The organism is Stenotrophomonas sp. LARHCG68 (assembly GCF_052871705.1).
Map to the genome: position 1 here is coordinate 738,176 of NZ_JBIXJV010000001.1, position 56,681 is coordinate 794,856.

The 56,681-nt window shown below is 67.9% G+C and carries 46 protein-coding genes and 1 pseudogene (1 of these 47 cut by a window edge); 37 read left to right on the plus strand and 10 right to left on the minus strand.

Annotated elements, in window-relative coordinates; genetic code table 11:
• Positions 1 to 362 precede the first annotated feature (362 nt).
• The gene (locus ACIPR8_RS03190; protein ID WP_192287453.1) at positions 363 to 2,972 is read left to right on the plus strand and encodes a TonB-dependent receptor; all 2,610 of its coding nucleotides are present in this window, start codon (positions 363 to 365) and stop codon (positions 2,970 to 2,972) included.
• Between the two features lie 333 nt (positions 2,973 to 3,305).
• On the opposite strand, the gene ACIPR8_RS03195 is transcribed toward ACIPR8_RS03190, so the two are convergent.
• Positions 3,306 to 4,190 (minus strand): outer membrane protein assembly factor BamD, encoded by an 885-nt coding sequence (locus ACIPR8_RS03195; protein WP_132865370.1) that lies wholly within the window; start codon positions 4,188 to 4,190, stop codon positions 3,306 to 3,308.
• A gap of 115 nt (positions 4,191 to 4,305) precedes the next feature.
• Here ACIPR8_RS03195 and rluD point away from each other — a divergent pair, with 115 nt between their 5' ends.
• The 4 genes from rluD to ACIPR8_RS03215 are packed head-to-tail and all read left to right on the plus strand — an operon-like array spanning position 4,306 to position 7,011.
• Complete coding sequence (gene rluD / locus ACIPR8_RS03200) at positions 4,306 to 5,295, plus strand: 23S rRNA pseudouridine(1911/1915/1917) synthase RluD (RefSeq protein ID WP_446540132.1); 990 nt, start codon at positions 4,306 to 4,308, stop codon at positions 5,293 to 5,295.
• Entirely contained in the window at positions 5,295 to 6,074 is a 780-nt protein-coding gene (gene pgeF / locus ACIPR8_RS03205; RefSeq protein WP_313251889.1) for a peptidoglycan editing factor PgeF, read from the plus strand. The genes rluD and pgeF overlap by 1 nt, the downstream gene beginning before the upstream one ends.
• Positions 6,071 to 6,610, plus strand: coding sequence for a DUF4166 domain-containing protein (locus ACIPR8_RS03210; RefSeq protein ID WP_446540133.1), 540 nt, complete (start codon positions 6,071 to 6,073; stop codon positions 6,608 to 6,610). Before pgeF ends, ACIPR8_RS03210 begins: the two co-directional genes overlap by 4 nt.
• Complete coding sequence (locus ACIPR8_RS03215) at positions 6,607 to 7,011, plus strand: thiol-disulfide oxidoreductase DCC family protein (protein WP_446540134.1); 405 nt, start codon at positions 6,607 to 6,609, stop codon at positions 7,009 to 7,011. The genes ACIPR8_RS03210 and ACIPR8_RS03215 overlap by 4 nt, the downstream gene beginning before the upstream one ends.
• A 159-nt stretch (positions 7,012 to 7,170) precedes the next feature.
• Here ACIPR8_RS03215 and otsA read toward each other — a convergent pair.
• The 4 genes and pseudogenes from otsA to ACIPR8_RS03235 all read right to left on the minus strand — a co-directional run.
• Positions 7,171 to 8,526 (minus strand): annotated as a pseudogene (otsA, locus tag ACIPR8_RS03220) (alpha,alpha-trehalose-phosphate synthase (UDP-forming)); the annotation flags it as partial.
• Positions 8,523 to 10,304, minus strand: a complete 1,782-nt coding sequence (locus tag ACIPR8_RS03225) for a glycoside hydrolase family 15 protein (RefSeq protein WP_323439224.1) — start codon at positions 10,302 to 10,304, stop codon at positions 8,523 to 8,525. The gene ACIPR8_RS03225 and the pseudogene otsA, both read right to left, overlap by 4 nt.
• A 50-nt stretch (positions 10,305 to 10,354) precedes the next feature.
• Entirely contained in the window at positions 10,355 to 11,101 is a 747-nt protein-coding gene (gene otsB / locus ACIPR8_RS03230; RefSeq protein ID WP_446540135.1) for a trehalose-phosphatase, read from the minus strand.
• 167 nt (positions 11,102 to 11,268) lie between these two features.
• Positions 11,269 to 13,707, minus strand: coding sequence for a TonB-dependent receptor plug domain-containing protein (locus tag ACIPR8_RS03235; RefSeq protein ID WP_446540136.1), 2,439 nt, complete (start codon positions 13,705 to 13,707; stop codon positions 11,269 to 11,271).
• Positions 13,708 to 13,893: 186 nt separating this feature from the next.
• On the opposite strand from ACIPR8_RS03235, the gene ACIPR8_RS03240 reads away from it, so the two are divergent.
• The 7 genes from ACIPR8_RS03240 (at position 13,894) to ACIPR8_RS03270 (ending at position 23,163) form a co-directional block, all read left to right on the plus strand.
• Entirely contained in the window at positions 13,894 to 14,364 is a 471-nt protein-coding gene (locus ACIPR8_RS03240) for a DUF3574 domain-containing protein (protein ID WP_446540137.1), read from the plus strand.
• Positions 14,365 to 14,418: 54 nt separating this feature from the next.
• Entirely contained in the window at positions 14,419 to 15,306 is an 888-nt protein-coding gene (locus ACIPR8_RS03245) for an XAC2610-related protein (RefSeq protein ID WP_446540138.1), read from the plus strand.
• A gap of 64 nt (positions 15,307 to 15,370) precedes the next feature.
• Positions 15,371 to 16,951, plus strand: a complete 1,581-nt coding sequence (locus ACIPR8_RS03250) for a hypothetical protein (protein WP_446540139.1) — start codon at positions 15,371 to 15,373, stop codon at positions 16,949 to 16,951.
• A gap of 76 nt (positions 16,952 to 17,027) precedes the next feature.
• The gene (locus tag ACIPR8_RS03255; RefSeq protein ID WP_446540140.1) at positions 17,028 to 17,855 is read left to right on the plus strand and encodes a DUF3014 domain-containing protein; all 828 of its coding nucleotides are present in this window, start codon (positions 17,028 to 17,030) and stop codon (positions 17,853 to 17,855) included.
• 175 nt (positions 17,856 to 18,030) lie between these two features.
• The gene (gene clpB, locus ACIPR8_RS03260; protein WP_446540141.1) at positions 18,031 to 20,619 is read left to right on the plus strand and encodes an ATP-dependent chaperone ClpB; all 2,589 of its coding nucleotides are present in this window, start codon (positions 18,031 to 18,033) and stop codon (positions 20,617 to 20,619) included.
• Between the two features lie 260 nt (positions 20,620 to 20,879).
• Positions 20,880 to 22,166 (plus strand): O-acetylhomoserine aminocarboxypropyltransferase/cysteine synthase family protein, encoded by a 1,287-nt coding sequence (locus tag ACIPR8_RS03265; protein ID WP_446540142.1) that lies wholly within the window; start codon positions 20,880 to 20,882, stop codon positions 22,164 to 22,166.
• Between the two features lie 211 nt (positions 22,167 to 22,377).
• Positions 22,378 to 23,163 (plus strand): hypothetical protein, encoded by a 786-nt coding sequence (locus tag ACIPR8_RS03270; RefSeq protein WP_446540143.1) that lies wholly within the window; start codon positions 22,378 to 22,380, stop codon positions 23,161 to 23,163.
• 188 nt (positions 23,164 to 23,351) lie between these two features.
• Here the strand turns inward: ACIPR8_RS03270 and ACIPR8_RS03275 are convergent, their stop codons facing one another.
• On the minus strand, positions 23,352 to 24,002 hold the full coding sequence (locus ACIPR8_RS03275; protein WP_192287440.1) for an NAD(P)-dependent oxidoreductase: 651 nt from the start codon (positions 24,000 to 24,002) through the stop codon (positions 23,352 to 23,354).
• A gap of 124 nt (positions 24,003 to 24,126) precedes the next feature.
• Between ACIPR8_RS03275 and ACIPR8_RS03280 the strand changes: the two genes are divergently transcribed.
• Positions 24,127 to 25,050: a LysR family transcriptional regulator gene (locus ACIPR8_RS03280; protein ID WP_446540144.1), complete on the plus strand. Its 924-nt coding sequence runs from the start codon at positions 24,127 to 24,129 to the stop codon at positions 25,048 to 25,050.
• 42 nt (positions 25,051 to 25,092) lie between these two features.
• The gene (locus tag ACIPR8_RS03285; protein ID WP_446540145.1) at positions 25,093 to 25,974 is read left to right on the plus strand and encodes an AraC family transcriptional regulator; all 882 of its coding nucleotides are present in this window, start codon (positions 25,093 to 25,095) and stop codon (positions 25,972 to 25,974) included.
• A 199-nt stretch (positions 25,975 to 26,173) separates the two neighbouring features.
• Here the strand turns inward: ACIPR8_RS03285 and ybaL are convergent, their stop codons facing one another.
• Together ybaL and ACIPR8_RS03295 are read right to left on the minus strand one after the other, a co-directional pair.
• A complete protein-coding gene (gene ybaL / locus ACIPR8_RS03290; RefSeq protein WP_192287438.1) occupies positions 26,174 to 27,880 on the minus strand; it encodes a YbaL family putative K(+) efflux transporter in 1,707 nt (568 codons plus the stop codon).
• Between the two features lie 186 nt (positions 27,881 to 28,066).
• A complete protein-coding gene (locus tag ACIPR8_RS03295) occupies positions 28,067 to 30,472 on the minus strand; it encodes a TonB-dependent receptor plug domain-containing protein (protein WP_446540146.1) in 2,406 nt (801 codons plus the stop codon).
• A 314-nt stretch (positions 30,473 to 30,786) separates the two neighbouring features.
• Here ACIPR8_RS03295 and ACIPR8_RS03300 point away from each other — a divergent pair, with 314 nt between their 5' ends.
• On the plus strand, positions 30,787 to 32,664 hold the full coding sequence (locus ACIPR8_RS03300) for an ABC-F family ATP-binding cassette domain-containing protein (RefSeq protein ID WP_446540147.1): 1,878 nt from the start codon (positions 30,787 to 30,789) through the stop codon (positions 32,662 to 32,664).
• Between the two features lie 292 nt (positions 32,665 to 32,956).
• Here the strand turns inward: ACIPR8_RS03300 and ACIPR8_RS03305 are convergent, their stop codons facing one another.
• Positions 32,957 to 33,826, minus strand: coding sequence for a LysR family transcriptional regulator (locus tag ACIPR8_RS03305; RefSeq protein ID WP_192287436.1), 870 nt, complete (start codon positions 33,824 to 33,826; stop codon positions 32,957 to 32,959).
• Positions 33,827 to 33,992: 166 nt separating this feature from the next.
• Here ACIPR8_RS03305 and blaCESS point away from each other — a divergent pair, with 166 nt between their 5' ends.
• The 5 genes from blaCESS to ACIPR8_RS03330 all read left to right on the plus strand — a co-directional run bounded on the left by blaCESS (position 33,993) and on the right by ACIPR8_RS03330 (position 40,414).
• Positions 33,993 to 34,883 (plus strand): CESS family extended-spectrum class A beta-lactamase, encoded by an 891-nt coding sequence (gene blaCESS, locus ACIPR8_RS03310; protein ID WP_446540148.1) that lies wholly within the window; start codon positions 33,993 to 33,995, stop codon positions 34,881 to 34,883.
• Between the two features lie 68 nt (positions 34,884 to 34,951).
• On the plus strand, positions 34,952 to 36,187 hold the full coding sequence (locus ACIPR8_RS03315) for a cation:proton antiporter (protein ID WP_446540149.1): 1,236 nt from the start codon (positions 34,952 to 34,954) through the stop codon (positions 36,185 to 36,187).
• A 74-nt stretch (positions 36,188 to 36,261) separates the two neighbouring features.
• Positions 36,262 to 39,018: a protein kinase domain-containing protein gene (locus tag ACIPR8_RS03320; RefSeq protein WP_446540150.1), complete on the plus strand. Its 2,757-nt coding sequence runs from the start codon at positions 36,262 to 36,264 to the stop codon at positions 39,016 to 39,018.
• A 96-nt stretch (positions 39,019 to 39,114) separates the two neighbouring features.
• Positions 39,115 to 39,738: a hypothetical protein gene (locus ACIPR8_RS03325; RefSeq protein ID WP_446540151.1), complete on the plus strand. Its 624-nt coding sequence runs from the start codon at positions 39,115 to 39,117 to the stop codon at positions 39,736 to 39,738.
• A gap of 43 nt (positions 39,739 to 39,781) precedes the next feature.
• The gene (locus tag ACIPR8_RS03330) at positions 39,782 to 40,414 is read left to right on the plus strand and encodes a hypothetical protein (RefSeq protein ID WP_446540152.1); all 633 of its coding nucleotides are present in this window, start codon (positions 39,782 to 39,784) and stop codon (positions 40,412 to 40,414) included.
• Positions 40,415 to 40,454: 40 nt separating this feature from the next.
• Here ACIPR8_RS03330 and ACIPR8_RS03335 read toward each other — a convergent pair whose 3' ends face one another.
• Entirely contained in the window at positions 40,455 to 41,429 is a 975-nt protein-coding gene (locus ACIPR8_RS03335; RefSeq protein ID WP_313251797.1) for a DUF3011 domain-containing protein, read from the minus strand.
• 158 nt (positions 41,430 to 41,587) lie between these two features.
• Between ACIPR8_RS03335 and aspS the strand changes: the two genes are divergently transcribed.
• From aspS to queC, 17 genes are all read left to right on the plus strand, one after another.
• A complete protein-coding gene (aspS, locus tag ACIPR8_RS03340) occupies positions 41,588 to 43,342 on the plus strand; it encodes an aspartate--tRNA ligase (protein WP_446540153.1) in 1,755 nt (584 codons plus the stop codon).
• Positions 43,343 to 43,460: 118 nt separating this feature from the next.
• Positions 43,461 to 43,976, plus strand: coding sequence for a GNAT family N-acetyltransferase (locus ACIPR8_RS03345; protein ID WP_192287916.1), 516 nt, complete (start codon positions 43,461 to 43,463; stop codon positions 43,974 to 43,976).
• Positions 43,977 to 44,069: 93 nt separating this feature from the next.
• Complete coding sequence (locus tag ACIPR8_RS03350; protein ID WP_446540154.1) at positions 44,070 to 44,720, plus strand: alpha/beta fold hydrolase; 651 nt, start codon at positions 44,070 to 44,072, stop codon at positions 44,718 to 44,720.
• Positions 44,721 to 44,784: 64 nt separating this feature from the next.
• Positions 44,785 to 45,513 carry a YebC/PmpR family DNA-binding transcriptional regulator gene (locus ACIPR8_RS03355; protein WP_132865338.1) on the plus strand — a complete coding sequence of 243 codons (729 nt, stop codon included), beginning with the start codon at positions 44,785 to 44,787 and terminating at the stop codon, positions 45,511 to 45,513.
• Between the two features lie 67 nt (positions 45,514 to 45,580).
• Positions 45,581 to 46,102 (plus strand): crossover junction endodeoxyribonuclease RuvC, encoded by a 522-nt coding sequence (gene ruvC / locus ACIPR8_RS03360; RefSeq protein ID WP_132865337.1) that lies wholly within the window; start codon positions 45,581 to 45,583, stop codon positions 46,100 to 46,102.
• A 136-nt stretch (positions 46,103 to 46,238) separates the two neighbouring features.
• Positions 46,239 to 46,826 (plus strand): Holliday junction branch migration protein RuvA, encoded by a 588-nt coding sequence (gene ruvA / locus ACIPR8_RS03365; RefSeq protein WP_323439245.1) that lies wholly within the window; start codon positions 46,239 to 46,241, stop codon positions 46,824 to 46,826.
• Positions 46,827 to 46,867: 41 nt separating this feature from the next.
• Positions 46,868 to 48,784, plus strand: a complete 1,917-nt coding sequence (locus ACIPR8_RS03370) for a potassium transporter Kup (protein WP_132865335.1) — start codon at positions 46,868 to 46,870, stop codon at positions 48,782 to 48,784.
• A gap of 102 nt (positions 48,785 to 48,886) precedes the next feature.
• Positions 48,887 to 49,924, plus strand: coding sequence for a Holliday junction branch migration DNA helicase RuvB (ruvB, locus tag ACIPR8_RS03375; RefSeq protein ID WP_132865334.1), 1,038 nt, complete (start codon positions 48,887 to 48,889; stop codon positions 49,922 to 49,924).
• Positions 49,917 to 50,339, plus strand: coding sequence for a tol-pal system-associated acyl-CoA thioesterase (gene ybgC, locus ACIPR8_RS03380; RefSeq protein ID WP_192287425.1), 423 nt, complete (start codon positions 49,917 to 49,919; stop codon positions 50,337 to 50,339). The genes ruvB and ybgC overlap by 8 nt, the downstream gene beginning before the upstream one ends.
• Before the next feature lie 20 nt (positions 50,340 to 50,359).
• Positions 50,360 to 51,139, plus strand: coding sequence for a protein TolQ (gene tolQ / locus ACIPR8_RS03385; RefSeq protein WP_192287424.1), 780 nt, complete (start codon positions 50,360 to 50,362; stop codon positions 51,137 to 51,139).
• A gap of 41 nt (positions 51,140 to 51,180) precedes the next feature.
• Positions 51,181 to 51,609, plus strand: coding sequence for a protein TolR (tolR, locus tag ACIPR8_RS03390; protein ID WP_132865331.1), 429 nt, complete (start codon positions 51,181 to 51,183; stop codon positions 51,607 to 51,609).
• Positions 51,599 to 52,675 carry a cell envelope integrity protein TolA gene (gene tolA / locus ACIPR8_RS03395; protein ID WP_446540155.1) on the plus strand — a complete coding sequence of 359 codons (1,077 nt, stop codon included), beginning with the start codon at positions 51,599 to 51,601 and terminating at the stop codon, positions 52,673 to 52,675. Before tolR ends, tolA begins: the two co-directional genes overlap by 11 nt.
• A 162-nt stretch (positions 52,676 to 52,837) precedes the next feature.
• Entirely contained in the window at positions 52,838 to 54,157 is a 1,320-nt protein-coding gene (tolB, locus tag ACIPR8_RS03400; protein WP_132865329.1) for a Tol-Pal system beta propeller repeat protein TolB, read from the plus strand.
• A gap of 63 nt (positions 54,158 to 54,220) precedes the next feature.
• Positions 54,221 to 54,739 carry a peptidoglycan-associated lipoprotein Pal gene (pal, locus tag ACIPR8_RS03405; RefSeq protein ID WP_132865328.1) on the plus strand — a complete coding sequence of 173 codons (519 nt, stop codon included), beginning with the start codon at positions 54,221 to 54,223 and terminating at the stop codon, positions 54,737 to 54,739.
• 3 nt (positions 54,740 to 54,742) lie between these two features.
• The gene (ybgF, locus tag ACIPR8_RS03410; RefSeq protein ID WP_313251783.1) at positions 54,743 to 55,558 is read left to right on the plus strand and encodes a tol-pal system protein YbgF; all 816 of its coding nucleotides are present in this window, start codon (positions 54,743 to 54,745) and stop codon (positions 55,556 to 55,558) included.
• Between the two features lie 41 nt (positions 55,559 to 55,599).
• Positions 55,600 to 56,289, plus strand: a complete 690-nt coding sequence (gene queE / locus ACIPR8_RS03415) for a 7-carboxy-7-deazaguanine synthase QueE (RefSeq protein WP_132865326.1) — start codon at positions 55,600 to 55,602, stop codon at positions 56,287 to 56,289.
• Between the two features lie 76 nt (positions 56,290 to 56,365).
• On the plus strand, positions 56,366 to 56,681 hold the start of the coding sequence (gene queC, locus ACIPR8_RS03420) for a 7-cyano-7-deazaguanine synthase QueC (protein WP_446540156.1). 353 nt of this gene lie beyond the right edge of the window; the window shows 316 of its 669 coding nt (coding positions 1-316); it begins with the start codon at positions 56,366 to 56,368; its stop codon lies off the right edge, out of view.

Genomic DNA, 56,681 nt, shown 5'->3' on the forward strand with positions numbered 1-56,681 from the left:
GTTGGCATCCTGGATTGGCACCCTAGGCCCACAAGAAAACATCAAGTCATCTCTCTCCTTTGCCACCGCCCCGCGCGGTGGCGAATTTTTTTTGCGTCATCTGAAGGTGCGCGTGGCCTGCCGGGGAGGCATGGCGAAGCGTGTCAGTGATGACGCGGGACGACGGGCCGTGTCGGGTGATGGCCGGTCGGCGCACTGCATGACACGAAGCTGGCACGGCACTGCCATCAATTGAAAAACAGCAGCGATATCGGATCGTTAATTTTCCGTCAGGCCGGTGCAATGACGCTGTCATGCACGGGCCGATCAAAACGGTTCTGAGCGATCAGGACGTGTCCTTCTTCATCTGGAACACGTAAATAATGAATATCAAGACAAACTCCGGTCTTCGCCGTGGTGCGCTGGTTGTCGCCATTGGCTTGTCCCTCAGCGGTACGGTCGCGGCGCAGGAGGCAGCCAGCAGTAGTACGAATGCGACCACCCTGGATCGCATCGAGATCACCGGCTCGCGCATCAAGCGTGCAGATGTGGAAGGTGCATTGCCGGTAACCGTGATCGGCCGCCAGGACATCGAGGTGAGCGGCAGGGCAACGGTGGCCGACATCCTGCAGAACTCCAGCTTCAACTCCTTCGGCTCCTTCGTGCCCAGTTCCGGCAGCTCCGCCCAGTCGTTCGCCGGCCTGAGCCTGCGCGGCTTGGGCGAAGGCCGCACGCTGATCCTGATCGATGGCCGGCGTGCCGCGGTGTCGCCGCTGACCGGTGAGGGCCAGGACTTGAGCTCGATCCCGGCGGCGGCAGTGGAGCGCATCGAGATCCTGACCGATGGCGCCTCGGCCATCTACGGTGCCGACGCGATCGGCGGCGTGGTCAATGTCATCACCCGCAAGAACTATGAAGGCTTCCAGGTCAGCGCCGGCGCGACCGACAACAAGTACGGTGGCGATGCATCCGAGGCCTCGGTGCTGTTCGGCGCGGCGGGTGAGCGTGGCTCGGTGATGGGCGGCATTTCCTACACCGACCAGAAGATCAGCTATGTATCCGACTACCCGTGGTCGGACACGGTCGCCGGTTCGTCGTACTCGAACAACTACCTCAACGTGCTGACCGATGCCAATGGCAACCGGGTTGCCGGCTCGAACCTCTACACCAACGGCAGCAGCGTGGTGCCGGGTGGCTGCTCGGGCACCAACTTCTACGAGAGCACCAGCAGCACCGGCCGTACCAGCTGCCTGTACAACTATGTCGGCGACATGGCCGACACCGCCAGCATCAAGAACAAGAACCTGTTCCTGCGCTCGGAGTACGCGCTCAGCGATGCCTGGACCATCAACGCCGACATCTACGTGAACCGCAAGAACAGCACCAGCGTCTACGCGCCCGTGCCCGAAAGCATCTTCGTCAGCGCCGACAGCCCGAACAACACCACCGGGCAGGATGCCTACATCAAGCACCGCTTTGCCGCCTTGGACAAACGCTATACCTACACCGACGAGAACAGCTACGACGTCAACCTGAGCCTGCATGGCCAGCTGACCGACAGCACCAGCGTCGACTTCGGCGTGCGCAGCAATGAGGCGCGTGCGACCGTGACCGGCTACAACTACGTCAACATCCCGGTGGCCGAGCAGTACTTCGAAAGCGGCCAATACAACGCCTTCGACCCGTACGCCAACTCCCAGGAGGTGCTCGATGCCATCAGCACCACGATCGGCCGCAACACCTTCTACAAGCAGAAGGAGTTCAACGCGCAGTTGACCACCGACCTGTTCACGCTGCCGGGTGGCGTTTCCTCGCTGGCGGTGGGCGGTGAGTACAGCAAGCATGACTATGCGGACATCTATGACCAGCAGTCGGCGGCCGGCAACGTGGGCGGTTCGTCCGGCAATTCGGCATGGGGCGAGCGCAACCTGACCTCGGGCTTCGCCGAGTGGAGCCTGCCGATCTTCGACAACTTCTCGGCAGACCTGGCCGTTCGTTACGACCACTACTCCGACTTCGGTGATTCCACCTCGCCGAAGCTGTCGCTGCGCTTCCAGCCGCTGCACAACCTGACCTTCCGCACCTCGTATGGCAAGGGCTTCCGCGCGCCGACGCTGCAGGCGCTGAACCAGCAGGATGCGTTCTCGGCCGACTCGGTGACCGACGAGGCCACGGCACTGGCCTACGGCCTGGCCGCGTCCAGTTCGATCCAGATCAATGGCTACCACGTGGCCAATCCGGACCTGAAGGCCGAGACCTCCAAGCAATTCAGCTTCGGCGTGGTGTACGACCCGTTCTCGTGGGCCAACATCACGCTGGACTACTGGAACACCGAGATCAAGAACCAGATCAAGTGGTACTCCGCGCAGACGGTGATCAACCGCACCGCCCTTGGCCAGTACCTGCCGGACAACCTGTCGGTCGTGCGCAACAGCGACGGTTCGATCCAGGCGGTGTATGCCGGCTATGGCAATGAAGGGTTGGTCAAGACCGACGGCATCGACCTGAACATCCGCACCCAGTTCGACCTGGACGACTGGGGCAGGCTGACCTCGACCCTGCAGGGTTCCTGGACCCACAGCTACAAGGTCGACAGCCGTTACGGCTCGGACGAGTACGTCGGCACCAGCGGTTACCCGGAGTGGCGTGCCAACCTCAACACCCGCTGGGAGCGCGGCGACTGGAGCGTGGCGTGGACCATGAACATGATCGGCTATGAGCCGGGCTACTACGTCGACTACTACGAAGGTGACTACAGCTGCTCGGAGCTGAAGAGCGAGGGCTACGTGAAGCGCTGCAGCGGCGCTTACATCACCCATGACCTGCAGCTCAACTACCAGGCCCCGTGGAATGCAACGATCTCGCTGGGTGCCCGCAACCTGACCAACAAGGCGCCGGTGTACGACGTGGCGTACTCGCCGACCAACTTCAACAACTATCTGTACAACGGCTACGGCCGCCAGCTGTACGTGCGTTACACGCAGAACTTCTGAGGTCGGCGCGACTGAGGGTGCAATGTGGGCGGTCCCGGTGACGGGGCCGCCTTTTTTGTCGACCGGAACATCCAGGGCGGTGCGTGGCCGAAGCCGTGTTCGCCAGTGCTGGAGCAGGGGGTGTTGCGGGACGGGCTGGGATTGCCTCCCCGCCTGCGCGCTGGGGAGATGGGGGAATCGCCGGGGCTGCTACGGCTTGCGGCATGGAATCTGCCCAGGTTGCGTACATCCCGGGCATCGCGTCATCCGGGTCTCGGCAGGGCAGGGGCGTCGTTGGCCCCCAACGGGAAAGGGGCCCGAAGGCCCCTTTTCGTATTCGCATGCGCTGGCTGCTTACTTTCGGCGGCTCATCGTCGCATTGCTCTGGCCGGTGGCCACCGACTTCTCGCCGGCGAACGGGTTGAGCTTGCGGATCATCCACGGGTACTTCGGCCAGTCGCCGGTCAGCCACGGGTGGTCGGGCTGGTTCAGCTCCAGCACGCGGCGGGCGTCGTCGGCCAGGGTCTTGTTGCCGATGTGGGTGTAAGACTCGCCCAGCACCGCCACGGCGTCGTACTGGAAGGCGCTCTGCGGGTAGGTTTCCAGCAGGTAGTTGGCGCGGCCGGCGGCCGAGACCCAGGCGCCGCGGCGGGCGTAGTACAGGGCATTGTCCAGCTCGTGCTGGGCGAACACGTCGCGCAGCTCGATCATGCGCTGGCGCGCATCGGCCGCGTAGCGGCTGTTCGGGTAGCGCTCGGTGACGATGGTGAAGTCGGCGTAGGCCTGGCGCGGGGTGGACAGGTCACGGCGGCTCGGGTCCAGCGACCACACGCGGCGCAGGAACACCGTGTCGCGGTTGCCGTTGGCCAGGCCGCGCAGGTAGTACAGGTAGGCGATGTTGCGGTGGGTCGGGTAGGTGCGGATGAAGCGGTCGATGCTCGACACGGCGTCATCGTTCTTGCCGGCCTTGTACTGGGCATAGGCGCTTTCGATCATCGCCTGCTCGGTGTACGGGCCGTACGGGTACTGGGCGATCAGGCGCTTGAAGCTGGTTTCGGCGCCGGACCAGTTGCCGCCTTCCATCAGCTTGTGGCTCTTTTCGTAGAGCTGCTCGACAGGCGCGCCTTCATCGGCGTCCTTTTTCTTGTCGCCGCGGTGGCAGCCGGTGGCGACGAAAACCAGGACCAGCAGCAGGGCGGTGAGGCGGACGGGCGCGGACAGCAAAGAGCGTCGGATCATGGGTCAGGGCGGGACGCGGCAGGAATACGAGGTGTCGATGATAGCCTAGTGGCCTGTCCTGCGAATGACTGTTGCTGTCAGGACCCCCGATTTCGTCTTTCAGTTGGCCTTTGACATGTCCGAGAACACCTCCCCGACCCAGCGCCAGGCGCTGGTGCCCGATACCGCCGCCGGCCGCCGCTTCGACGCCGTCGTGGCCGAGCTTTTCCCCGAATTCTCCCGTTCCCGCCTGACCGAGTGGATCAAGACCGGTGCGGTGCTGATGGACGGGGAGCCGGCCCGGCCCCGCGACCCGGTCCGGGGCGGGGAGTCGGTTTCCCTGAATGCGGTGCTCGACACCGAGGTCAACGCGCAGCCGGAGGACATCCCGCTGTCGATCCTGTACGAGGACGAGCATGTCTACGTGATCGACAAGCCGGCCGGGCTGGTGGTCCACCCGGGCGCCGGCAACCCGACCGGCACCCTGGTCAACGCGCTGCTGTTCCGTGACCCGGAGATCGCCAAGGTGCCGCGTGCCGGCGTGGTCCACCGCCTGGACAAGGACACCAGCGGCATCATGATGGTGGCCCGTACCGTGCAGGCGCAGACCGCGCTGGTGGAACAGCTGTCCGCCCGCGAGGTCCACCGCCAGTACCTGGCCGTGGTGGTCGGGGCGCTGGTCGCCGGCGGCACCGTGGACGCGGCGATCGACCGCCACCCGCGCGACCGCCTGCGCATGGGCGTGCGCGAGGACGGCAAGGACGCGGTCACCCATTACCGCCTGCGCGAGCGCTTCCGCGGCCATACCGCGCTGGAGTGCCGCCTGGAGACCGGCCGCACCCACCAGATCCGCGTGCACATGGCGCACATCAAGCACGCCATCGTCGGTGACCCGCTGTACGGCGGGTCGCTGAAGCTGCCCAAGGGCGCCAGCGACGAACTGGTCGCCCAGCTGCGCGGGTTCAAGCGCCAGGCCCTGCACGCCGAAACGCTGGAGTTCCAGCACCCGATCACCGGCGAGACGATCAGCAACACCGCCCCGGTGCCGGCGGACCTGCTGGCGCTGATGAAGGCGCTGCGCGAGGACTCCAAGGCCTTCGCCGAACGCGAGCGAGACCGCTGGTGATGAACGACGCGCTGCCTGCCCTGGCCGCCGACTGGCCGGCCCCGGCCGGGGTGCATGCCTTCACCACCCGGCGCCACGGCGCGGGGGGCTCGCAGCCGCCGTTCGACCACTTCAACCTGGGCAACCGCAGCGCCGCCGAGGGCGACGACCCGGCCCAGGTGCAGTGCAACCGTGACCAGTTGCAGCAACTGGCGGGTCTGCCCTCGGCGCCGCACTGGCTGCGGCAGGTGCACGGCACCGGCGTGCTGCGTTTCCAGGCGCCGCCGCAGGCACAGGGCATTGATGCCGAACCGGTGGCCGATGCGGCGGTGACCTCGGTCCCCGGCGTGGTGCTGGCGATCCTGACCGCCGACTGCCTGCCGGTGGTGTTTGCGGCGCGGGCCGGGGGCGAAGTGGCCGCTGCGCATGCGGGGTGGCGCGGGTTGGCCGACGGCATGCTGGAGAACACCCTGGCGGCGATGCGGACCCCGGCCAGCGCGGTCATCGCCTGGTTGGGGCCGGCCGCCGGGCCGGCCCATTACGAGATCGGGGCGGATGTGCGCGAGGCCTTCCTCGCCCATTCGGCCGCGGCCGAAGCGGCGTTCACGCCGACCCGTCCCGGGCATTGGCGGGTGGACCTGTACGCACTGGCACGCCAGCGGCTGCAGGCCGCGGGCATGGACCCGGCCGATATCCATGGCGGTGACCAGTGCACCATCGCCGACCCGCAACGCTGGTTCTCGCACCGGCGCGACCGCCGCAGCGGCCGCATCGCCACCCTGGTGTGGATGGACCCATGAGCAGGCCGCTGTTCGAGCAGGTGCTTGGCCCGGGGTTCGGACAGCTGCCCCCGCAGGTACGCGCGCTGCATTCGGTGCGCGGCCGGCAATGCTGGAGCGGGCAAGGCGAGGTGCTGCGCGGCACCCATTGGCTGGTGGCGCCCTGCGCCTGGCTGGCGCGCCTTCCGCCCAGTGCCAGCGTGCCGGTCAGCGTGGAGTTCGTGGTGGATGCGGCCGGGGAACGCTGGAACCGGCGGTTCGGGCCCGCCCGGATGGAATCGCGCCTATGGCAACAGGGTGGTGGGCTGTTCGAGCAGCTGGGGGCGGTGCGGTTCCGCTTCGGCCTGCGCGAGGAGGAGGGCCAGATCCTGTGGCGGGCCGAGCGCGCCTGGGCGTTTGGCCTGTTGCCCCTGCCCACCCGCTGGTTCGGCCAGGTGTACTGCCGTGAACGCGAGCGACACGGGCGTTATGAGTTCCTGGTGGATGTCTCGATGCCGCTGATCGGGCGGTTGATCCGCTACGAAGGCTGGTTGCTGCCGGAGGACGGGGCGGCATGAGCGGCGAGGCGCCGGTGATCGTGTTCGACGGGGTGTGCGCGCTGTGCAGCCGCTGGGTGCGCTTCCTGCTGCGCTTCGACCGCCGGGGGCGTTACCGCTTCGCGGCGATGCAGGGGGTGCAGGGCCGTGCGCTGTTGCTGGCGCACGGGCTGGACCCGGATGACCCGCTGTCGTTCCTGCTGGTGGAGGACGGCGTGGCCTACACGGATACCGATGCGATCGTGCGCGTGGTCAGCGGCCTTGGCGGCGTGTGGAAGCTCGCGGGGATCGCGCGCTGGCTGCCCGGATCCTTGCGGGACCGTGCCTACCGGTGGTTGGCGCGCAACCGCTACCGCTGGTTCGGGCGGCATGACAGCTGTTACCTGCCGACGCCGCAGCAGCGGGCACGGTTCCTGGATTGACGCCGGGGATGCGGTGGCTGATGCCAGCGTTTTGCCCGCACGGCCCCTCACCCCAACCCCTCTCCCGCATGCGGGAGAGGGGCTAACTCATGACGAACCGACGCAATCCGAGCCCCTCTCCCGCATGCGGGAGAGGGGTTGGAGTGAAGGCGGTGTTTCCAGTGCCTGCAGGTAGTCGCGGCGCCAGCGATTGATGTCGTACTCACGCAGGTGCTGCATCATCAGCTGCCAACGCTCGATGCGTTCGGCCAATGGCATGTTGGCGGCTGCGGCGATCGCATCGGCCACGCCGTCCAGGTCATGCGGGTTGACCAGCAGTGCCTGCTTCAGCTCGTCCGCCGCGCCCGCCAGCAGTGACAGCACCAGCACGCCGGGATTCTCCGGGTCCTGCGATGCCACGTACTCCTTGGCCACCAGGTTCATGCCGTCGCGCAGGGGGGTCACCAATCCCACCGCGGCCTCGCGGTAGAAGCCGGTCAGCGTGCTGTGCGCGTAGTTCTGGTTGACGTAGCGCAGGGGGGTCCAGTCGGCTTCGGCGTGGCTGCCATTGATGTGGCCGGCCAGGCGCTCCAGGTCGGTGCGCAGCTTGCGGTACTCGGTGACGCTGCCGCGCGAGACCGGTGCGATCTGCAGGAAAGTCATCGAGCCCTTCTGTTGCGGGTAGCGGTCCAGGTAGTGCTCGAAGCCATGGAAGCGCTCGGGCAACCCCTTGGAGTAGTCCAGGCGGTCCACGCCGATGGCCAGCTTGCGGAACTGCAGGCTGCGGCGCAGGGCGCGCACCGCGTTGTTGCGGGTGGCACCGTGCGCCTGTCGCGCGATATGGGCGGTATCGATGCCGATCGGGAATGCCGAGGTGCGGATGCGCCGCCCGTCCGGCGCCTGGATCCACTCGCTGTCCACCAGCGTGCCGCCGCCGAACAGGCGCGCATAGGACTGGAAGCGGTCGACGTCGCGGCGGGTCTGGAAGCCCAGCAGGTCGTAGGCGTACAGCGTGGAGAACAGGTTGCGGTGGTCGGGCAGGGCCTGGATCAGGTCCGCCGAGGGCACCGGCACGTGCAGGAAGAAGCCGATGCGGCAACCGATGCCGCGTTCGCGCAGCATCGCCGCCAACGGGATCAGGTGGTAGTCATGGATCCACACGGTGTCGTCCTCGCGCAGCAGTGGCGCGAGCCTGTCGGCGAACAGGGCGTTGACCTTCCAGTAGCCTTCGCGCTTGCGGCGGTCGTAGTCCACCAGGTCCAGGCGGAAGTGCAGCAGCGGCCACAGGGCGCGGTTGGAGAAGCCGTTGTAGTAGTTGTCCAGGTCGGGTCTGGACAGGTCCATCGTCACGAAGCGGATGTTGCCCTCGCCCTGCTCGCGCAGGGTGCCGCTGTCCTCGTTGACGCTGCGCCCGCTCCAGCCGAACCACATGCCGCCGCGTTCCTTCAACGCGGCCAGCAGGCCGACGGCCAACCCGCCGGCACGGGATTCGCCGGGCATCGCCACCCGGTTGGACACCACCACCAGACGGCTCACGACGCGTCCTGCCACGGTCGCGACAGGCGCATGGCGGCGGTGATCAGGCCAACGTGCGAATACGTCTGCGGGAAGTTGCCCCATTGCTCGCCGTCGTCGAAGGCCAGGTCCTCGGACAGCAGGCCGACGTGGTTGCGGCGCGCCAGCACGCTTTCGAACAGGTCGCGTGCCTCGGCCACGCGACCGATCGCGGCCAGTGCGTCGATGTACCAGAACGTGCAGATGGTGAAACTGGTCTCCGGTGCACCGAAGTCATCCGGGGCGATGTAGCGGTACAGCGCGTTGCCATGGCGCAGCTCGCGGCCGATGGCCTCGACGGTGGCGACGTAGCGCGGGTCCAGGGCATCGATGAAGCCGATGTCGGCCAACAGCAGCAGCGAGGCATCCAGGTGCTGGCCGTCCCAGGCATCGGTGAAATGCCCAAGGCGCGCGTTCCAGCCACGTTCGATGACGCGCTGGTGGATCGCATCGGCCCGCTGGCGCCAGAGCAGGGCGCGTTCGGGCAACTGCACGCGCGAGGCGATCTTGGCCAGGCGGTCGCAGGCGGCCCAGCACATCGCCGAGGTGTAGGTGTGCACCGAGGTCCTGCCACGGAACTCCCACAGCCCGGCGTCGGGGACGTCGTGCAGGGCATAAGCGCGCTCGCCGAGCGGTTCCAGGCGGGCAAAGGTGTCCGCATCGCCGGGGGCTTCCAGGCGCTGGTCGAAGAACAGCTGGGTGGAGGCCAGGACCACCGAGCCATACACGTCGTGCTGTTTCTGCACCCAGGCCAGGTTGCCGCGGCGCACCGGCCCCATGCCGCGGTAGCCGGCCAGCGAGGGCACCTCGCTCTCGTCGAGCTTCTCTTCCATGCCGATGCCGTACAACGGCTGCAGGCTGCCGTCGCTGGTGGCCAGGTTGAAGATGTAGTGCAGGAAGCCCTCCATCGTGCGGGTGGCACCCAGCCGGTTGAGCGCGCGCACCACGAAGGCGGCATCGCGCAGCCAGCAGTAGCGGTAGTCCCAGTTGCGCGCGCTGCCGGGCGCCTCCGGGATCGAGGTGGTCATGGCCGCGATGATCGCGCCGCTGTCCTCGTACTGGCACAGTTTCAGGGTGATGGCGCTGCGGATCACCGCGTCCTGCCATTCCAGCGGGACGGAGAGGTAGCGCACCCATTCACGCCAGTACTCGGCCGTGCGCTGGAAGGCATCCTGCGCGTAACCGGCCAGGCTGCGCTGCAGGGTTTCATCCACGCCCAGCACCAGGTCCACCGGCTGGGTCAGCGCGAACGCGGTGCCTTCGCGGATGAAGCGCACCGGCACATCGGTGGTCAGGCGCAGGGTGAAACCGGGCAACAACCAGCGCAGGTGGTTGCTGCCCCAGGTGGATTCGGGCGTGCGTGCGCCCCAATCGGCCAAGGGACGCGCCCGGATGCGGATGCGCGGGCTGCCGGACAGCGGGCGGATGCGCCGGATCACGCTGGGGGGGCGGTACAGGCGACCATGGCGTTTCCAGCGTGGCGCGAAGTCGATCACCTCGATCGCCCCTCCCTGGGTGTCACGCAACACCGTGCGCAGGATGGCGGTGTTGGTGAAGTAGTGTTGTTCGCTGTCGGCGAAGTCTTCCAGCTCCACCGCGAAGTCGCCGCCGTCATGGTCGCGCGGGCTGAGCAGCGCACAGAACGCGGGGTCGCCATCGAAGGCGGGCAGGCAGCTCCAGACGATGCGCGCCCGCTTGTCGATCAGCGCGCCAAAACTTCCGTTGCCAATGACGGCCAGGTCCAGATCGGCCCGTTGCATGACTTGCTCCTGTTGTGGATGGCGCCCAGGCGCCATGGGGGCCGCAGGATCTACGGCAGGGCGCCGCGCAACCACTCGTGCACGGCGGCGACGTCGGCCAGCCCGTAGCGTGCGTGGCTGGTGGTGCGGTTGCCGACCAGCACGCCATGCCCGCCCTGGCGCATGGCGGCGGCGAAGCCGGCTTCGTCGGTGAGATCGTCGCCGACGAAGATCGGGCGACGTCCTTCGAACGTCGGGGTACGCATCAACGCAAGCACCGCTCCACCCTTGTCGTGGTCGGCGCTGACGAACTCGATGACCTGGTTGCCAGGCTGCAGGCGGACGCCTGGCAGCTGCGCCACCTGGGCCTGGGCAAAGGCGACGATGGCGCCGGCCGCCTGTGGCGCGGTACGCCAATGCAGGGCCAGCGCGCTGCCCTTGTGTTCGACCAGCATGCCGGGGTGTTGATGGGCCAGCCGCATCGCCTGCTGGTGCAGGGCATGCAGCCATTGCGCGGTGTCGCCGCCGACAACTTCGGCATCGGCGGTGGAGCGCAGCTGTGTGCCGTGCAGGCCGGCGGCGGGCAGGCGCAACGGGGACAGCAGCTGGTCCAGCTGTGCGATGGGGCGGCCGCTGACCAGTGCCACCGCGCCGTGCAGGCGTTGTGCGTTCACGGCGAGCAGGTGCGGGAGGTCGTCGGCGGGCACCACCTTTTCAGGATGGTCGGCAAAGGCGACCAGGGTGCCGTCGACATCGAGGAACAGCGCGTCGTTGTCCGTCAGCGCCGGTGGGGCCGGCCGCTGGAGTTCTTCGAGCATGCGGCCACTATGCCGCAACGGATGTTAGGAGGAGGTAATCAGGTGTGCAGCCCGAGGGGCTGGAATTTCACCCCAACCTGCCAAAGGCGCCCCGGCCCGACGATCAGGCAGTGCACACCGCACGGCCGGATGCAGGCGGGGATTGCATCCCCGCCTGCATCCGTGGATCAGAACGTGTACCGCACGCGGCCGTAGTAGTACGCGCCATTGCTGCCGATCGGCGAGAGCACGTCGTAGGGCAGGTTGCCGAAGTAGTAGATGTCCTGGTTGGACTTGTCCGGGTAGTTGTCGGTCAGGTTCTGCCCGCCGATGGCCACGCTCCACTTCGGGGTGATGCGGTATTCCACTTCCGCATCCAGCTGCCATTCGGCGCGGTAGGTCTGCGTTGGCTCGTAGCCGCCCCCGAAGTCGAACACGCGCGTGGCGCTGCCGTGCCGGCTCACGCGGCTGCTCAGCGACCAGCGGTCATTGGCCCAGCTGCCGGCCAGCTGCGCACGGGTGCGCGGGGCGGCGTCGGTCAGCGTGTTGCTTTCCTCCACGCCGAACAGCACGTACTCCGGGTCCAGCGCGAGCAGCTGCGACGGCGTGGCCACCACGTTCTTCAGCTCGGTCTTGGCGTAGCTCCAGGTGCCGGTCAGCAGCAGCTCGCCATCGCCCAGCGATTGCCGCCAGTTGGCGACGAACTCTGCGCCGCGCGTGCGGGTGTCGGCGGCATTGACGAAGTAATGCGCGCTTTCCAGTCCGCTGATGCCGAACTGCTGCTGCACGAAGGTGGTCAACGCGTCACCGGTGATGCTCTCCGACAGCGCGATGCGGTCGTCGATGTCGATCTGGAACAGGTCCAGCGACAGGTCGAAGTGGCTGCCGATCTGGCTGGTGAAGCCCAGGCTGTAGTTGATCGACTTCTCCGGCTTCAGGTCGGTGGCGCCGAGCGCGCGGGCGATCGGGTTGTTGACCGACAGCAGGCGGCCCTGCACCAGCTGGCCGCCGGCGGTGTAACCGGTGGAGGTGGACTCGTAGCCGATCTGGCTCAGCGACGGCGCGTGGAAGTTGTTGGAGATGGCACCGCGCAGCGCGAACGCCGGGGCGAACGCGTAACGCGCACCGAGCTTGCCGGTCAGTTCGCCGCCGAAGTCCTGGTAGTGCTCGTAGCGGGCGGCGATGTCGGTGGAGAACTTCTCGCCGAAGGTGGAGGACAGGCTGGTGTAGGCGCTGAACACGTCGCGCGACAGGTTGGCTTCGTCCTGCGGGGTCAGCCCGCCGCCGGCCTGCGAGCCGGTGGGGCGGTCGGTGTACGGGCCGGCCGCATAGCTGGCCGGGTCGCCGGCGCCGGTCTCGTAGCGCTCGTGGCGGCCTTCGATGCCGAAGCCGAGGCTGTGGCTGTCGTTCTCGCGCACGAAGATGCGGCCCAGGTCCAGGTTGGCCACGGTCTGCTCGAAGCTGAAGTCGCCGGTCTTGAAGCGGGTCGGGCTGGTCGGGCCGAGCGAGGCATTGAGCGAGTCGCGCAGGCGGTAGGTGAATTCATTGCGGCCGTGGTCGACGCTGGCGTCGTAGTTCCACTCACCCCATTGGCCACGGGCGCCACCGACCAGCTGCACGTCCAGGTTCTCGCCTTCGGAGACCGGGCGGTAGCCGTTCGGGTAGAGCGCCTTCCAGTTGGCCTCGCCGTCCGGGTAGCGGAAGTAGTTGGCGCCTTCGGTATCGCGCTGGTTGTAGGTGCCGAAGGCATAGGCCCTGGAGGTCTCGCCGAACGGGATCTCGGTATTGAACCAGGCGTTGATGTCCTTGCTGGCGCCGTCGCCCAGCGCGTAGTTGCGCTTGCCGGCCAGGGCCAGGTTGTCCGGGGTCTGTGCTTCCCACGGCGGGATCTGGTCGAAGCCGGCCCGGTTGGTGGCTTCGCGATTCTTGTACTCCAGGCCCACGCGCAGGAAGCCACCGTCATCGGTGAGTGCGGTGCCGACCTTGGCGCTGAAGAAGCTGGCCTGGCCGTCGGTCAGGGTGCGGTTGATCGGCTTGAGGTCGGTGTGGTGCGCACCGAAGCTGGCTTCGATGGCGCCGCCTTCCGGGGCGTCGTCCAGGATCACGTTGATCACGCCGGCCACCGCGTCCGAGCCGTACAGCGCGCCGGCGCCGTCACGCAGCACCTCGATGCGCTTGATCGCGCTGACCGGGATGGCGTTGAAGTCGACCGGGGTGGTGCCCTTGCCGATCTTGCTGTCGGTGTTGACCAGCGCGCTGTTGTGGCGGCGTTTGCCGTTGACCAGCACCAGCACCTGGTCCGGCGACAAGCCGCGCAACTGCGCGGCGCGCACGTGGTCGGCACCGCCGGAGTTGGACTGGCGCGGGAAGTTGAACGACGGCAGCAGCGCCTGCAGTGCGCTGCCCAGCTCGCCATTGACCACGCCGGCCTTGCGGAGGTCCTCGGCGCTGAGCACGTCCACCGGCGAGGTGGATTCGAGCACGGTGCGGTCCACCGCGCGGGTACCGGTGACGATCACCGTGTCCAGGGTGGTGGCGCTGTTCGGCGCGGCTTCCTGGGCAAAGGCGGGGGAAGACAGCGCCAGCGCGATGGCCAGGCCGAGCGGGGCCGAGGTGGGGCGGGACATGGAAACTCCGGGTAGAACGAAGGGGGGAGAGGTATTGCACTTACATCCATCCGGATGAAGCGATATATTATCTTGGCGTTAACGCGCGGCCGGTTGCAAGCCCTGGATGCCATGAGCTGATGACCGTCCGTGATATCCCCTGCGGTGCGATGGATGCCACCGTGTTGCCCTGTCCGGAGGTTTTCCATGAAGTTGCACGCCGTTGTTCTCCCCCTGTTGCTGGGCCTTGCCACCAGCGCCATCGCCGCACCGCCGGTCACCGAGCCGGCCACCGCCGCGCTGCATGGCGATGCACAGCGCCCGGCCGAGGCCGGCGGTTGGCTACGCAGCGAGCTGTATTTCGGGGTGGGCGAGGAAGCCGGCCCGTCCCGGCGGGAGCAGACCGACGTGATCAGCCAGGCGCAATGGCGCGCGTTCCTGGACAAGGAAGTGACGCCGCGGTTCCCCGATGGCCTGACCGTGTTCGACGCCTATGGCCAGTGGCTGTTCCGCGGGGCGCCGGAGCCGAACCGGCTGAGCACCAAGGTGCTGGTGATCCTGCACGAGGACACCCCGCAGCGGCGCAACGACATCGAGGCCATCCGCCTGGCGTGGAAGCAGGCCACCCACCACCAGTCGGTGCTGTGGGCACGTCAGCCGGTCGAGGTGTCGTTCTGATCGGTGCCGGATCGGCTAGCCTGCGCGCTGGTCCGCCTTTCGACGAGTCACCTGATGACGCCACATACCCCCGCCTCCCGCCGCTGCGCCGCCTACGGCATGCTGATTGCCGCAGGGATGCTGCTGGCGCCGCCGGCGCTGGCCGATGACAGCGAGATCCGCTTCGAGGTCACCGCCGGCGTGATTGCCCATGCGCGGCTGACAGGGGAGGGCACCGTCGAGGTCGGCACCGATCGGTCATCGGCGCGGCAGCTGCTGCCGGCGGCCACCGATGAGGAAGACGGGGGCACGCGGTTGGGCCATGCGGACTACAACTTCGACGGCTACCAGGATCTGGCCACCAGCGCGACGCTGGGCCAGGTCAATGAGTCCTTCACCGTGTACCTGTACCAGCCGGACAGTGGCAGGTTCCGCGCGCTGGCCGCACCCACCGGGCCGGAGGTCAGCTGCGAAGGCCTGTGGACGCTGTCCCCGGATCCGGCCTCGCGCACGCTGAGCAGCAGTTGTCGCAGCGGGCCGATGTGGTACAGCGACGTATACCGTTACCAGGGTGACCGGCTTTACCTGTACCGCTCGATGCGCGGCGCACTGGTCGAGACCAGTGGCATGTCCCGGGCGCTGTCCCTGGACAGTGCGGAAGACATGGGCATCCTGGTGGTCTGGAGTACCTGGGATGCCTCGGGCAAGCGCCTGGAGCGCGCGCTGTGGAACGCGTTCGACCCGCCGCTGGCCGACGTGCCGATGAAAGGCTGGGGTGCGTCGGTGGTGCCGGCCCGCCTGCCGCTCTACAGCCGCGCCGGTGACACCGCCACCCGGCGCTACCTGGTCAAGGGCGACCGCGTCGAGTTGCTGGACGAGGCCGATGGCTGGTTGCAGGTGCGCTACCACAATCCCGCGCGCGGTCCGATCCTGGGCTGGGTGAAAGTGCCCGACCCGGAATGAGCCACGTGTTTCCTTTCCCCCTTCCGCCGGCTGATCCAGGCCGGCCCTGCTGACGAACTCCCGCATGAATTCCCCGCATTCCCCCACCGCACGTGCCCGCTGGTTCGTGCCCGGCGACCTCAACGGCTTCTTCGGCCTGGTGGTCGACAACCTGTCCATCCTCGGCTTCATCGCGATGGCGCTGGTTGGCATCTTCCAGTTCCCCGCCGAGGTGGTGTTCGGCCGCATGTTCCCGGGCACCGCGCTGGGCGTGCTGATCGGCAACCTGATGTACACGCTGATGGCGCACCGGCTGGCCGCGCGCAGCGGCCGCGATGACGTCACCGCGATGCCGCTGGGCCTGGATGCACCGACCAGCATCGGCATGGCGCTGCTGGTGCTGGGCCCGGCCTTCGCCGGCTTCAAGCAGCAGGGCCTGGACCCGACCGCGGCGGCCCTGCTGACCTGGAAGCTGGGCATGGCCTCGCTGGTGGTGATGGGCCTGCTCAAGCTGGTGCTGTCCTTCGTCGGTGATGCGGTGACCCGGCACGTGCCACGGGCGGCCCTGCTCGGTTCGATCGGTGGCGCCGCGCTGACCCTGCTTGGCTTCCTGCCGCTGATCGAAAGCCTGCGCCAGCCGCTGGTCGGCCTGGTCACGCTGGGCGTGCTGCTGTACGTGCTGGTCGCCCGCGGCGTGGTGCCGCTGCGCCTGCCGGGGGTGCTGTTCGCGCTGCTGGTCGGCGTGGTGCTGTACTACGGGCTGGGTTCGGCCGGTGTGCTGACCGGCTTCCAGTGGCCGCCGGCGATCTCGCTGGCGGTGGCGCTGCCGCTGCCGTCGCTGGGCTTCGTCGATGGCCTGCCGCTGACCGTGCCGTACCTGTCGCTGCTGCTGCCGTTCGGCCTGTTGATGGTGGTGGGCGGCATCAACGTCGCCGAAAGCGCCCGCGCGGCCGGTGACGACTACCGCACCCGCGACGTGCTGCTGGTCGAGGCGATTGCCACGCTGGTGGCCGGCGTCTGCGGCGGCGTGGCGCAGACCACGCCCTACATCGGCCAGCCTGCCTACAAGCGGTTGGGCGCGCGCAGTGGTTACACGCTGCTGACCGGGTTGTTCATCGGCATCGGCGGCATGCTCGGCGTGGTCGCCGGGCTGGTGCAGTGGCTGCCGGTGGCGGTGCTGGCGCCGATCATCGTGTTCGTCGGCCTGGACATCACGGTGCAGGCCTTCCAGCAGACCAAGCGCGAGCATGTGATCGCGGTGGCGCTGGCGTTCCTGCCGGCCATCGCGTACCTGATCAACATCAAGTTCGGCACCTGGGTGGCGCCGGAGGCCGCCGCCGCGCTGTATGCGGCGGTGGACGGGCATGGGCTGTCGGACGTGGCCACGCTGCAGGTGCTGGGCAACGGTTTCATCATCACCGCGATGCTGTGGGCGGCGGCCTTGGTGGCCTTGATCGAGCGTCGCCCGGGCGTGGCGGTGACGCTGCTGCTGGTGGCCGCGGTGCTCAGTGCGTTCGGGGTGATCCATTCCACCGATCCGCGCGGCGGCATCTACCTGCCATGGCAGCTGGAAGGGCTGCGCCAGGCGATCACCCTGCAGGTCGCCGCCGCCTACGCGGTGCTGGCCACGGTGATCGGCTTGATGTCGCTGCAGAAGCCGCGCTGAACACGCGCGGTGGCGCCGGGGGGAACCCTCCGGCGTTGCGCCGGTCACACCTTCACATGCAAGCAAGGTGGATGTGATGGAAAAGCGCAGTGCGGTGTGGCCCTGGGTGGTGTTGGGCGTGGTGGCGATCGGTGGTGTCGGCGGTTGGCTGTTCAAGGATGACCTGGCCCGTTTGCGGCCGGCAGCGCCCGCCGCCACGGCACCCCCACCGCTGGATGGACCTGCTGACCCCTCGTCGGTGCCGTCACCTGCTCCCGCCACGGGGCCGACGTCGCCCCGTTATCCGCTGGATACCGACGTGGCGGCCGATCCCGCCCTGCCGGCCCTGGCGGACAGTGATGCCGGCGCCTGGCAGGCGCTGGCAGGGGTGTTCCCCGCCGATGTACTGGCGGTGCTGCTGCGCGAGCACCTGATCCAGCGGTGGGTGGTGCACGTGGACAACCTCACCCAGCCCAGCCTGCCGGCCTCGGCGATGGCCCTGCAACCGATGCCGGGCAGCCTGCAGGTGGCACAGGGCAGCGACGGTGTCGAGCAATTGGCTGCGGCCAACGCCGAGCGTTACGCGCCCTGGGTGAAGGCTTTCACCCAGGCCGATGCGCAGTCCCTGGCGACGGCCTACGTGCGCTTCTATCCGCTGGTGCAGCAGGCCTACCGCGACATAGGGCATCCCGATGGGCACTTCAACGACCGTCTGGTGGCGGTGATCGACCACCTGCTGCAGACCCCGGAGCCCTCGGGCCCGCTGGCGCTGGCGCCGGATGGCAAGGGCAAATACCGCTTCGTCGACCCGGCGCTGCAGTCGCTGTCGGTGGGGCAGAAAGCGCTGCTGCGGCTGGATGCCGGCCAGCGCAAGGCGGTGAAGCAACAGCTGCAGGCCATCCGCGTGGCGGTCACGCGCGGCTGAGCCATGCCGGGTTTGCGCTGGATCAAGGTCGGGCCAGATCGGCTGGCGATACTGGACGGGAAGCAGGCAATGGCTGAACAGGGGGTAGTCGTCACCCTTGAATCACACCGTTGCAACCGCATCTGAACCAGTATCGCCAGCGACGCTGGCCCCCTTTATTCGAGGAAGAAGACCCATGCGGATGGACAAGCTCACCTCCAACTTCCAGAAGGCGCTGTCCGACGCGCAGTCCCTGGCGGTCGGTCGCGACAACAACATCATCGAACCGGTGCACGTGCTCAGCGCGTTGCTCGACCAGCCCGGCGGCAGCAGCCGGCCGTTGCTGGCCCAGGCCGGCGTCAACGTGCCGGTATTGCGCGAGCGGCTGGCCGAGTCGCTGGAGGCGCTGCCCAAGGTGTCCGGCCAGGCCGGCAACCTGTCGATGGGCAATGACCTGAGCCGCCTGCTCAACACCACCGACAAGCTGGCCCAGCAGCACAACGACCAGTTCATCGCCAGCGAGTGGTTCCTGCTGGCCGCCGTCGACGACGGTGGCGCGGCCGGCATGGCGCTGCGTGCGGCCGGCGCCGACAAGAAGAAGATCGAGGCCGCCATCGACAAGCTGCGCGGCGGCGAGACCGTGCAGAGCGAGAACGCCGAGGAACAGCGCCAGGCGCTGGAGAAGTACACCATCGACCTGACCGCGCGCGCGGAGAGCGGCAAGCTCGACCCGGTGATCGGCCGCGACGAGGAAATCCGCCGCACCATCCAGGTGCTGCAGCGCCGGACCAAGAACAACCCGGTGCTGATCGGCGAGCCCGGCGTGGGCAAGACCGCCATCGTCGAAGGCCTGGCCCAGCGCATCATCAATGACGAAGTGCCCGAAGGCCTGCGCGGCAAGCGCGTGCTGTCGCTGGACATGGGCGCGCTGATCGCCGGTGCCAAGTTCCGCGGTGAGTTCGAGGAGCGCCTGAAGGGCGTGCTCAACGACCTGGCCAAGAACGAAGGCCAGATCATCCTGTTCATCGACGAGCTGCACACCATGGTCGGTGCCGGCAAGGCCGATGGCGCGATGGATGCGGGCAACATGCTCAAGCCGGCGCTGGCGCGCGGCGAGCTGCATTGCATCGGCGCGACCACGCTGGACGAGTACCGCCAGTACATCGAGAAGGACGCCGCGCTGGAGCGCCGCTTCCAGAAGGTGCTGGTGGGCGAGCCCACGGTCGAGGACACCATCGCCATCCTGCGCGGCCTGAAGGAGCGCTACGCCGTGCACCATGGCGTGGAGATCACCGACCCGGCCATCGTTGCCGCGGCCACGCTGTCCAACCGTTACATCACCGACCGCCAGCTGCCGGACAAGGCCATCGACCTGATGGACGAGGCGGCCTCGCGCATCCGCATGGAGATCGATTCCAAGCCGGAGGAGCTGGACCGCCTGGAGCGGCGCCTGATCCAGCTCAAGATCCAGCGCGAGATGCTGAAGAAGGAGAAGGACGACGCCTCGCGCAAGCGCCTGGCCGACCTGGAAACCGACATCGACACGCTGGAACGCGAGTTCTCCGACCTCAATGAAATCTGGAAGTCGGAGAAGGCCGCATTGCAGGGCGCGACCAAGATCAAGGAGCAGGTGGAGAAGGCCAAGCTCGACCTGGAGGCCGCGCAGCGCCGGCAGGATTTCGCCAAGATGAGCGAGATCCAGTACGGCGTGCTGCCCAACCTGGAAAAGCAGCTGCAGGCCGCGCAGGAAATGGAGCGCAAGGACTTCAAGCTGGTGCAGGACAAGGTCACCGACGAGGAGATCGCCGAGGTGGTCTCGCGCTGGACCGGCATTCCGGTCAGCAAGATGCTGGAGGGCGAGCGCGACAAGCTGCTGCGCATGGAAGACATGCTGCACAACCGCGTGGTTGGCCAGGAAGAGGCGATCCGCGTGGTGTCCGACGCGGTGCGTCGTTCGCGCGCGGGGCTGTCCGACCCGAACCGCCCGAGTGGTTCGTTCCTGTTCCTGGGCCCGACCGGCGTGGGCAAGACCGAGCTGACCAAGGCGCTGGCCGACTTCCTGTTCGATTCATCCGACGCGATGGTGCGCATCGACATGAGCGAGTTCATGGAGAAGCACAGCGTGTCGCGCCTGATCGGTGCGCCCCCCGGCTACGTCGGCTACGAGGAAGGTGGTTACCTGACCGAAGCAGTACGCAGGCGCCCGTACAGCGTGATCCTGCTGGACGAGGTGGAGAAGGCGCACCCGGATGTGTTCAACATCCTGTTGCAGGTGCTGGACGACGGTCGCCTGACCGACGGCCAGGGCCGCACCGTGGACTTCCGCAACACCGTCATCGTGATGACCTCGAACCTGGGCTCGCACCAGATCCAGGACATGAGCGGCGACGACAGCCCGGAGGCCTACACGCAGATGAAGGCGGCGGTGATGGGCGTGGTGCAGGCGCACTTCCGTCCGGAGTTCATCAACCGCCTGGATGACATCGTGGTGTTCCATCCGCTGGACAAGCAGCAGATCAAGCAGATCGCGCGCATCCAGATGCGTGGTCTGGAGAAGCGCCTGGCCGAGCGTGGCCTGAGGCTGGAAGTATCCGATTCGGCGTTCGACCTGCTGGGCAACGTGGGTTTCGACCCGATCTACGGCGCGCGTCCGCTCAAGCGTGCGATTCAGGCGCAGTTGGAGAATCCGTTGGCGCAGAAGATATTGGCCGGCGAGTTCGACAGCGGCGACACCATCGAGGTGGAAGCCGGCGGGGCGGGGCAGCTGCAATTCCGCAAGGGCTGAGTGTGAAGTGCTGCCCCTCACCCCAGCCCCTCTCCCGCGGGCGGGAGAGGGGCTTTGAAAGCGTGATTGCAGGCAGCGTTTCATCTCGTCGTAAACGAGCCCCTCTCCCGCGTGCGGGAGAGGGGTTGGGGTGAGGGCAGCTTTAAAAGCAAAGCGCATCAGCTCATGCCATTACCTCACAAGTAACCACTGCAACCGTCGCCGCCCGCGCGGCGGTGTTGGGCTACTGTCAGCGGCCCTCTCCCGGTGTGAGCGCCCCGATGACCGACCCGCAGTGGAAGCCTGAAACCATCGCCGTGCATGGCGGCTATTCGCCCGACCCGACCACCCGCGCGGTGGCGGTGCCGATCTACCAGACGGTGGCCTACGCCTTCGACGACACCCAGCACGGTGCCGACCTGTTCGACCTGAAGGTCGCGGGCAACATCTACACCCGCATCATGAACCCCACCACCGATGTGCTGGAAAAGCGCATCGCTGCGCTGGAAGGGGGCGTGGGAGCGCTGGCGCTGGCTTCCGGCCAGGCCGCCATCACCTATGCGATCCAGACCATCGCCGAGGCCGGTGACAACATCCTGGCCTCCAGTGCGCTGTACGGCGGCACCTACAACCTGTTCGCGCACACGCTGCCGCAGTTCGGCATCCAGACCCGCTTCGCCGACTACCGAGATCCGCAGGCCTTCGCGGCACTGATCGACGAGCGCACCAAGGCGGTGTTCGTCGAATCGATCGGCAACCCGCGCGGCAACATCACCGACATCGAGGCTATCGCGAAGATCGCGCACGCGCACGGCGTGCCGGTGATCGTCGACAACACCGTGGCCACGCCGTACCTGCAGCGTTCGTTCGATTTCGGCGCGGACATCGTGGTGCATTCGCTGACCAAATACCTTGGCGGGCATGGCACCAGTCTGGGTGGCGCGATCGTGGATTCAGGCCGCTTCCCGTGGGCCGAGCACAAGCAGCGTTTCCCCCGGCTCAACACGCCGGACGTGAGCTACCACGGCGTGGTCTATACCGAAGCGCTGGGGCCGGCGGCCTACATCGGCCGCGCCCGCGTGGTGCCGCTGCGCAACACCGGTGCGGCGATCTCGCCGTTCAATGCGTTCCAGATCCTGCAGGGCATCGAGACGCTGGCGTTGCGCATGGACCGCATCAACAGCAATGCGCTGGCAGTGGCGGCCTACCTGCAGAAGCACGCCAAGGTTGCCTGGGTGAACTACGCCGCGCTGCCGGATCACCCGGAGCGTGCGTTGGTGCAGAAGTACCTGCGCGGCCATGGCTCGGGCGTGCTGACCTTCGGTCTGCCGGGAGGCCGCGAGGCGGGGGCCCGGTTCCTCGACGCGCTGCAGTTGTTCACCCGCCTGGTGAACCTGGGCGATGCCAAGTCGCTGGCGACCCATCCGGCCTCGACCACGCACCGCCAGTTGGACGAAGCCGAGCTGGAGAAGGCCGGCGTGACCCTGGATACGGTGCGGCTGTCGATCGGCATCGAGCACATCGACGACCTGCTGGCTGACCTGGAGCAGGCGTTGGCCCAAGCGTAAGGCGGGGTGTGAGGGCGGGCGACGCACTGGCGTCGTCCGCCTGCGGCAAGACAGGTCTTGCCCATGAACGCAGACGGAGCGCCCGTTGCTTGGCAAACATCGGTGCAGATGGCTGGAACGTAGCCGCCTCCCCGCAGGATGGTGATTGATTTGACCGATTTGGCCGTCCGGTGCTATCTGCTGATCGAAAGCGACAGGGGGTATCTCCAGGATGAGGATTCCGGCGGGCAAGGCGGCGATGTTGGTGTTGGTGTTGGTCCTGGTGGCCGTGGCATTTCATCTGATTCGCAGGTCTGCCGTACCTGGTCCGGCGGGCGTGCTGGATGCGCGCGCACCATCAGGCGCGTCGGCTGTCGCGGTTGATGATGCGTCGTCACTGCGTGTGCCGCCGGTGGAGGTCGTGCCGACCGTGCCGCGTGCCCTGCCATCGGCTGGCTTTGATTCGCGCGAGTACGGCTTCCGCTGGAATCCCCAGGATCCAGGTGTGGCTGCCAGTGCAGAGGATGCGCGTTGGTTGGGCGCCCGTGGCTTTCCTGGGCCGGATGTCGAACGCCATCTGCTCGGCCTCCCCTTGGTAACGTTGCAGGAGTTGTCCGAGCGCGGCGATCCAGCAGCACTTGCCTTCTATGCCTATCATCTGGCGCGCAGGGGCGCACCGCGCGAGCAGGTGTTTGCCATGCTCGATGCCAGCGCGGCGTCGGGCTCGGTGTACGCGCTGAAGATGGCCGGCGACATTGCCTTCACGATGAAGGATCAGCGTGACATGGCGTTGGCTCGTGCCTATTACGGGTTGCAGGCGCGGGCCGGCGATCAGGCAGGATTGACGCAGGCCTACATGGTCGATGTGGTGCTCTCCGACGAGCAACGGTTCCGGGCGAGCCTGATCGAGGAAGACCTGTGGCGACGGATTCGGCCGACCGGCGGTCAGGAAGGCGAGGTTCGGCCGGGCTTCAAGGCATTCGTCGAACAGGGGCGGAGAGCGCCCACCATGCCCTGACGTGCCCTGACGTGCCCTGACGTGCCCGCGACGTGGGCCGGGTGTGGACGTGTGTTCCGGGGTCTCCCTCACCCCAACCCCTCTCCCGCTGGCGGGAGAGGGGCCGGTACGCTGCAAGCCCTCATGATCCGAGCCCCTCTCCCGCCAGCGGGAGAGGGGTTGGGGTGAGGGCCGCTTTCGCGACGCAATCACCACGCAATCGTGAACCGCTTGCCCACGTGCTTCGGTGTCTCCAGTTCGTCAACCACCGCCAGGGCCAGGTCGGCGGGGCTGATGGTGCCGACGCCGTCGCCGGTGTTCAGCGGGGTGTCGCCGCCGACGCGATAGCGGCCGGTGCGTTCGGTCGGGCCGCCGCCGTGGAAGGCTACCGGCGGGCTGAGCTGGGTCCAGTCCAGCGTGGTTTCCTGCTGCAGCTCGTTGAGCGCATCACGCGCGGCGTTGGCGCCATCGAAGATCGCGGCCGGGAAGTTCGGCGAATCCACCAGCTGCGTGCCGTCCGGTGCGTACAGGCTGCCGGCGCCGCCGATCACAATGTAGCGCTTCACGCCGGCGGCCTTGGTGCCGGCGACGATGGCGCGGGTGCCGCTCATGAAATCCCGGTAGATGTCCGGGTTGCTCCAGCCGGCGTTGAAGGCGCTGATGACGGCATCGTTGCCGGCCACCGCAGCCTGGACCTGGGCGGCGTCCTGGGCGTCGGCCTTGACCGTGCGCAGGTGCGGGTGGGCGGCCAGCTTCTCCGGATGGCGGGCCAATGCGGTGACGTCATGGCCACGGGCCAGCAGTTCTTCCAGCAGGGCCTGGCCGACGAAACCGGTGGCGCCGATCAATGCGACTTTCATGGTGGGTACCTGGTGTTGTGTGGGTCTGGCGACAGTGTCCTCCCGGAGCCGGGCCGGTGGCAGTCGCAAAAATCCACAACCACCTTGAAGCCATGCTTCACAATGGGCGGCAAGGAGGTGGCCGATGGACAGTTTGAAACGCATGGCCCTGTTCGCCCGGGTAGTGCAGCACGGTTCGTTGAGTGCGGCGGCGCGCTCGCTGGGGATGAGTACCTCGGCGGTCAGCCAGCAGTTGCGCGTGCTTGAGCGTGAAGCCGGGGTACCGCTGCTGCACCGCTCCACGCGGCGGTTGGCGCTGACCGATGTCGGCAGCCGCTATTACGCGGCCTGCGCGCGCCTGCTGGATGCGGCCGGCGAGGCCGAGGCGGAATTGTCGGCGGCCCGGCAGGAGCCGGTCGGCGAACTGAGGGTGTCCGCCCCGCTGGGCATGGCCGACCAGATTGGCCCGGCGCTGGGCCAGTGGCTGCACGACAACCCGCAGCTGCGCGTGCACCTGTACTTCGACGATGGCTGGACCGACCTGCTGCAGGCGCGCATCGACGTGGCCCTGCGCTTCGGCCAGCTGCCGGACAGCGACTGGATGGCGCAGCGCATCGGCACCCTGCAGCGCTGGCCCTGCGCCGCGCCGCAGTGGTTGCAGGCCCATGGCATGCCGACCGATCCACTGCAGGTGCCGGCCGGTGATTGGCTGGGGTTGGCGCAGGTGCCGGGGCTGGTCTGGCGGCATCCGGCCAGCGGCCAGGAGTGCCTGGTGCCGGCGCATCCGCGCATCGTCAGCCAGAACCAGCCGGCGGTCCGCCAGTTGTGCATGGCCGGCCTGGGCGTGGCGGTGCTGACCTGCCTGGACGTGAGCGCGCAGTTGGCCAATGGCACGCTGCAGCGCCTGTTGCCGGGGTGGGAGGTGCCGCCGCTGCCGGTGTGGGCGGTTACCCCCCATCGTCAATGCCAGCCGGCCAAGGTGAAGCAGGCCATCGCGTTGCTGGAGGCGCATCTGGCCGGCATCCCGGGTGCGGTGCCGATTGCGCAAGATCGGAAACGCCGGCGCTGAGCACGGCTGCTGGAATGGGACCACCTTCAACGGAGTTCGATCATGAAAACGCAGGCCGTCTCCCATTTGCCCCGGCTCGATCGCGTGGTTGCCTGCCTGCAGCAGGCGGTCAACGACGGTGGCCCGCTGCCGGACCTGGAAGCGCTGGCGGCGGTGGCGCATTACTCGCCGTTCCATTTCCACCGCGTCTACCGGGCGCTGACCGGTGAGACCATCGGTCGCACGGTGCAGCGGCTACGCCTGCTCAAGACCCTGCAGCGTCTTGGCCGAAGCGATGCCAGCGTCACCGAGATCGCATTGCTGGCCGGTTATGACACCCCGCAGGCACTGGCGCGGGTGCTGCGCGAAACGTTGAATGCCAGCCCCACCGAACTGCGTGCTGACCCGGGCCTGCTGGAGCGGCATGTCGCCGGGCTCTCCCGGCCCGCCAGCGGATCCACCGCAGCGGCGGCACCGCTGAGCGTGGAGGTGGTGACGCTGGAGCCGTTCGAAGTGGTTGCGATGCGTGCACAGGGGGCGTTCGACGACCTGGACGGTGCGTTCGGCCTGCTGTTCGGCTGGGCGGCGGAGCAGGGGCTGGTCGAGCAGTTGCAGCAGCTGATTGGTATCCCGGTGGACGACCACCGCGAACTGCCGGCCGAAGCGTTGCGCTTCGACTGCGCGCTTGCCCTGGACGCGACGATCCCCGCCCTGCCCGAGCCGCTGCAGCTGCGACGCATGGGCGGTGGTCAATGGGCGCGACTGCGCCATGTCGGCAGCTATTCCGGGCTTGAGGAGGCAACCGACCGGTTGCTGGCGGAGTGGTTGCCGGCCAGTGGTCATGCGCTGCGCGATGTGCCGCTGCATTACCACTTTCTGGATGACCCGGAGCACACTCCCGAGGCGATCCTGCGCGCCGACATCCACCTGCCGCTGACGGGTTGAAAGCGGTAGCAGGAGCGGCCTTGGCCGCGAAGCCGAGGATGCAACGGGCCGCCGCGTGGCTGCAGTTGCAGCGCTTCCATCGCAGTATGGGCAGCCAGCTTCGCGACCGAGGTCGCTTGTGTCTCCTACGGCTTGGGTCGTGAACGCAGGCCCGGGCTCACCCGGTACACCGACGTTCCATCGCCCTGCTGGCGCTGGGTCAGGCGCCGAGCGTGGCCGCCGCGCCGGGGCGCAGGCTGCGATAGGGCGGGGTGGACAGGATCATCTCCGCCAGCGAGTAGGCCAGCTCGCGCTCGGCCATCACCGTGCCATCGGCGCCGTGCTCGAGCAGGTGGCGGACTTCGGCGTCGCTGTGCGCGCGTGCCAGCAGGGTCAGGTTGGGGTTGATCGCGCGCAGCTTGGCCAGTGCCTCGCCCGATTCCAGCGGCTGCGGGATCGCCAGCACGGCGATCTTGGCGCGCTCGGGATGGGCTTCGGCCAGCACGCGGTCGGCCGCCGCACTGCCACGGATGCCGGGGATGCCGGCCGCATGCGCACGCTCGACGTGCTCGCGGTTGTCGTCGATCACCAGCACCGGCACGCCGCGGTCGCGCAGCACCTGCGCCAGCTCGCTGCCGACGCGGCCATAGCCGATGACGATGGCATGGTCGTGCAGGTCCAGCGACGGCCCCGGCGGGATGTCCGGTACTTCCGGCACCGGCGTGGTTTCCTTGTGGCGTGCCTGCCAGCGGTCGAGCAGGCCGAACACCAGCGGGTTGAGCATGATCGAGACCAGCGCGCCGGCCAGTACCAGCGATTGGCCTTCCGGCGGCAGGATCTTCAGCGCCACGCCGAGCCCGGCGATGATGAAGGCGAACTCGCCGATCTGCGCCAGCGAGGCGGAAATGGTCAGCGCGGTGCCCTTGGAATGGCCGAATGCGCGCACGATGAAGAACGCGGCGGCCGACTTGCCGAACATGATGATCAGCACGGTGGCCAGCACCTGCCAGGGGTGCTCGACGATGATCATCGGGTTGAACAGCATGCCCACCGAGATGAAGAACAGCACCGCGAAGGCATCGCGCAACGGCAGCGAGTCGTGCGCGGCCTTGTGGCTGAGCTCGGACTCGTTGAGCATCATGCCGGCGAAGAACGCGCCCAGCGCGAACGACACGCCGAACAGCGCCGCGGCACCGAAGGCCACGCCCAGCGCGATGGCCAGCACGCTCAGGGTGAACAGTTCGCGCGAACCGGTGCCGGCGACCTTCTCCAGCACCCACGGGATGACCCGGCGCCCGACCACCAGCATCACCACCACGAACAGGCCCAACTGCACGAACGTCCAGCCGATCGAGCCGAGCAGCCCCATCAGCGAGGGGCTCTTGCCGCTGGCCTCCGGGCCGAACACCTCGGCGATCACCGGCATCATCACCAGGGCCAGCACGCAGGCCAGGTCTTCCACGATCAGCCAGCCCACCGCGATCTTGCCGCGCGTGGTTTCCAGCAGGCGGCGTTCCTCCATGGCGCGCAGCAGTACCACGGTGGAGGCGGTGGCCAGCGAGAAGCCGAAGATCACCCCGTGCAGCACCGGCCAGCCCATCAGCGTGGCCACGCCCCAGCCGAGCAGGGTGGCGACCAGGATCTGGCCGATCGCACCGGGGATGGCGATCGTCTTGACCTCCATCAGGTCCTTCAGCGAGAAGTGCAGGCCCACCCCGAACATCAGCAGCATCACGCCGATCTCGGCCAGCTGGTTGGCCAGCGCCTGGTCGGCGACGAAGCCGGGGGTGAACGGGCCGACGATGACACCTGCGATCAGATAGCCAACCAGCGGTGACAGCCGCACCTTGTTGGCCAGGGCGCCCAGCACGAAGGCGAGGCCCAGGCCGATGGCGATCATGTTGATCAGGGCGGTGTCATGGTGCATCAGGGCTCGCGGGGTCGGGTGGGGGATGCCTCGATTCTAAAGGCCGCATTGCTTTTCATGCGGCAAAGTGGATGAAAAATCTGGATTTTCTTTGTTGCGCGGGTGGAAGGATGAGCCCCGTCGCCCACAAAGGAAAATGCCCCGGTCTCCCGGGGCACCTTCCTTTCACGACGCGGGGGGGCGTCCTTACCAGCGGTAGCTGATGCGGCCGTAGACATAGGCGCCGTTGAAGCCGAACGGCGAGTAGTTGCTGTACGGCATCATCCCGTAGGTGGAGTTCACCAGGTTCTCGACGCGGTCCGGGTACTCGTCCAGCAGGTTGTCCGCACCGACGGTGAGCTTCCAGTTCTCGCTCGGCTTGAAGCTGGCCGAGGCGTCCACGATCCACTTGGCATCGTAGGTCTGGTCGCGGGCGGCACTGGCCGAGTTGCGCACCGTGAAGCTGCCGTGGCGGGTGGCTGCCAGGCCCAGCTCCCAGCGGTCCGAGCGCCAGGTGCCGCTCAGGATCGCCTTGTCACGCGGGAAGCTGTCCTCGATGCGACCGATCTCGTCGCGGCCGATCAGTGACTGGGTGATGCCCAGCGCCGCGAAGGCGGCCGGCGAGGCGGCGAACTTCTTCACCTCGGTCTCGTTGTAGCTGTAGGCGGCGGTCAGCTCCAGGCTGCTGGTGCTGAACGGCACGGTATAGCTGGAGACGACGTCCACGCCGCGGGTGCGGGTGTCCAGGCCGTTGGTGAAGTAGGCGAACTGGGTGACCTGCGGCAGGCCCAGGCCGGACAGCAGCGCCTGCGCGGCCGGGGTGCTGTTGATGTTGGAGGACAGGATGATGCGGTCGTCGATGTCGATCTGGTAGGCATCCACGGTCACGTACAGGCGGTCCACCGGCTGCAGCACCAGGCCGGCGCTGTAGGACGTGGACGACTCGGCCTTCAACGGCGCCGAGCCCAGCGCCCGCGCCGCGGCACTGTTGGCCGGGAACGTGCCCTTCTCGTAGAACACGCCGTCGGTGATCGAGCTGGTCACCGCCTGGTAGCTCTGCTGGGCCAGCGACGGCGCGCGGAAACCGGTGGAGGCGGTGGCGCGCAGCGCGACCTTGTCGGTGAAGGCATAGCGCGCGGACAGCTTGCCGGAGAACTTGTCGCCGAAGTCGGAGTAGTCCTCGTAGCGGCCGGTCAGGCCGGCGGAGAACTTGTCGGTGAGGTCGGCTTCAAGGCCCGCGTAGACCGCGTAGTTGTGGCGGTCGGCGTCCACTTCGTTGTTCGGGGTGAAGCCGCCGAAGCCCTGCGCGCCGAACAGCGAGCCCGGGATGCCCAGGCCGCCATCGTTGTAGGACGCCGCCTCGCCCGGCAGCTGCTTCCACTTTTCCTTGCGGTACTCAGCGCCGAAGGACAGCGTCACCGGGTACGCCAGGCCCCAGTCCAGCGCCTGGGTGAAGTCGGCGTTGAGGATGTCCTGGCTGTACTCCAGGCGGCCGTCGTAGAAGCTGGTCTGGCTGCCCGGGCCGTAGGTGTAGTTGATGCTGTTGCGGGTGTGGAAATCCAGCGTGTTCTCGCCATGGTTGGCGCTCACGTCCCAGCTGAAGCCGCCTTCGGTGCTGCCCTTGACGCCGGCCACGATCGAGCGGTCCCGGGAGTACTGGTTGATCTGCGGCGTGAAGCCGTTCGGGTACACCTGCGCCAGCAGCGCGCCCTGGTTGTTGTGGTTGGGCGAGCGGTAGAACGCGAAGGATGTGATGTCGCGGTTGCTCAGCAGCGCGTTGGCGTAGCCGGTGACGTTGTCGCTGAAATTGAAGGTGAGGTTGGCCGACACCGCGGTGGCATCCACGCGGGGGTCGCCGACGACGAAGGTCTTCTCGCCGATGTCCGGGAAGTTGCCGGTGTTCGGCGAGGTGCCCTGGTACGGGCCGGCGCGGTTGCTCTCGTCCTGCTGGCTGACCTGGCCGGCCACGTGCAGGCTGCCGCGGTCGTCGGCGAAGCCGATGCCGGCGTCGCCGGAGAGCTGGTACTTGTTGCCATCGCCGGCCGAATACTGGCCGTAGTCCACCGCCAGGCTGCCGCCGCTGCCACTGCCCTTGAGCACGATGTTGACCACGCCGGCGATGGCGTCGGAGCCATATTGGGCCGAGGCGCCGTCACGCAGCACTTCCACGCGCTCGATGGCGGCGATCGGGATGGCGTTGATGTCCACCGCCGAGGAACCACGGCCGATGGTGCCGTTGACGTTGATCTGCGCCGAGGTGTGGCGGCGCTTGCCGTTGACCAGCACCAGCACCTGGTCCGGGGACAGGCCGCGCAGCTGCGCCGGGCGGATGCCGCTGGTGCCGTCGGTCAGCGCCGGGCGCGGGAAGTTCAGCGAGGGCAGGGCGCGCGACAGCGCGGTGGCCAGCTCCGAGGTGCCGGTGGACTGCAGGGCCTCGGGGGTGATGATGTCGATGGGCGATTGCGACTCGGCGACGGTGCGGTCGGCCACGCGGGTACCGGTGACGATCACGGTGTCCAGGGTCTGGGCACCGGACTGGGCGAGGGCGGGCAGGGCCGGGGTGGACAGGGCGATTGCGACGGCGATGGCGAGCGTACTGGACTTGCGGTTCATCAGATTGCAGCTCCGATTGTGGGGGCGGCGCCGGGCGAAAGGTGATGCGTTTCGCGGATCTCTGCGGTGCGCCATTAACGGATTAACCAAAAATTTACCTCGTGTCAAACCGTTTCGCCGCGTCTAAATCGTTGCTTTTGAAAGCAATATTGGATCGGGTGACAGACATCTGACCGGGCAAGTACCGGTTCCCCATGCGCGCGGAAGGGTGCAATGCGGCAATGGGAAGTGAGTCAAGTATTCGTTAACGCTAGAATCGCGTCGCAGGAATGTTCCTTACGTCTACATTCCTTTTCGTTATAACGGACCCCCTCATGATTGCCCTTCGTAATTTCGCCCTCCGCCGGGGCGAGCGCCTGCTGTTGTCCAACGTCGACCTCACCCTGCATGCCGGCTACCGCGTCGGTGTGGTGGGCCGCAACGGTGCCGGCAAATCCAGCCTGTTTGCCGCCGTGCGCGGCGAGCTGGAAGCCGACAAGGGCGACGTGTCGCTGCCGGGCAAGATCCGCATCGCCGACGTGGCGCAGGAAACCCCGGCGCTGCCCGACCGGGCCATCGACTTCGTGCTGGGTGGCGATGACGTGGTGGCCGCGGTGCTGGCCGAGGAAGCGGCCGCCGCCGAGCGCGAGGACTGGGAAGCGGTGGCCAATGCCCACCAGAAGATGGCCGAGCTGGGCGCCTATGACGCGGAGGCACGCGCCGGCAAGCTGCTGCACGGCCTGGGCTTCCCGGCCGAGACCCACAACCGTCCGGTGGCGGCGTTCTCCGGTGGCTGGCGCGCACGCCTGAACCTGGCCCGCGCGCTGATGATGCCCAGCGATCTGCTGCTGCTCGACGAACCCACCAACCACCTGGACCTGGACGCGGTGTACTGGCTGGAGCAGTGGCTGCTCAAGTACCCGGGCACGCTGCTGCTGATCTCGCATGACCGCGAGTTCCTGGACAACGTGGCCACCCACACCCTGCACCTGCATGGCGGCAGCGCCAAGCTGTACGTGGGCGGTTACACCGACTTCGAGCGCCAGCGCGCCGAGCACCTGCGCCAGCAGCAGATCGCGCACGAGAAGGAACAGGCCGAGCGGGCCCACCTGCAGAGCTTCATCGACCGCTTCAAGGCGCAGGCCAGCAAGGCCACCCAGGCGCAGAGCCGCATGAAGCGCCTGGCCAAGATGGCCGGCACCGAGGCGGTGCGCGCCGAGCGCGAGTTCCGCATCGAGTTCTCCGAGCCGGCCAAGCTGCCGTTCTCACTGATCCGCCTGAACCACGTCAACGCCGGCTATGGCGACGATGCGGTGATCCTGAAGGACGTGGGTTTCGGCCTGGAGGCCGGCCAGCGCGTGGGCCTGCTCGGGCCGAACGGCGCCGGCAAGACCACGCTGGTGAAGACCCTGGTGGGCGACCTGTCGCCGCTGGCCGGCGAGCGCAGCGCGCACCCGGACATGAAGATCGGCTACTTCGCCCAGCACACGGTCGAGTCGCTGCGCGAAGGGGCCACGCCGATGGACCACTTCCGCGATATCGACCCGGACGGCGTGAACCAGAACTTCCGCGACTTCCTGGGCAAGTGGAATTTCCCGGGTGACCGCGCCTTCGAGCCGGTGGACGGGTTCTCCGGCGGTGAACGTGCACGCCTGGCGCTGGCGCTGATCGCCTGGCAGCAGCCCAACGTGCTGCTGCTCGACGAGCCGACCAACCACCTGGACCTGGAAATGCGCGAGGCGCTGGCCGAAGCGCTGAGCATCTTCGAAGGCGCGATCGTGATGGTCTCGCACGACCGCCACCTGATCGGCCTGGTCTGCGACACCTTCTGGCGCGTGGCCGACGGCGTGGTCGAGCCGTTCGCCGGTGACCTGGACGAGTACGCCGCATGGCTGCGTACCCGTGCCAGCGCGCAGGGCTCACGCAACAAGTCCGACCGCGTCGAGAAGGCACCTGCACCGGCCCCGGTGCAGCAGGTGGCCCCGGCCAAGCCGGCGACGGCGAAGAAGCCGGTCAACCCGCACAAGCTGGAAGCGGCCGAGAAGAAGGTGGAGCAGTTGGGCGCATCGTTGGCCGACGTCGACCGCCAGCTCGCCGACCCGGCCAACTACGCCGATGCGGCGAAGATGGGCAAGCTCGGCGGCGAACGCGAGGTGTTGGCGCAGCAGCTCGAACAAGCCGAGGCCGCCTGGATGGAACTGCTGGGCGACTGACGCGGCAGGTGCGGGCTGGGCCGCGACGCCGAGAGTGCTGGAATAAAGGCATTCCCGGCAACTGCAACAGCCAAAGCCAAAGCCAAAGCCAAAGCCGACCCCTCCCCAGCCCTCCCCTTGGCTGCGCCAAAGGGAGGGGGCGGTTCATGCGATCTGGCAGCGCGCCGCCAAGCCCGCTCTTGCCCCCTCCCTTTGGCGCAGCCAAGGGGAGGGCTGGGGAGGGGTCGCTTCTGCTCCCGTTCCCCGCTTCCTGCTTTTGCTCCCGTCACGCCGCCCAAGGCCAGCCACCGGCCTAACCCCCTTCCTGCCCCACCAACCACAACCGGAACCGCTTCATCGCCTCCCGCTCCTCGCGCGAGCGCAGCCGCGTCAACCAGTAACGCCCGAGCGCCAGTGTCTGCGCGAACGGTTGCACCAGCCGCCCCTCGGCCAGTTCCTGCTCGAACATGCGCAGCGGCAGCAAGGCCACGCCGGTCCCCGCCGCGGCCGCGCTGGCCAGCGTCAGCGAAGAGTCGAACATCGGCCCGCGGGCTTCCACGCCACTGACACCGGCCGCCTGCAACCAGCGCGGCCACTCATCGCCACGGTACGAACGCAGCAACGGTACGTTGGCCAGGTCGCGCGCACGCTTGAGCCGGCGTGCCAGCGCCGGGGCGCAGGCCGGTGCGAACGGGGCATCGACGATGGCCGTGCAGTCCTGGCCCTGCCAGTCGCCGTCGCCGAAGCGGATCGCGAAATCCAGGCCTTCGCCAGCCAGATCGATGCGGTTGTTGTGGGTCTGCACGCGCAGTTCGATGTCCGGATGCGCGGCCTCGAAATCGACCAGTCGCGGCAGCAGCCAGCCGGTGGCGAAGGTGCCGACCACGCCCACCGTCAGTACTTCGCGGAAGCGACCGCCGACGAAGCGGTCCAGTGCGATCGCCATGCGGTCGAAGGCCTCGGTCAGCACCGGGTACAGCGCCGCGCCCTCGTCGGTCAGTGCCACCCCACGCGGCAGGCGATGGAACAGGCTGACCTGCAGGCGGTCCTCCAGTGTCCGGATCTGGTGGCTCAACGCGGCCTGGCTGACGCACAGTTCCAGCGCCGCACGGGTGAAGTTGAGGTGCCGGGCCGCCGCCTCGAAGGCACGCAGGGCATTGAGCGGGAGCTGGGGGCGGATCATGGCAGCCATAACGCGTGATGATGGACCGGGGCATTATTCCGCTTCCCGCGATCCGTTTTGGGTGATTGCCACAAATTTATCTAATGGCTCCCGCTGATTATTCGCGCTGGTGGCGAGGGGGTGGGTTTCCAATACTCACGGCCACCCATTGCCAAGGAGCCTCCGCATGCTTGCCCGCCGCCAATTCCTGAAGTTCGGAGGTGCCGCCCTGCTCAGCAGCGTGGCCATGCCTGCGCTGGCGCGCCTTGGGGCGGGCGCCGGCGTGACGCCGGCGGGCGATGACTTCGCGGCGCTGGAGGCGCTCAGTGGCGGCCGGCTCGGCGTATGCCTGTGGAATCCGGACAGCGGCGTGCGTATCGGTCACCGCATGGATGAGCGCTTCCCGATGTGCAGCACCTTCAAGTTCCTGTTGTCGGCGGCGGTGCTGCATGCCGCCGACCAGGGGCAGCTGTCGCTGGACCGGCGCGTGCCGGTGCGCGCGCAGGACATCCTCAGCAACTCGCCGGGCACCGAGCGCCATGTCGGCAAGGACATGACCGTGCGCGACCTGTGCCGGACCACGATGATCGTCAGCGACAACGCGGCGGCCAACCTGTTGCTGCCGTTGGTCGGCGAACCGGCCGGGCTGACCGCGTTCCTGCGCGCGCAGGGCGATGCGGTGACCGTCACCGCGCGCTACGAGCCGGAAGCCAACCGCTTCGCACCGGACGACCCGCGTGACACCACCAGCCCGGCGGCGATGGCCGGCAACCTGCAGCGGTTCGTGCTCGGTGATGCGCTCGGTGCCGCTGCGCGCCAGCAGCTGGCCGACTGGCTGATCGACAACGAAACCGGCGATGCCCGCCTGCGGGCCGGCCTGCCCGAAGGCTGGCGGGTCGGGGACAAGACGGGCAGCAACGGCAGGGACACCACCAACGACATCGCCGTGCTGTGGCCGGCCGCGGGCGGTTCACCGTGGATCCTGGCCAGCTACCTGCAGGGTTCTGCACTGGACGATGACGGCCGCAATGGCATCCTGCGTCGCGTGGGGGAGCTTGCTGGCGCCCGCCTGCGCTGACGGGTTCGTCGCGGGGGCAGTGGCCGGTGCGCGCAGCCCGCGCATCCGGTCGCAATCAAAAGGCTCCCATGAGCAAGGAACTCATCTACCTGCTGCTGATCTTCGCGTTGCTGGTGATCCCGCGCGCGCTGCAGCGTTTCAGCATTCCCGCCCCGCTGAGCTGCCTGGTGTTCGGCATCGCCGCGATGCTGTGGCTGGGCAACAGCGCGCACGACCCGGTGGTCAGCCTGCTGGCCACGCTGGGCATCTCCTCGCTGTTCCTGTTCGCCGGCCTGGAGGTCGACCTGGCGGACCTGCGCAAGGGCATGTGGCCGCTGTTGGCGCATCTGGTGATCCGCAGCGCCACGCTCACCGGCGTGGCCTGGCTGGCCTGGCATTACGCCGGCCTCCCGTGGCAGGCCGCGGCCCTGCTGGCGCTGGCGCTGCTGACGCCGTCGACCGGCTTCATCATGGATTCGCTGTCGCAGCTGGGGCTGGACGAGGCCGAACGGTTCTGGGTGAGCAGCAAGGCCATTGCCGGTGAACTGCTGGCGCTGGCGGCGCTGTTCGTCGTGCTGCAGGCCGGGGATCCGCTGCACATGGGGCTGTCCAGCCTGGCCCTGATCGCGATGATGGTCGGCCTGCCGTTGCTGTTCATCGCCCTGGGGCGCTGGGTGGCGCCGCATGCACCCGGCTCGGAGTTCTCGCTGCTGGTGATGGTGGGCATGCTCGCGGCCTACATCACCTATTCGCTGGGCGTGTATTACCTGGTGGGCGCCTTCATCGCCGGGCTGGTGGCTCGCCTGCTGCAGCAGCGCATGCCGTCGCTGGCCTCGCATGAAAACCTGCATGCGCTGCGCCTGTTCGCCTCGTTCTTCGTGCCGTTCTACTTCTTCAATGCCGGCACCAAGGTACCGAGCGAAGCCCTGAGCTTCGAGGCGCTGGGGCTGGGGCTGGTGATCACGCTGGTGGTGCTGCCGTTGCGCATCGGCGTGGTCTGGCTGCAGCGCCGGCTGATGTTCGGCGAGAGTTTCCGTTCCAGCCTGCGGGTGGCGTTGGCACTGTCACCGACGCTGATCTTCACCCTGGTGCTGGCCGCGATCATGCGCGAGCGCTTCGCCATTCCAGCAGTATTGTTTGGTGCACTGCTGCTGTACGCGGCGCTGACCACGCTGCTGCCGTCGTTGGTGTTCCGCCGCCCGCTGGACGTGGACCCGTTGCAGAACGAGTCCGACCCCGGCGCCGATCACGCGTTGCACGACGACGCCGTAAGAGAGCCCGACGCAATGCCCGGAACCGAACGGGCCGCCGTAAGAGACGCCTGATCACGCCGAACGTCCCGTTATGATCGCTGCCGGCATGCCTCGTCGCCCGGACGACGCAGCCCTGGGGGATGGCGATGGAACGGAACAGCTGGCAGCAGGTGCGGGCGTTGTTCGATGCGGTGTGCGAGATGGAACCGTCGCAGTGGCGGGCCGAACTCGCGCGCCTGAGTGGCGATCCGGAAGTGATCGCCGAGGCGCTGGAACTGCTGCACGCGCAGACGCGCGAGTTGAGCAGCGCACGCGAGCCACTGGAGCAGTTGCTCGGTGCGGTGATCGCGTCGGAGCTGGCCGAAGGTGACCGCATCGGCCCCTGGCGCCTGCGCGAGCGGCTGGCCAGCGGTGGCATGGGCATCGTGTTCCGCGCCGAGCGCGCCGATGAGTTGTACGTCCAGGAAGTGGCGATCAAGTTCCTGCAGGGCGCGCCGGGTGCGCGCGTGGCCGAGCGGCTGGCAGCGGAGCGGCGCATCCTGGCCAGCCTGCAGCATCCCAACATCGCGCGCTTGTACGACGGTGGCAGCACGCCGGCGGGCCAGCCCTACCTGGTGATGGAGTACGTGCGCGGCGAGCCGCTGGACGTGTACTGCAACCGGAAGCAGCTGGACCTGCAGCAGCGCCTGACCCTGTTCCTGAAGATCTGCAGCGCCGTGCAGGCCGCGCATGCGCGCCTGGTACTGCATTGCGACCTCAAGCCCGCCAACATCCTGGTGCGCGCCGACGGCGAGCCGGTGCTGCTGGACTTCGGTGTCTCGCGCCTGTTGGAGGAGGAACAGGATGCAGGCCGCGGGCAGTTCTTCACCCCGGCCTACGCGGCACCGGAGCTGCAGTCCGGGCAGTCGGTCGGGGTGGCCGGTGATGTGTTCAGCCTCGGCTGCCTGTTGCTGGAGCTGCTGGCCGGCAAGGGCGGGCGACGCGGCGCGCTCGACGCCGGCCAGCCGGTGGCCTCCCCCAGCCGGGTCGCCGGTGCCGATTGCCCGTGGCCGAAGGCGTTGCGCGGTGACCTGGACGCCATCGTCGTCCGCGCCGGCGCGGTGTCGCCCGAGCAGCGCTATCCGTCGGTGGAAGCGATGGCCGCCGACATCACCCGTTACCAGCAGCATCGGCCGGTGCAGGCGCGCAATGGCGGGCGGCTGTATCGCACCGGGCGCTGGTTTCGGCGCTACTGGAAAGGCGCCGGCATGCTGCTGGTGGTGTTGCTGCTGGTTGCCTGGTTCGTCTGGCGGCTGGACCAGGCGCGTGCGCGCGCCGAGCAGGAGGCGCGCGTCGCCCAGGAGGTCAGCGACTTCCTGGTCTCCTCGTTCGATGCCGCCAACCCCCGCAAGGGAGAGCTGCGGGGCAGCAATGACGTCACCGCGCGCGAGGTGCTCGAGGCCAGCCAGGCACGCATCGACCAGCAGCAATGGACCTCGCCGGTGATCAAGGCCCGGCTGCAGTCAGTGCTGGCCCAGGCTTTCCAGAACATCGGCCAGGTCAAGCGCGCCGAAGCGTTGTACCGGGATGCCATCCCGGTACTCGCCGCGGCGGGGGCGAGCAGCCGCGACATCACCGCCGTGTCGCTCAACGAGCTGTCCACCTTGTTGGCCAACGCGCAGCGCGGCAAGGAATCCGAGCAGTTCGCCCGCCAGTCGCTGGCACTGGATGCCCCGCGTCCCGGCCAGCTGCGCATCGCGCAGGCCTACAACTCGCTGGGGCTGGCGTTGAACATACAGCGTCGCTTCGATGAATCCGAGCAGGCATTCGACCAGGCATTGACCATGCACCACGCGCTCGGAAGCAGCCCGCTGCGGATCGCCACGGTGAACCAGAACAAGGCGCTGATGTACATCGAGAAGGGCGACTACGTACCGGCCGAGAAGATGCTGCGCCATGCGGCCGAGCTGCGCCGCCCGTGGGGCACGCGGACCTTCGAGTGGTGGTCGGGGCAATACGTGCTGATGCGCGCCATCGCCGCCCAGGGCCGTTACCAGGAAGCCTTCGACGTCAGCGGTGAAGTACTGGTGCTGGCCCGGCACCTGTTCGGCGAGGTCAACGACAACGTTGCTTCGATCCACAACGAACGCGCCGCCGTGCTGCAGGACCTGGGGCGTTACGCCGAAGCCGCCTCCGAGTACCGGCAGGGCCTGGACCAGTACGTGCGGCTGGACGTGGCGCAGACCATGGATGCCGGGATCACGCTCAACAATCTGGCCGGGCTGGAGCAGGCGCGCGGTGACGCGGCCAGCGCCGATGCGCTGTTCCGGCGCAGCCTGGCCATCCGCCGCGCGACCGTGGGCGATGACGTGCCGCCGGTGTGGATCGTGGAGGCCAACCTGGCACGCCTGCTGGTCGAGGAAGGGCAGTTGCAGCAGGCGAGGTCATTGATCGCCCATGCACGCGCGGGCTGGGCACGGCAGGTGGCGGCCGAGCATCCGCGCCGGCTGCTGGCCGAGGCGATCTGGGTGCAGTTGCTGGTGGCCGAAGGTGACCTTGCCGGCGCCGATCAGTCGCTGGCGGCGATCAAGGCACAGCTGCAGGGCAATGACATCCGTGTGGAGCGGCGCTACCTGTCGGTGCTGGCCGAGCGGCAACGCAAGGCCGGTGATGCCGCTGCCGCGGCGCAGACCCTGCAGCAACTGGTGGGCCTGTATGAAAGCCAGGTCGGCCGCGATTCGGTGGAGACGGCGCAGCAGCGGGTCCGTCTGGCCGACGCGCAGGCCGCGGCGGGGCAGTGCAGGGCGGCACAGGAACAAGCGCGCATCGCCTGGACGGCGGTGGAACGCGAGTTGCTGCCGGCCAGCACGCTTCGCCGGCGTGCACAGTCGCTGCTGGCGGGGTCGGGGTGCGCGGCCGGCTAGGATCGGCCAGTCCAACTGGCCTCCTGCGCGGGTGTGCCCCATGATCGCGCCGCAGTCCGATTGCCGGGTGCCGCGTGCGTGGCTAGGGTCGCGGGCATGCAACGGAACCCCCTGTTCGTAGCGCTGGGCGCAGTGGTGCTGCTGACGAGCGCCTGCACGGCCCGTGACGAGGACTCGCGCTCCGCCGCCGCCTTCATGCAGGCGTTGGCGAGCCATTGCGGGCAGGCCTTCGCCGGGCGGGTGACGGTCAACGAGCCGGCGTCCAGCGTGCCCGACCCCTTCGAGGGCAAGCCACCGGTGCTGCATGTCGCCGAATGCACGCGCGGCGGGCAGGAGGTGCGCTTGCCCCTGCACGTGGGCGATGACCATTCCCGGACCTGGGTGTTCACCCGCGTCGCACAGGGCCTAAGGCTGCGTCACTACCAGTGGCGCGCGGATGGCAGCCCGGATGAGGTCAGTGACTTCGGCGGCCTGTCGTTGCCGCCGGGGAGCGCGCGGCGGCAGGCGTTCGCGGTGGACGCGCCGTCGATCGCGATGTTCCGGCGGATCGGCCTGCCGGCGTCGCTGGAGAACCACTGGACGGTGGACGTGCAGCCGGGGCAACGCTTCAGCTACCAGTTGTCGCGGCCGGACGGGCGGGTGTTCCGGGTGGAGTTCGATCTGCGCCGGCCGGTGGCGTTGCCACCGCCGCCGTGGGGCTTGCCGGCGCAGGCGCCCTGACCGCGGCTTGCCGCGGCAGGGGGGCAACGGCTAGGGTCGGGGCATGAACCGTCCATCCCGTCGTCTCCTTTCCTGCCTGCTGCTGGTTGCAGCGCTTCCCGTCCTGCCAGCCCTGGCGGACGATGCCGCCCCCGCCGACCGCTTCATGGCCGCCGTGGCCACGCATTGCGGCCAGGCCTTTGCCGGGCGCGTGGTCCGCAACGTGCCGGCGTCAGCCACCCCGGATCCGTTCGAAGGCAAGGCGCTGGTCATGCACGTGCGGGGCTGCGATGCGCCGGCCAGCGAACTGCGGGTGCCGTTCCATGTCGGCGGGGACCGCTCGCGAACCTGGGTGCTGACCCGCCAGCGGGACGGCCTGCGCCTGAAGCACGACCATCGCCACGAAGACGGCACGCCGGATGCGGTGACCCACTATGGCGGCGACACGGTCGCCGCCGGCACCGCCGTGCGCCAGCAGTTCCCGGTGGATGCCGCATCGGTGGCGATGTTCAGCGCCGAGGGCATGGCCGCATCGCTGCAGAACACCTGGGCGATGGAGATCGAGCCCGGCCGCCGCTTCCTCTACGAGCTGTCACGGCCGGACGGACGCCTGTTCCAGGTTGAATTCGACCTGAGTCGTCCGATCACGCCGCCGCCACCGCCGTGGGGCAGCGACACGACGGAAAAGGGCGCCTAACGGCGCCCTTTCCATGTTTCCGTCCGCGGCAGGCGCGGGTTCAGCGGGCGCCGAAGCGGGCCCGGCAGCCGTTGTTCACCCACAGGCTGTTGCCGTTGTAGCCCCAGCTGCGACCTTCGATGCAGGGCGAGCTGGACAACTGCTGGACCACCACCGGCCGGCCGGCGCGGCGCTCCCATGCGCACGAGCGCATGCGGTTGCCATCGCTGGCGCATTCGACGACGTAGTTGCTGCCACCGCCCCAGCCACCGCCACCGCCGCCGCCCCAACCGCCACCACGGCCCTCGGCGAACTCGGCGCGGCAGCCGCCGTTGACCCATATCGAACCGTTGTTGCTGCCCCAGTTGCGGCCTTCGATGCAGCGGGTATCGGAGAGCTGGCGCACCAGCGTGGCGCTGCGCCAGCCGGTGCGGCAGACCTGCTGGCGGCTGGAGTTGCTTTCGCAGCGGATCGTGCCGGCGTTGCCTTCCCAGTTGCCACCACCACCGCCGCCCCAGTTGCCGCCACGGCCCTCGGCGAACTCGGCCCGGCAGCCATTGCTCACCCACACGTTGCCGTTGCTGCTGCCCCAACTGCGGCCTTCCACGCACTGGCTCTTGGACAGCTGGCGGACCAGCACGCTGCGGCGCCAGCCGGTGTTGCAGACGCGCTGGCGGTTGTCATTGCTGTCGCAGCGGATGGTGCCGCTGTTGCCGGGGTTGCCACCACCGCCCCAGCCACCGCCGCCGCCCCAGTTGCCGCGGCTTTCGGCGAATTCGGCGCGGCAACCGCCGCTGACCCAGATGGTGCCGTTGTTGATGCCCCAGTTGCGGCCCTCGACGCAGCGCGTGTCGGAGAGCTGGCGGACCACGGTGGCGCCGCGCCAGCCGGTCACGCAGGTCCGTTGGCGGTTGCTGTTGCTCTCGCAGCGGATGGTGTCGCCGTCGTAGCCATAGGACTGGGCGTGGGCCGGCGCGGCGAGCAGTGCCAGGGGCATCAGGGCGGTCAGGCTGGTGAGCAGAAGGTGGCGATGCATGGCGTCATCCCTGTTCAGGTTTAGGTGGCGGAACTATAGGGGCAAGCCCGCTTAAGCCCATGTGACTGAATGGCGGATTTGCCCCGGCCTGCCGTCGGCCGCAAAATACGGGGCTGACCGGCGCGCTTCCGCGCCGGCGTCCCCCTGCGGAGTTTTCCATGCGTACCCATTTCTGCGGCCTGGTCGATGAGACCCTGATCGGCCAAACCGTGACCCTCGCCGGCTGGACCGACGTGGCCCGTAACCAGGGCGGCGTCTGCTTCATCGATCTTCGCGATCACGAGGGCATCGTGCAGGTGACGGTGGAGATCGACAACGCCGAGGTGTTCGCCGTGGCCGCGTCGCTGGGCTACGAGGACGTGCTGCAGGTCGAAGGCGTGGTGCGCGCCCGCCATGCGGTCAACGACAAGATGCGCACCGGCAAGGTGGAGGTGATCGCCACCGCCATCACCGTCCTCAACAAGGCCGCGCCGCTGCCGTTCCACGCCCATGAGAACCCGGGCGAGGACACCCGCCTGAAGTACCGCTACCTGGACCTGCGCCGTCCGGAGATGCAGCGCATGCAGCGCACCCGCATCAAGCTGGTGCAGGCGCTGCGCCGCCACCTGGACGTGCGCGGCTTCCAGGACATCGAGACCCCGATCCTGACCAAGGCCACCCCGGAAGGCGCACGCGACTTCCTGGTGCCGGCGCGCATGCACCCGGGCGAGTTCTATGCCCTGCCGCAGAGCCCGCAGCTGTTCAAGCAGATCCTGATGGTGGCCGGCTTCGACCGCTACTACCAGATCGCCCGCTGCTTCCGTGACGAGGCCCTGCGTGCCGACCGCCAGCTGGAGTTCACCCAGCTGGACATGGAGTTCGCCTTCGTGCGCGAGCGCGACGTGCAGGACTTCGTCGAGGATATGATCCGCTCGATCTTCAAGGAAGTGGTCGACGTCGAGCTCGACGCCCAGTTCCCGCGCATGACCTGGGCCGAGGCGATGCGCCGCTACGGCTCGGACAAGCCGGACCTGCGCATCGACCTGGAGCTGGTCGACGTGGCCGAGCTGGTCAAGGGCAGCGAATTCGCCGTGTTCACCGCCGCGGCCAATGACGCCGACGGCCGCGTGGCCGCGCTGCGCATCCCCGGTGGTGCCACGCTCAGCCGCAAGCAGATCGACGAATACGCCGCCCACGCCGCCAAGTACGGCGCCAAGGGCCTGGCCTACATCAAGATCGCCGACAACGGCGAGGTCAGCTCGCCGATCCAGAAGTTCTTCGCCGAGGACGCCTTCGCCGCGCTGCTCAAGCACGTCGGTGCCGGCAACGGTGACATCGTGTTCTTCGGCGCCGGTGGCTACAACAAGGTGTCCGACTTCATGGGCGCGCTGCGCCTGAAGGCCGGTAGGGACTTTGGCCGCGTGGCCGAGGGCTGGCGCCCGCTGTGGGTCACCGACTTCCCGATGTTCGAATGGGACGAGGAAGAACAGCGTTACGTCGCCCTGCATCACCCCTTCACCGCCCCGGCGGTGGACGACGTGGCCGACCTGCGCGCCAATGCCCGGACCGCCGTCTCGCGCGGTTACGACATGGTGCTCAACGGCAACGAGATCGGTGGTGGCTCGATCCGTATCCACCGCCCGGAGATGCAGAGCGCGGTGTTCGAGCTGCTGGGCATCGGTGCCGAAGAGGCCCGCGCCAAGTTCGGCTTCCTGCTCGACGCGCTGAACTACGGCGCGCCGCCGCACGGCGGCATCGCCTTCGGCATCGACCGCATCGCCGCGCTGATGGCCGGCACCGAGTCCATCCGTGACGTGATCCCGTTCCCGAAGACCACCGGCGCGCAGTGCCTGATGACCGACGCCCCGTCGCCGATCGCCGACGTGCAGCTGGCCGAAGTGCACATCCAGGTCCGCCCAAAGACCAAGGACTGAGTCGGATCAACGAGGCGCGAGAATACCGCTCCCTTCTCCCGTTCGCGGGAGAAGGTGCCCGGAGGGCGGATGAGGGCGCCGTGCTGTGGTTCCCCCTCCTATCTTTTCCACTCCTGACCTGATGAACATCCGCCGCGCCACCCCCGACGATGCCGCGCTGTTGTGCGCGCTGGCCGAACGTACCTTCGTGGAGACCTTCGGCCACCTGTACCCGCCGCAGGACCTGGCCGATTACCTGGCCACTGCCTATCCGGTGGACGGGCAGCGCCAGCAGCTGGCATCGGGCGACTACGCAGCCTGGTTGCTGGAAGTGGACGGGCAAGCGGTGGGCTTTGCCTTCGCCGGCCCCTGTGGCCTGCCGCACGCCGACGTGCAGCCCGGTGACGGCGAGTTGAAGCGCCTGTACGTGCTGCGCGAGCACCAGAACGGCGGCCGCGGCGGGCAGTTGTTCGCCGAAGCACTGCAATGGCTGCAGGCGCGGGGCGGGCAGGCGCTGTGGATCGGCGTGTGGTCGGAGAACCTCGGCGCGCAGCGCTTCTACGGCCGGCAGGGGTTCGTGCCGGTGGGCAGTTACGAGTTCCCGGTGGGCCAGGTGCGCGACAAGGAGTTCATCCTGCGCCGCACGTTGGGCTGAACGCATCGGGATTGGCCAGAAGCAGGCCCCGCCCATCCTCACCGGCAACCACCACCGCTTGGCGCTCCCCGGAACTTCGTCCAGACTGCCTCCATGTCGCATTCTTCTTCGCGCCAGCCGCGTGTGCTGTTGCTGCATGGCATCTGGAACCCCCGATCCTGGCTGATGCCCTTGGCGCTGCGCCTGCGCCAGCAGGGCTTCCGGGTTGACCTGTTCGGCTATCCCAGCGTCTTCGGCGGCCCCGACATCGCGGTGCCGTCGCTGGTGGAGCGGCTGCGGGGCAGCGGCCCGATCCACCTGGTCGGGCACAGCCTGGGCGGGTTGGTGGCGCTGGAGGCGCTGCGCCAGGCGCCCGATCTCGACGTTCCCCGCGTGGTCTGCCTGGGCTCGCCGCTGTGCGGCAGCGGCACCGCCCGCGCGTTGGCCGAGCATGGCTGGTCCAAGGCATTGGGCCGCAGCGGCAGCCTGCTGCTGCATGGCCTGCCGGAATGGCATGGCCGCGCGGAAGTGGGCCTGGTCGCCGGCAACGTCGCCCACGGCCTGGGCACCCTGATGGGCGCCCTGCAAGGCGACTCGGACGGGACCGTCGGGCTGGAGGAAACCCGCCTGCCGGGCCTGACCGACCATTGCGTGGTGCCGGTCAGCCACACCGGGATGGTGCTCTCGGCCGAGGTGGTGGCCATGACGGCGGCCTTCCTGCGCCAGGGGCGCTTCCCCAGCGAGGCGGCGCGTTACGCCGGATGACGGCCGCGGCGAGGGGATCAGGTAGAATTCGCCCCCTGTTCCTGACAGATGTACGGTAAATCCCATGGGTAGAGGTCCTTCCATCGAAGCCCGCAAAAACGCGTCTGACGCGAAGCGCGGCAAGATTTTCACCAAGATCATCCGTGAGATCGGCGTTGCCGCTCGCGGCGGTGGAGGCGACCCCAACAACAACCCGCGGCTGCGCGTGGCCATGGACAAGGGCCTGGCCGCCAACATGTCCAAGGACGTGATCGAACGCGCCATCAAGAAGGCCACCGGTGAGCTGGAAGGCGTCGAGTACGAGGAAATCCGTTACGAAGGCTATGCCCCGGGCGGCGTGGCGGTCATCGTCGACTGCCTGACCGACAACCGCGTGCGCACCGTGGCCGACGTGCGCCATGCCTTCAGCAAGTGCGGCGGCAACCTGGGCACGGAAGGCTCGGTGGCATTCATGTTCAAGCGCCTGGGCGTGCTGACCTATGCGCCGGGCGCCGACGAGGAAAAGACCACCGAGTCGGCCATCGAGGCCGGTGCCGACGACATCGTGGTCTACCCGGACGACGGCTCCATCGACGTCATCACCGCGCCGGAATCGTTCCAGGCGGTGAAGGAAGCGATGGAAGCGGCCGGGCTGGTGCCCGACCACGCCGAGATCACCTTCCGCGCCGAGAACGACATCGCCGTGGAAGGCGACACGGTGCTGCAGGTCAAGAAGCTGCTGGACATGCTGGAAGACCTGGACGACGTGCAGGACGTGTACTCCAACGTGGACCAGGCCAGCCTGGAAGGCTGATCCCGTCCCGGCAGGTGAGACGGCGCCCTGCGATGCTGCGCGCCGTCTTTCTTCCACAGGCATCCCCATGACCCGCATCCTCGGCATCGACCCCGGCTCGCAACGTACCGGCGTCGGCATCATCGACATCGATGCCAGCGGCAAGGCGCGGCATGTCCACCATTGCCCGCTGGTGCTGCTGGGCGCGGCCGACTTCCCGCAGCGGCTCAAGCTGCTGGTGCAGGGGCTGCACGCGCTGATCGAGGAGTACCAGCCACAGGAAGTGGCGATCGAGCGCGTGTTCATGGCCAAGAACGCCGACTCGGCGCTCAAGCTCGGCCAGGCACGCGGCGCGGCGCTGTGCGCGGTGGTGATGCGTGACCTGCCGGTCAGCGAGTACGCCGCCACCGAGATCAAGCTGGCCGTGGTCGGCCGCGGTGGCGCCGAGAAGCAGCAGGTACAGCACATGGTCGGGCTGATGCTCAACCTGCACACCAAATTGCAGGCCGACGCCGCCGATGCGCTGGCGGTGGCCATCACCCACGCGCACGTGCGCGCCACCGCCAACCGGCTGGGCGTGGACGTGCGCAAGGCTTGGAGTCGAAAGTGAATCTGAAAACAGGACAGGGGGAGCGGGGTGCCGGCAGTGACGGTGCTTGCTGTTCCGGTTATCACATCGCCGTCGACGCCGTGGTCCATCATGCGCCGTTGCCTGTTTCCCGTTTTCCCGCCCGGAGGGCTGCCCCATGATCGGACGACTGCGCGGCATCCTGGCCTACAAGGCACCGCCGTGGCTGATGATCGACGTCAACGGCGTCGGCTATGAGCTGGAAGCGCCGATGAGCACCTTCTACGACCTGCCCGAGGTGGGCCGCGAGGTCGTGCTGTACACCCATTACGCGCAGAAGGAGGACAGCGTGTCGCTGTACGGCTTCCTGCGCGAGGGCGAGCGGCGGCTGTTCCGCGACGTGCAAAAGGTCACCGGCATCGGCGCCAAGATCGCGCTGGCGGTGCTGTCCGGGGTGAGCGTGGACGAGTTCGCGCGGCTGATCCAGGCCGGCGACATCACCGCGCTGACCCGCATCCCCGGCATCGGCAAGAAGACCGCCGAGCGCATGGTGGTGGAGCTGCGCGACCGTGCCGCCCACTTTTCCGGCGGCGGTGCGCCCATCGCCGGCCAGCTGGCCGCCGACCCGGTCTCCGAGGCGACGGTGGCTTTGCAGCAACTGGGCTATAAACCGGCCGAGGCGGCCAAGATGGCGCGCGATGCGGCAGCCGAGGGCGACGATGTCGCCACGGTGATCCGCAAGGCGCTGCAATCGGCGTTGCGCTGAACCCTTCATCCACGGCCGCATGACGCCATATCGAGAACGCCATGTCCCACGCTTCTTCCCCGTCTGAATCCCACGCTCACACGGGCGGCCACGGCGCCGCCGGTGGCCTGGCACTGGTCATCGGTGCCATCGGCGTGGTGTTCGGCGACATCGGCACCAGCCCGCTGTACACCCTGAAGGAGGCGTTCTCGCCGCACTACGGGCTCAACAGTGACCACGACACCGTGCTGGGCGTGCTGTCGCTGGCGTTCTGGGCGCTGAACATGGTGGTCACGCTCAAGTACGTGACCATCATCATGCGCGCCGACAACGACGGCGAGGGCGGCATCATGGCGCTGATGGCGCTGGCCCAGCGCACCCTGCGCAATGGCTCGCGCACGGCCTACGTGGTCGGCATCCTCGGCATCTTCGGCGCCTCGCTGTTCTTCGGCGACGGCGTGATCACCCCGGCCATCTCGGTGCTGGGCGCGGTGGAGGGCCTGAAGGTGGCCGCGCCGGGGCTGGGCCACTTCGTGGTGCCGATCACCCTGGTGGTGCTGGCGGCGGTGTTCGCCGCGCAGCGTTTCGGCACGGAGAAGGTCGGCAAGGTGTTCGGGCCGGTGATGATCATCTGGTTCCTGGCGCTGGCGGCCATCGGCATCTACAACGTGATCGGCACGCCGGAGGTGCTCAAGGCGTTCAATCCGATGTGGGCCGCGCGCTTCTTCATGGAGCATGGCTGGCACGGCATCTTCATCTTCGGCGCGGTGGTGCTGGCGGTCACCGGTGGCGAGGCGCTGTATGCGGACATGGGCCATTTCGGCGTGCCGCCGATCCGCCATGCCTGGTATTTCTTCGTGCTGCCGTGCCTGGTGCTGAACTACCTGGGGCAGGGCGCGCTGGTGCTGGAGCGCCCGGACGCGGTGGCCAACCCGTTCTTCGAGGCGGTGCCGCAGTGGGCGCTGTACCCGATGATCATCCTGGCCACGATGGCGGCGGTGATCGCCAGCCAGTCGGTGATCACCGGTGCGTTCTCGGTGTCGCGCCAGGCCATGCAGCTGGGCTACATCCCGCGCATGCGCATCCTGCATACCTCGCACGACACCATCGGCCAGATCTACATCCCGGGCATCAACTGGGGCCTGGCGGCGCTGGTGTTCGGGCTGGTGCTGGCCTTCCAGAGTTCCAGCAACCTGGCCGTGGCCTACGGCATCTCGGTGTCGGCCACCATGCTGATCGATACCCTGCTGCTGGCGCTGGTCGCGCGCGCGCTGTGGCCGCGCGCGCACCATGGCATCCTCGCCCTGTGCGTGGTGTTCTTCATCATCGACCTGTGCTTCGTGGTCGCCAACGGCGCCAAGCTGCTGCAGGGCGCATGGTTCCCGGTGGTGCTGGGCCTGGTGCTGTTCACCATGATGCGCACCTGGCGCCGTGGCCGTGAACTGCTGCGCGACGAGATCCGCAAGGACGGCATCCGCCTGGACAGCTTCCTGCCGGGCTTGATGCTGGCCCCGCCGGTGCGGGTGCCGGGCACGGCGATCTTCCTCACCGCCGACCCGGCCGTGGTGCCGCATGCGCTGATGCACAACCTCAAGCACAACAAGGTGCTGCACGAGCGCAACGTGTTCCTGCACGTGGAAACTCTGCCGGTGCCGTACGCACAGGAAGGCCAGCGCCTGAAGATCGAATCGGTCGGCGATGACTTCCACCGCATCTACATCCGCTTCGGCTTCATGGAGACCCCGGACGTGCCACTGGCGCTGATGCGCTCGTGTGACCACGGCGGCATCTACTTCGACCCGATGGACACCACCTTCTTCGCCAGCCGCGAGACCATCGTGGCCAGCGCCAACCGCGGCATGCCGATCTGGCGCGACAAGCTGTTCGCCTTCATGCACCGCAACGCCGCCCCGGCCACCGGCTTCTTCCGGATCCCGGGCAACCGGCTGGTGGAGCTGGGGGCGCAGGTTGAGATCTGACCGCCGGGGCAGCGCCGCCCGGCCGGCGGGTGGCCGGCGCCGGGCGGCGTTTTTGCCAGCTTTTCGTTCCTATTCAGGCGTTTCAGGACGTACCATAGTCCGATGACTGACGACCGCATCATCGGCGCCGGCGCTACCCGTGAGGACGAGGCGGCCGACGCCAGCATCCGTCCCCGCAGCCTGGCCGACTATCTCGGCCAGGCACCGGTGCGCGAGCAGCTGGACATCTACATCCAGGCCGCCAAGTCACGCCGCGAGGCGCTGGACCACGTGCTGATCTTCGGGCCGCCGGGCCTGGGCAAGACCACGCTGAGCCATGTCATCGCCAATGAGCTGGGGGTGAGCCTGCGGGTGACCTCCGGCCCGGTGATCGAGAAGGCCGGCGACCTGGCCGCGCTGCTGACCAACCTGCAGCCGCACGACGTGTTGTTCATCGACGAGATCCACCGCCTCTCGCCCGTGGTCGAGGAAGTGCTGTACCCGGCGATGGAGGATTTCCAGATCGACATCATGATCGGCGAAGGCCCCGCGGCCCGCTCGATCAAGCTCGACCTGCCGCCGTTCACCCTGATCGGCGCCACCACCCGCGCCGGCCTGCTGACCGCGCCGCTGCGCGACCGCTTCGGCATCGTGCAACGGCTGGAGTTCTACTCGGCCGAGGAGCTGACCCGCATCGTGCGGCGTTCGGCCGGCATCCTGGGCATCGACTGCGACGCCGAAGGCGCCGGTGAGATCGCCCGCCGCTCGCGCGGCACCCCGCGCATCGCCAACCGCCTGCTGCGCCGCGTGCGCGACTATGCCCAGGTCAAGGCCAACGGCCACATCGACCATGCCGTGGCGCAGGCCGCGATGCAGATGCTCAAGGTCGACCCGGAAGGCTTCGACGAGCTCGACCGGCGCCTGCTGCGCACCATGGTGGAGTACTTCGACGGTGGCCCGGTCGGCATCGAGTCGTTGGCCGCGGCGTTGTCCGAGGAGCGGGGCACGCTGGAGGACGTGGTCGAGCCCTACCTGATCCAGCAGGGCTTCCTGGTGCGCACCGCGCGCGGCCGCATGGCCACGCACAAGGCGTACCGGCACATGGGGCTCAAGCCGAAGGCCGCGCCGGCCGACCTGTTCGCGGAGCAATCCGATGAGTGAGGCCCGGTTCAGTTGGCCGACACGCATTTACTGGGAAGATACCGACGCCGGTGGCGTGGTGTACCACGCCCGCTACGTGGCCTTCATGGAACGGGCACGCACCGAATGGATGCGCGCCCTGGGCTACGGCCAGGAAGCCATGCGCAGCGGTGACGGCCAGGTGTTCGTGGTCCGCGCCATGACGCTGGATTTCCTCAAGCCGGCCAAGCTCGACGATGCCCTGTCCGTCACGGTGGAACTGGTGCAATGCCGTCGGGCCAGCCTGCTGATGGAACAGTCGGTGATGCGGGGCGAGGAGGTGCTGGTCACCTCGCAGGTCCGCCTGGCAGCGGTTGGCGCCCGCGATTTCAAGCCACAAGCCATTGATGACACGCTGTACGCAACGCTCCACCCCCTACAAACCAAACACGCGTAAGTAAGACTGAGGAAGATCGGATGATCGCTTTGCTTCTGGCCCTGCAGGCCACCGTGACCGAGGCGTTGCCGGCCGATGTAAGTGCCGCTGCCGCGCAGACCGTGGCACAGGCCAGCCATGGCGGTGGCATCAATTACCTGGACCTGATGATCAAGGCCAGCATCCCGGTCAAGCTGATCGTGTTGCTGCTGCTGGCCGGCTCGTTCATCAGCTGGGTGATCATTTTCCGCAAGGCGCGCGTGTTCAAGGCCGCCGACCGCTCGGCCGACGATTTCGAGAACCGTTTCTGGTCTGGCGCCGACCTGGGCAAGCTGTATGCCTCGGCCACCGACCGCAACCGCCAGGTGGACGGCCTGGAATCGATCTTCGAATCCGGCTTCCGCGAGTACACCCGCCTGCATGGCCGCCGTGGCCTGGACGGCCGCACCCAGCTGGAGGGCGCCCAGCGCGCCATGCGCACCACCTTCGCCCGCGAAGTGGACGGCCTGGAACGCAACCTGGAACTGCTCGCCAACATCGGCTCGACCGCCCCGTACGTGGGCCTGGTCGGCACGGTGTTCGGCATCATGGTGACCATGCACGACATGATCAGCAGCGGTGAGCAGGCCGGCATCGCCTCGGTCGCCCCGGGCATCTCCGAAGCGCTGTTCGCCACCGCCATCGGCCTGTTCGTGGCGATCCCGGCGGTGTGGGCCTACAACCGCTTCACCACCCGCGTCGAGCGGCTGTCGGTGCGTTATGAAACCTTCGCCGAAGAGTTCAGCTCGATCCTGCAGCGCCAGGCCGGCGGTGACGAGTAAGTGCGCCCGCACTTCACTCTGACCCGCAGGAGCACCCATACATGACTGCCGCCATTCCCCGCCGCAAGCGCCGCAAGCTCAAGTCCGAGATCAACGTCGTGCCGTACATCGACGTGATGCTCGTGCTGCTGATCATCTTCATGGTGACCGCGCCGCTGCTGACGCTCAGTTTCGAAGTCGACCTGCCCAGTTCCACCGCCAAGGCCCTGGAAAGCAAGCAGGACCCGGTGATCGTCTCGGTCCGTGCCGACGGCCAGCTCAGCCTCAAGCTGCCCGAGGCCAAGGAGCCGCAGGCGATGGACAGCGGTGCGCTGCAGGCACAGCTCGGCGCGCTGGCCTCGCAGGACAAGAACCTGCGCGTGATCGTGGCCGCCGACAAGACCGTGGCCTATGAAAAGGTCGTGGCCGCGATGGACGTGATCAAGGCCGCGAAGATCGAGAAGGTGGGTCTGGCGACCGATGCACGCTGACGCACTGCCACCGCCGCACGATCACCGCGACGACTGGGGCCGGCCGGTCGCGCTGGCGCTGCTGGTCCACCTGCTGGTGGCGGCGGTGTTCATCGTCGCCTGGCTGTGGTCGCCCTCGCGCGACACCGAGGCTGCCGCCGGGGATCCGGCGGTGGAAGCCAGCCTGGAGCTGTCCGCCGCCGAGGCCACCGCCGCCCGGCAGGCGCTGCGCGCCTCGGAAAAGCTGCCCGACCTGCCCGAGCCGGTCGAGGAAGTACCCCCGGAGCCGGTGCCTGAAGACACCGTGACCCCGCCGCAGCCGCTTCCCGAGCCCCGGCCGCAGGATGCGCTCAGCCCGCAGCAGCACAATGCGCAGGAGCGCGTGGCCCAGCCTGACAAGGTGGACCAGGAGCGGGTCAGCGCGCTGGCCATCTCCGAGGAAAAGGCCCGCCAGGAGCAGGAAGCCAAGCGCCGCCAGGAACAGATCGACCTGACCGAGCGCAAGCGCGTGGAAGAGGCCGAGCAGAAGGCGCGCCTGGCCCGCCAGCAGGAAGAGGCCGACCGCCAGAAGAAGCTGGCCGACGAGCAGCGCCGCGCCAACGAGACCCAGGCCGAGCAGGAGCGCCAGCAGAAGATCGCCGAGTTGCGGCGCCGGCGCGAGCAGGCCGAGCGCGAGGCCCGGCAGGCCGAACAGCGCCTGCGCCAGGTGGCCGATGCCCGTGCCCGCGCCGCTACCAGCGCGCCGGCGGCCTCCAGCAACACCGGCGGCCAGACGCCGGCGACGCCGGGGCAGGGCGGCACCAGCGATGACCTGACCGCCAAGTACGCCGCCGCCATCCAGCAGGCCGTCGTCACCCAATGGAACAAGCCGGACAACGTGCCCAACGGTACCCGCTGCCGCATCCTGATCCGGCAGCTGCCGGGCGGGGAGGTGGTCAGTGCCCAGGTGCAGTCGGGCTGCTCGATGGATGCGGCCGCGCGCGACTCGATCGAGCGTGCCGTGCTGCGCGCCCAGCCGCTCCCGTTCCGTGGTTTCGAGTCGGTGTTCCGGCGTGAGCTGATGTTCACCTTCACCGCACAGGACTGAGCGCGACGAACGTGCGCGCCCGTTGTTTCCGGGCATGATTTCGGATGAAACCGTCATGCCATTCAGATTCAAGGGCGCTTCACACTATCTTCGTTAATGATTGCGAAACTGTTCATCCGCTTGCTGCTATCCCTCCTGCCTTTCCGTACTGCTGAGCGCCTCATGAAGAAACCCTCACGCTGGCTGGTCGCCCTTACTGTCCTGTTGTTGCCGTTCGTGGCAATGGCCCAGCAGGGGGCACTGGAAATCAATATCGTCGGCGGCAATCCGTCGGCCACGCCGATCACCGTGGTGCCGATGCCGTACCAGGGCACGGCCGGGGCGCCGTCGACCGACGTCGCGGCCGTGGTGCGCGCCGACCTGGACCGCTCCGGCCAGTTCCGCAGCCTGCCGGAGGCGCAGATCGTGGAGCGCCCGACCCGCGGCAGCGAAGTCCAGTACCCGACCTGGCGCGCGCTCAAGCAGGACTACCTGGTGGTCGGCCGCGTGCTGGACGCCGGCGCCGGTGCCTACCGCGTGGAGTACGAGCTGTTCGACGTGGCCAAGGGCGAGCGCACGCTCGGCCTGGCGATGACCGCCCGCTCCAATGCCATGCGCGACGTCGCCCACCAGATGGCCGACGCCATCTACGAGAAGATCACCGGCGTGCGCGGCGCGTTCTGGACCCGCATCGCCTACATCACCGCCAGCGGCAGCGGCGCGAACATGCGCTACGCGCTGATGGTGGCCGATTCGGACGGCTTCAACCCGCAGACCATCGTGCGTTCGGCCGAGCCGCTGTTGTCGCCGAGCTGGAGCCCGGACGGCCGCAAGCTGGCCTACGTGAGCTTCGAGCGCGGCAACTCCTCGATCTACGTGCAGGACATCGCCACCGGTGCGCGTGAGCTGCTGACCAGCTTCCGCGGCATCAACAGCGCCCCGTCGTTCTCCCCCGATGGCCGCCGCCTGGCGCTGTCGCTGTCGCGCAGCGGCAACCCGGAGATCTACGTGATGGACCTGGGCAGCAAGCAGCTGACCCAGCTCACCAACCATTTCGGCATCGACACCGAGCCGACCTGGGCCGCCGACGGCAGCTCGGTCTACTTCACTTCCGACCGTGGTGGCCGCCCGCAGATCTACCAGGTCTCGGCCAGTGGCGGCAGCGCCAGCCGCGTGACCTTCCAGGGCAACTACAACGCCAAGGCCAGCGTGTCCTACGATGGCAAGAAGATCGTCACCGCCCAGGGCAGTGGCAGCAGCTACAAGATCGCCCTGATGGACAGCAGCCTGGGCGCTGCGCGCTGGAGCACGCTGTCGGTGGGCTCGCTGGATGAATCTCCCAGCTTCGCGCCCAACGCGAGCATGGTGCTGTACGCCGCCCGTGAGGGTGGCCGAGGTGTTCTGTACGAGGTGTCCGCTGACGGCCGCGTCCGCCAGCGGCTGGTCCTGGCCGACGGTGATGTTCGTGAGCCGGCTTGGGGGCCATACCGCACCGCCCGTTGATAAAATGTTAATATCCCACTCGCATTAAACCCAACATTGGCCCAGGAGCCTCCAGGTATCGCCATGAACAAGTCCACTCGCGTTTTGCTCGTTTCGCTGCTGTCCGTAGCCGCGCTTGCCGGCTGCTCGAAGAAGGTCAAGGAACAGCCGGCTCCGCCGGTCGACAACGGCGCGGGTGTGACCCAGCCGACCGCTCCGTCCACCTCCGGCCTGTACGGCCCGGGCGATCTGGACACCGATGCCTGCCTGCGTCAGCGCGTTGTCTACTTCGACCTGGACAAGGAAGAAGTGAAGTCGGAGTTCCAGCAGATCATGGCTTGCCACGCCAAGTACCTGCGTGACCGTCCGTCCTCGCGCATCACCCTGCAGGGCAACACCGACGAACGCGGCAGCCGCGCCTACAACCAGGCCCTGGGTGAGCGTCGTGGCAACGCCGTCAACTCGGCGCTGCAGGCCAACGGTGGCTCGGCTTCGCAGCTGACCGTCGTGTCCTACGGTGAAGAGCGTCCGGTCTGCACCGAGTCGAACGAGTCCTGCTGGTCGCAGAACCGTCGCGTCGAAATCGTCTACACCGCGCAGTAATCGATGCGTATCGGCATCAATCGACTGATGCTCGCGGTTGCGGCAGCCCTCGTGGCTGCCGCGCCCGCGTACGCGCAGCGTGCAAGTCTGGCTGACCGCGTCGGCGTGCTCGAGCAGCAGGTCAACAACAGCCAGGCCAACACCGACATGCTCAACCAGCTGCAGCAGCTCCGCACGGAGATGCAGGCACTGCAGGGCACGATCGAGCAGCTCCAGCACGAGAACGAACAGCTGAAGCAGCGCAACCGCGACCAGTACCTCGACCTCGATGGTCGGTTGAACCGCCTTGAGGGCGGTGCACCGGCGGCCGCGGGTGCGGAGCCGGTCTCGGCAGTCCCGGCCGCTCCGGCCACCAAACCGGCAGCGGCAACCGGCAGCGAACGTGCGCCGACCGTGCGCGGCGATGCCAGCAGCCTGGCGGCTGCAGGCGATGAGCGCGCCGCCTACAACGTGGCGTTCGATGCCCTGAAGGCCGGCAACTACGACGATTCGGCGCAGCTGTTCCAGAGCTTCCTGGAGCTGTACCCGAATGCGGCCTACACGCCCAACGCGCTGTACTGGCTGGGCGAGAGCTATTACGCCACCCGCAATTTCAAGATGGCCGAGTCCGAGTTCAATGATCTCGTGGCCCGCTATCCGACCCACGACAAGGCCGCCGGTGGCCTGCTGAAGCTGGGTCTTTCGCAATACGGTCAGGGAAATGCCGCCCAGGCGCAGCAGACGCTGGAGCAGGTGATTTCCCGTTTTCCCGGCAGTGATGCGGCCCGCACCGCCCAGGATCGTCTGCAGTCGATCCGGCTCGGCCAGCAACTGCGTTGATTGGAGCCGCCACCGCGTCGTCGCGGGGCGGTTGAGCAGCCATGAATTCTCCCGCCGCCGCTGTCCCCAGCGAGATCGTGCAGTCGCCGTTGCCGCGATTGAAGATCACTGAAATCTTCCTGTCCCTCCAGGGCGAAGCCGATACCGCCGGCTGGCCGACGGTGTTCGTGCGCCTGACCGGTTGCCCGCTGCGCTGCCTGTACTGCGACACCGAATACGCCTTCCATGGCGGCGAGTGGTGGGACATCGACGCCATCGTCGCCGAGGTGCTCCAGCAGGGCGTGCGCCACGTCTGCGTGACCGGCGGCGAGCCGCTGGCGCAGAAGCGCTGCCTGATCCTGCTGCAGAAGCTGTGCGACGCCGGGCTGGATGTCTCGCTGGAAACCTCCGGCGCGCTGGACATCGCCGCGGTGGATGCGCGGGTGTCGCGCGTGGTCGACCTGAAGACCCCGGATTCGGGCGAGGTGGCGCGCAACCGGCTGGAGAACCTGCCGCTGCTGACCGCGCGCGACCAGCTCAAGTTCGTGATCTGCAGCCGCGGCGACTACGAATGGGCGCGTGCGATGGTGGCCGAGCATGGCCTGCCGGCGCGCTGCACGGTGTTCTTCTCGCCCAGCAAGTCGCAGGTCAGCGCCCGCGAGCTGGCCGACTGGATCGTCGCCGACCGCCTGCCGGTGCGTTTCCAGATGCAGTTGCACAAGATCCTCTGGAACGACGAGCCCGGGCGCTGAGGCCCGCACGTCGTTCATGGCTTCAACCCCGGCGCGGGACAGCGTGCTGGCATTCCTCCCCCAACCGGATCAACACATGAAGAAGAAAGCAGTCGTGCTTCTTTCCGGCGGCATGGACTCGGCCGCCGTCGTCGCCATCGCCCAGGAACAGGGCTTCGAGGTGTACGCGCTGAGCGTGCGCTATGGCCAGCGGCATACCTCGGAACTGGAAGCGGCCAAGCGGGTCTCGGCCGCGCTGGGCGTGGCCGGGCACAAGGTGGTCGACGTCGACCTGCGCAGCATCGGCGGTTCGGCGCTGACCGACGACATCGACGTCCCCGAGGCCGGTGGTGCCGGCATCCCGGTGACCTACGTGCCAGCGCGCAACACCATCATGCTGTCGCTGGCGCTTG

What these genes read in the sequence shown, in the direction of transcription:
- ACIPR8_RS03190 (WP_192287453.1), top strand. Translation starts at nt 363, where the DNA reads ATGAATATCAAGACAAACTCCGGTCTTCGCCGTGGTGCGCTGGTTGTC.
- ACIPR8_RS03195 (WP_132865370.1), bottom strand. Translation starts at nt 4,190, where the DNA reads ATGATCCGACGCTCTTTGCTGTCCGCGCCCGTCCGCCTCACCGCCCTG.
- rluD (WP_446540132.1), top strand. Translation starts at nt 4,306, where the DNA reads ATGTCCGAGAACACCTCCCCGACCCAGCGCCAGGCGCTGGTGCCCGAT.
- pgeF (WP_313251889.1), top strand. Translation starts at nt 5,295, where the DNA reads ATGAACGACGCGCTGCCTGCCCTGGCCGCCGACTGGCCGGCCCCGGCC.
- ACIPR8_RS03210 (WP_446540133.1), top strand. Translation starts at nt 6,071, where the DNA reads ATGAGCAGGCCGCTGTTCGAGCAGGTGCTTGGCCCGGGGTTCGGACAG.
- ACIPR8_RS03215 (WP_446540134.1), top strand. Translation starts at nt 6,607, where the DNA reads ATGAGCGGCGAGGCGCCGGTGATCGTGTTCGACGGGGTGTGCGCGCTG.
- ACIPR8_RS03225 (WP_323439224.1), bottom strand. Translation starts at nt 10,304, where the DNA reads ATGCAACGGGCCGATCTGGACCTGGCCGTCATTGGCAACGGAAGTTTT.
- otsB (WP_446540135.1), bottom strand. Translation starts at nt 11,101, where the DNA reads ATGCTCGAAGAACTCCAGCGGCCGGCCCCACCGGCGCTGACGGACAAC.
- ACIPR8_RS03235 (WP_446540136.1), bottom strand. Translation starts at nt 13,707, where the DNA reads ATGTCCCGCCCCACCTCGGCCCCGCTCGGCCTGGCCATCGCGCTGGCG.
- ACIPR8_RS03240 (WP_446540137.1), top strand. Translation starts at nt 13,894, where the DNA reads ATGAAGTTGCACGCCGTTGTTCTCCCCCTGTTGCTGGGCCTTGCCACC.
- ACIPR8_RS03245 (WP_446540138.1), top strand. Translation starts at nt 14,419, where the DNA reads ATGACGCCACATACCCCCGCCTCCCGCCGCTGCGCCGCCTACGGCATG.
- ACIPR8_RS03250 (WP_446540139.1), top strand. Translation starts at nt 15,371, where the DNA reads ATGAATTCCCCGCATTCCCCCACCGCACGTGCCCGCTGGTTCGTGCCC.
- ACIPR8_RS03255 (WP_446540140.1), top strand. Translation starts at nt 17,028, where the DNA reads ATGGAAAAGCGCAGTGCGGTGTGGCCCTGGGTGGTGTTGGGCGTGGTG.
- clpB (WP_446540141.1), top strand. Translation starts at nt 18,031, where the DNA reads ATGCGGATGGACAAGCTCACCTCCAACTTCCAGAAGGCGCTGTCCGAC.
- ACIPR8_RS03265 (WP_446540142.1), top strand. Translation starts at nt 20,880, where the DNA reads ATGACCGACCCGCAGTGGAAGCCTGAAACCATCGCCGTGCATGGCGGC.
- ACIPR8_RS03270 (WP_446540143.1), top strand. Translation starts at nt 22,378, where the DNA reads ATGAGGATTCCGGCGGGCAAGGCGGCGATGTTGGTGTTGGTGTTGGTC.
- ACIPR8_RS03275 (WP_192287440.1), bottom strand. Translation starts at nt 24,002, where the DNA reads ATGAAAGTCGCATTGATCGGCGCCACCGGTTTCGTCGGCCAGGCCCTG.
- ACIPR8_RS03280 (WP_446540144.1), top strand. Translation starts at nt 24,127, where the DNA reads ATGGACAGTTTGAAACGCATGGCCCTGTTCGCCCGGGTAGTGCAGCAC.
- ACIPR8_RS03285 (WP_446540145.1), top strand. Translation starts at nt 25,093, where the DNA reads ATGAAAACGCAGGCCGTCTCCCATTTGCCCCGGCTCGATCGCGTGGTT.
- ybaL (WP_192287438.1), bottom strand. Translation starts at nt 27,880, where the DNA reads ATGCACCATGACACCGCCCTGATCAACATGATCGCCATCGGCCTGGGC.
- ACIPR8_RS03295 (WP_446540146.1), bottom strand. Translation starts at nt 30,472, where the DNA reads ATGAACCGCAAGTCCAGTACGCTCGCCATCGCCGTCGCAATCGCCCTG.
- ACIPR8_RS03300 (WP_446540147.1), top strand. Translation starts at nt 30,787, where the DNA reads ATGATTGCCCTTCGTAATTTCGCCCTCCGCCGGGGCGAGCGCCTGCTG.
- ACIPR8_RS03305 (WP_192287436.1), bottom strand. Translation starts at nt 33,826, where the DNA reads ATGATCCGCCCCCAGCTCCCGCTCAATGCCCTGCGTGCCTTCGAGGCG.
- blaCESS (WP_446540148.1), top strand. Translation starts at nt 33,993, where the DNA reads ATGCTTGCCCGCCGCCAATTCCTGAAGTTCGGAGGTGCCGCCCTGCTC.
- ACIPR8_RS03315 (WP_446540149.1), top strand. Translation starts at nt 34,952, where the DNA reads ATGAGCAAGGAACTCATCTACCTGCTGCTGATCTTCGCGTTGCTGGTG.
- ACIPR8_RS03320 (WP_446540150.1), top strand. Translation starts at nt 36,262, where the DNA reads ATGGAACGGAACAGCTGGCAGCAGGTGCGGGCGTTGTTCGATGCGGTG.
- ACIPR8_RS03325 (WP_446540151.1), top strand. Translation starts at nt 39,115, where the DNA reads ATGCAACGGAACCCCCTGTTCGTAGCGCTGGGCGCAGTGGTGCTGCTG.
- ACIPR8_RS03330 (WP_446540152.1), top strand. Translation starts at nt 39,782, where the DNA reads ATGAACCGTCCATCCCGTCGTCTCCTTTCCTGCCTGCTGCTGGTTGCA.
- ACIPR8_RS03335 (WP_313251797.1), bottom strand. Translation starts at nt 41,429, where the DNA reads ATGCATCGCCACCTTCTGCTCACCAGCCTGACCGCCCTGATGCCCCTG.
- aspS (WP_446540153.1), top strand. Translation starts at nt 41,588, where the DNA reads ATGCGTACCCATTTCTGCGGCCTGGTCGATGAGACCCTGATCGGCCAA.
- ACIPR8_RS03350 (WP_446540154.1), top strand. Translation starts at nt 44,070, where the DNA reads ATGTCGCATTCTTCTTCGCGCCAGCCGCGTGTGCTGTTGCTGCATGGC.
- ACIPR8_RS03355 (WP_132865338.1), top strand. Translation starts at nt 44,785, where the DNA reads ATGGGTAGAGGTCCTTCCATCGAAGCCCGCAAAAACGCGTCTGACGCG.
- ruvC (WP_132865337.1), top strand. Translation starts at nt 45,581, where the DNA reads ATGACCCGCATCCTCGGCATCGACCCCGGCTCGCAACGTACCGGCGTC.
- ruvA (WP_323439245.1), top strand. Translation starts at nt 46,239, where the DNA reads ATGATCGGACGACTGCGCGGCATCCTGGCCTACAAGGCACCGCCGTGG.
- ACIPR8_RS03370 (WP_132865335.1), top strand. Translation starts at nt 46,868, where the DNA reads ATGTCCCACGCTTCTTCCCCGTCTGAATCCCACGCTCACACGGGCGGC.
- ruvB (WP_132865334.1), top strand. Translation starts at nt 48,887, where the DNA reads ATGACTGACGACCGCATCATCGGCGCCGGCGCTACCCGTGAGGACGAG.
- ybgC (WP_192287425.1), top strand. Translation starts at nt 49,917, where the DNA reads ATGAGTGAGGCCCGGTTCAGTTGGCCGACACGCATTTACTGGGAAGAT.
- tolQ (WP_192287424.1), top strand. Translation starts at nt 50,360, where the DNA reads ATGATCGCTTTGCTTCTGGCCCTGCAGGCCACCGTGACCGAGGCGTTG.
- tolR (WP_132865331.1), top strand. Translation starts at nt 51,181, where the DNA reads ATGACTGCCGCCATTCCCCGCCGCAAGCGCCGCAAGCTCAAGTCCGAG.
- tolA (WP_446540155.1), top strand. Translation starts at nt 51,599, where the DNA reads ATGCACGCTGACGCACTGCCACCGCCGCACGATCACCGCGACGACTGG.
- tolB (WP_132865329.1), top strand. Translation starts at nt 52,838, where the DNA reads ATGAAGAAACCCTCACGCTGGCTGGTCGCCCTTACTGTCCTGTTGTTG.
- pal (WP_132865328.1), top strand. Translation starts at nt 54,221, where the DNA reads ATGAACAAGTCCACTCGCGTTTTGCTCGTTTCGCTGCTGTCCGTAGCC.
- ybgF (WP_313251783.1), top strand. Translation starts at nt 54,743, where the DNA reads ATGCGTATCGGCATCAATCGACTGATGCTCGCGGTTGCGGCAGCCCTC.
- queE (WP_132865326.1), top strand. Translation starts at nt 55,600, where the DNA reads ATGAATTCTCCCGCCGCCGCTGTCCCCAGCGAGATCGTGCAGTCGCCG.